The organism is Bacillus pretiosus, from assembly GCF_051294775.1.
Classification (GTDB): domain Bacteria; phylum Bacillota; class Bacilli; order Bacillales; family Bacillaceae_G; genus Bacillus_A; species Bacillus_A wiedmannii.
Genome location: NZ_JBPPHF010000003.1, coordinates 229,369 through 286,881, shown reverse-complemented (window position 1 = coordinate 286,881; position 57,513 = coordinate 229,369). Strand labels below are relative to the sequence as shown.

The following is a 57,513-nucleotide window of genomic DNA, read 5'->3' as shown; positions in this document are numbered from 1 at the left end:
AAGATGAAGTAAGCGAGCCTGTGAAATCACAATTCGGTTACCACATCATTAAAGTAACAGACATTAAAGAACCAGAAAAATCTTTCGAACAATCTAAAGATGACATCAAAAAAGAAATCGTTCAGAAGAAAGCACAAGACGGCGAATTCATGAACGATCTTATGATGAAAGAAATCAAAAAAGCTGACGTAAAAGTTGAAGATAAAGATTTAAAAGATCTTTTCAAAGAGCAAAAAGCTGACGCTAAGAAAGACGAAAAGAAATAATAAAAAGCTCGGGATTAGCCCGAGCTTTTTTGTTTGCCCTCTTCTCGTGATATATTGCGTCTAGATTCGGTACATGAAATTATGTAGTTGATTTTTGTGAATCTAAATTATATCAGCGATTTTTCAATTATATCGACCGCAACTCTAATTATATCGGCGATTTTCGAAATATATCGACTTACCGACAAAAACTGACAATGATCGCGATCCCCTCTTCAAGAAAAACAAAAAAACCTCGATTCCACCGCACGGAACCAAGGTTTATCTTATTATCATTGATTAAATTAAGAAACTATGTTAAATTAGTACAGAAACACGTTTTCGAAAATATATAGAACGTATTTATCCGTATCTTAATTATACACCAAAACACATCTTCAGTCAACCTCTATTTTTCACTTTTAAAGGAGTGCTTACCGTATGAACAAAAAACTTGATTTAGAGCAAAAACGATTGGATACCGTAATTGAAACGATTACGGAGCAAATTGATAAACTGGAAAACGAAACTGGCAGACGCCGGGCGGAAGTAATCCATATTCGTAAACACTTTTGGGATGACGTGAAAGTTAATACTGATACTTTTGATGATTATCTTGAAACAGTTATCAACTTAAGACAACAAGCTCAGTCACTAGCTGTCACACAAATTACCCATAAGCACACCTTTAATCGACTTGCCGCATTAAGACGTATGCATAAAGCACCTTACTTTGGGCGAATTGATTTCAAAGAAGAAGGAGAATCTGCTGCGGATCAAATTTATATCGGCGTAGCTACACTTACTGATGCAAGCGGAGAAAACTTTCTTATATACGACTGGCGTGCACCCATTTCGAGTGTGTACTACGATTATCCACCAGGGCCAGCTGAATACAGTACACCAGGCGGCGTAATCCACGGTAATGTGGAGAAAAAATTACAATACATTATTCAAAATGGCGAGATTGATTCTATGTTCGATACGAGCCTTACAATTGGTGATGAGATCTTGCAACAAGCTCTCGGAAAAGGTACGAACAAACATATGCAAAGCATCGTTGCTACAATTCAGCGCGAGCAAAATGAAATTATCCGTCACGATGAAGGCCGACTCCTTATCGTGCAAGGAGCTGCTGGTAGTGGTAAAACGTCAGCTGCCCTGCAACGAATCGCCTACTTACTATATAAATATCGCGAATGGTTAAAAGCTGATCAAATTATTCTCTTCTCCCCTAACTCTATGTTCAACAGCTACGTATCTAACGTACTACCTGAACTTGGTGAAGAAAACATGCAGCAAGTGACATTCCAAGAATATTTAAACCATAGACTAAGCAAGTCATTTGATGTTGAAGACCCTTATGAACAATTAGAATATATGTTAACTGAAACGAATAGTCCTACCTATAAAACGAGAAATGCGAGCATTCGATTTAAAGCATCTACTCAATTTTTCGAGATGATTAGAGCGTACAGACAATCTCTTGAATCTTCCGGAATGAAATTTAGAGGAATGAAATTTAGAGGAAAGTTAATTGCTTCTGCTAAAGAAATTACAGAGCAGTTTTACAATACTGACTCCTCCCTCCGCTTCCATAATCGAATTGAAAAGTTAACGGATTGGCTAAATAAACAAATAGATGCAATTGAAAAAACAGAACTGAAAAAGCCTTGGGTAGAAGAGGAAATTGAATTACTTAGTAAAGATGAATACCAAAAGGCTTATAAATATTTACAGAAAAAAGGCGAGTTTGACGACAACTCCTTTAATGATTTTGAGAAAGAAACGAAAGTACTTGGACGTATGATTGTCCGTAAAAAATTGAAGCCACTTCGTAAAGGCGTTCAAACATTACGTTTCATCAATTTCACAGGCATATATAAACAGCTCTTTACAGATGCATCATGGGTTACTGGAGAAAAGCCGAAAGAATGGGATGATATTTGCTCCTTAACAGTAAACATGCTTGATGAAGGAAAGCTCTATTACGAGGATGCGACGCCATTTTTACTTTTAAAAGAATTAATTGAAGGCTTCCAAACGAATAGATCGATTAAACACGTACTCGTAGACGAAGCGCAAGATTACTCGCCGTTTCAGTTTGAGTTTTTAAAACGTCTCTTCCCTGCTGCAAGAATGACTGTACTCGGGGACTTTAACCAAGCGATATTTGCCCATGCGAGTGAAGCAGTGAATTTCAACACACTTACTAGCTTATACGGACCAGATGAAACGAACGGCATCAACTTAACTCGTAGCTATCGCTCAACAAAACCAATTATTGAATTTACACGCACTCTCGTACCGGAGGGCAAGAACATTCACGCCTTTGAACGTGACGGTGAGAAACCTACAGTGACGAAAGTATCAAATGACAGCGAACTGCACGAGCATATTACTGCCAAAGTTGCTGAACTACAAAAAGAGCAGCATAATACGATCGCAATTATATGTAAATCTGCAGCTGAAAGCGCCGCTGCCTACGAAGCACTTCGTCATATCGACAATATTAAACTTGTGAAAAGTAACTCAGCCGAGTATGAGCAAGGCATTGTCGTGATCCCTGCTTACTTAGCGAAAGGTATCGAATTTGATGCTGTTATTATTTACAATGCTTCTAAAGATGTATACAGCGACGAGAGCGTTCGTAGATTGTTCTATACTGCTTGCACGCGTGCAATGCATGAATTGCAACTTTATAGCGTTGGCGAGGTTAGTCCTTTTATACTTGGGGCTAATTCGGAGAGTTTTGAGCTTATAACGAAAACACCTTGATGATTCAAGGTGTTTCTTTTTTTATGCAGGATTTACACCTTAAAAATAGAATATATCAGTTTAGAAAAAGCTAAGGAGTGACAAGATGAACCATTATTTTATTGCTATTTATGACGGCGTGTTTCCTACCGAAAAATTACATAACATTTTACAATCTAATCCTACTTTTACTGACCTAAACATCCGCCCTCTCTCAATCTCATCACCAAGACCTATCACATTATTAGTTGGCGCAGAACACGATGCACTCACAACTGGTCTTACAGATACATACCATTTATTAACGAAAGAGTTACAAAAACTAGAAGAACAAGAAAAGTACTATTACGTATACGATTATAAAATCAGAAAAACTATCAATAACCCGACCGATAAATGTTTTCCATTAGCCACAATCCATATAAATGTTACAAAATTCCATAAGTTGATTCAAAAAGTAAAAGGCTTAAAACGCCCAGTATTTGCAGGTTATCACATTACTTCTCATGACGCAGACATACTTACAATTGATGTACTTCTATCTTCACTTTTATTAGATCCTAACACTTCCGAAAAAGATGCGGAAGAATACTCCTATTTACAACAACTAATTGAATCAATCTCTCGTTCTGAATTATGTCTTTCTATTAAAGAGAGTGCACTTATTTAAACACGAAAAGAGGGGTATTTATCATACCCCTCTCTTACTATCTATTTACGTTTGTACTTGATCATAATAATGAATTCTTTTATATGCAACTTATATAAGTATTAAGGTATTTTGCTCATTCTCACTGAAATATCTTTACGCCGATATACACTTAACACGATCCCCATTATAAGCGCATGAAATACAGTCGGCGTTAATCCGTAGCTAATAAAAGGTAAGGATATAGCAGCATGCGGCACTAATCCTAGTATCATTCCAACATTATAAATGAACTGGAATACAAAAAGAGTCACTCCACCAACAAGCAGCAATTTACCGTACCGATCATTTATTTTATAAGATATGACTATTAATCTTGCTGCAAAAAGAGAAAGAACGAAGACAAGAATGAGCGCAAGCCAATACCCATAATAGTAAGTCAAACTTGCAAATACAAAATCAGTATCTGGATTAGGGATGAACCTTGTATCTCCAGCTGTACCAAACCAACCTGCTGACGACATCGCCTCTTTTAAACGTATATACATAAACCCTGCGCCACGTGCATCACGCTCAGGATTTAAATACCCTAAAAGTCTATCTAAGTGGTATCCTGAAGACCATGATACGGATACCTTGATAATAAATAAACAAATAGGTACAACCGTAATAATCAACGACGTGTTCTTTCCTAGCTTACTCCACCAAAGCATAACGAATACCATCGTAATATAGATAAAAATTGACGAAAGGGTGGATACAATCAAAAATAAATATAAAGAAAATAAATATAAAACCACAAGATGTATAATCTTTAACCTACTATTATTAAAAAAAGAAGCCCAAGCTAGAAAAAAGAAAGGCACTGCCATTAGACAGTCAATTGCAATTGGGCCGATTTGTATTAACGGTTCTCCAATCATTGAAGCGTTTGGAAAACAGTATAGCATTAACAGGACAACTACTCCGATTATATAAAACAACCATCCCATTCTCTCTAATTTCCGATAATCAAGTAACATCATCCCGATCGCTGTTATAACACCGAGAATAACAAATATCACCTTATTTATTATTACATCATTCGTATATCCAAAAACTAAAACCGGTAAAAACCCTAATCCCATAGCAGCCACTAACAAAATAAGTAAGAACCAATCCACCTTTGGCTTATGAAGTTTATTAAGTTCTTGCCCTAGTTTAATCGGACTTCCCATTTGTTCCACAGCTTTATTTTCAGCAATGTCCTCACTTAATCCTTTTTCTATCCATGTTTTCTTTGCCTGTTTTAAGTGAAAATCTAGTTCAGTTGCCACAAAGCTCTTTGCTTCTTTTGATTTAATATGATTGGTAACTTCGCTTACAAAACGCTCCCCTTTTTTATTCAATTTCGCCTCACTCCTGTACTAATCCTTTTAATATAAATCGTGCCTTTGTAGCATTCTTCTCTGCCTTTCGTAGCATCTTTCTGCCTTTATCATTTAATTGATAATATTTCGCTCCTTCATGATCCCAACTTGATTGAATAAAACGGTTCTGTTCTAGGCGATGTAATATGGTATATAAAAAACCTTCATTTCCTTCGAATTTTCGAATCCCTCTCCCTCGTAGCAGCTGTGACAATTCGTATCCTGTTTTTTCATTACTGAGGAGTTGTAAAATGGCTAAAGAGATGTCCTCTTCCTTTTCGTGTGATGCATTGATTTTTTCGCGCACCTGCTTTCGGTGTTGATCAGAAAAACTCAAATGTTTAAACGTTGTATTCTCCATTGATTTTCGCAGGCCTTTTAATCGATCTTCCATTTGATTATTCCTCCAATCCTTTCTTCAAAAGCTCCTTCGCTTTTTTCAGTCTCGTTTTTATCGTGTTTTCTTTCACGTCTATTACAATAGCAATCTCTTTAATTGATAATTCTTCATAATAAAATAGATAAATGACTTCTCGGTATTTTATCGGTAAATTCATTACTGCAGAAGCAAGCTCACGATCCTCCGCATTTTGAATAACAGTTTGTTCGACACTATCATTTGGAACTTCAATATAAGCAGATTCATCCTCTGTCACGATCACCTTTTTGTTATACCAACTTTTTATATAATCCTTACATTGATTAATCGCAATTCTCCATAGCCACGTTTTCACATTCGACTTCCCTTTGTATGTATGAAGAGATTTATAACACTTCACAAATATATCTTGCGTTACATCCTCAGCAACCTCTTTATTATTCACATATGAATACACAAGCTGTAAGACTTCTTGTCCATACTTATTCATGATTTCATCGATAAGGAGTTCCTTATCTTCTATTTCAAACGCTTCTACCGTTAATTCATCCACGTCATTTCCTCCTTCCCATATATTAGACGACGCACTGTATGGAAAAGTTTTATAAATTCATAAAAAAATACGGATGGCAATAACGTTTTTATAAAACACTTTCCAGCTATTTACATATAATAAACCGAATAGTCGTTACAATACATTCACTTAAAGAATCTAATATTTCATGGCCATACAAAGATGGCTTGATAATATCAAAACCAATAAATTCTTCATACTTCTTATCTGCAAAATAAAATAAAACATTTTGAAATAACACTTTTTGCAAATAATTATCCTGAGAAACTCTAAAGGAGTATATGTATTTATTATCATTTGAAGTTTTCTTCTTATATATTTTACTCCTATTTGTTAATTCTTTTAATTTATCAGCATTTTCTCCAAAAAACTCAATCCCCACTATACGATCAAATTGATCTATATCTACATTCAGTTTTGGATTTTCTTCCAACTCTTCAGTCGATTCAATCTCAATTTCTGAAGTGAATGGAATTACATACAGATATGCCATCTGGATTTCAGGGTCATAAGTAATTAATTTTTTCATGCTGCACCTCATATCCGTATTCATTTGTCTTGTTCCCTATTTTAAAACATAATACAATTGAAATGTAACTTAATAAGCTATAACTAGTAGGTGTGATAATCATCTCTGCCATTTTGAAAAAAGGGGGGAGGTGATAAAATGATCGCGATGTTTGTAATTAAATTAGTGTATGGTATCCTAACCGGAGCTGGCGTTGTCATCGGTAGAAGATACGTCGGTCCGTGGCTAATTTCTGTATACAAAAAAGCGAGAACCACCCTGCTTCGTGGAAAAGGTAAGGGCGGTTCTCGGCTAAAACGTTAATGTAATTGTCTTATAACCGCATCTACTACCACCACAATAGTAAGTTAGGTTACACAAGGCAGAAGTTTCTCAGGCTTCTGTCTTCTTTATTGTATGCAAAATTCATACTATATACTCTATCATCATTGTAACACATTTTATTTATTTTTAGTCAAGGTCAACAAATGATGATTATTATCCAATTTCGTTATCTTAAGATATATTCCCTCCTTATCTAAGGGCAGATTGTATCGTAAGACAAAAAAACAAAAGAGTTCAGACTACCTTCTGACGGCAATTCATCTCCACCTGAATTGTTGGGTTTCACCCGTAACACAAATCAGATGGAGCCTTCTTGCCGAAAAGGATAAAAAACACCTGAAGAGGTTCTCTTCAGGTGTTTCTCTATTTTACGCTAATGCAGCTGCTTGTTCTTGTTGATCTACAGGAATGACAGCGTCTGTTAATGCTTTTTCTAATTCAGCTGTGTATTTCATTTGCTCTTCTTTGCTCCAGCCTAGTTTCGCAGCCATGTAGTTGATTACTGCTTCTTTCCACTCGTATACCCAGTGGATGTTGAAGAACACAGCGCCTCTGCGGCGTACGAAGAAGTCGACTGGTTTTGCTGTCATTTCATAATCCATTGCGTATACAAGTGGGATTAGAACGTCTAGCGGCATGTTGTATTCTTTCGCTTCGTCTTTATGTTTTTTCGCTAAGTCGAACAGTACGTCAACGTTAGAGCCATAGAATTTCGCAAATTCTTCTGCTTGTGCTTTCGTTAAACCAGATTTCGTACCTTCGTCTGCTTTTTTCGCAACGAATGCTGGGAATCCGTGTGAACCACTTACATGTCCACCAGAGATTGGCATATGTTTCGTATCGCTCTTCGGATATGCACTATGACCTTCTTTTTGTAATAGGTTTGTTACGTAGTCTACTACCATTTCAGCCATTTTACGGTATCCTGTTAATTTACCACCTGCGATTGTAATTAAACCAGATTCAGAAGTCCAAATTTCATCTTTACGAGAAATTTCAGATGCATTCTTACCTTCTTCATAAATTAACGGACGTACACCAGCCCAGCTTGACTCCACATCTTTTTCTGTAATTTTTACACTTGGGAACATGTAGTTAATCGCGTTAATGATATATGTGCGATCTTCTGTTGTCATGTGCGGTACAGCTGCGTCTTTATCATAGAACGTATCTGTTGTACCTACGTATGTTTTTCCGCCGCGAGGAATCGCGAACACCATACGTTTATCTGGTGTATCGAAGTAAATAGCTTGCCCTAGTGGGAAACGTTTTTGGTCAATTACTAAATGCACACCTTTTGATAACTGAAGTACTTTCCCTTTTTTTGAGTTATCTTTTTCACGAAGTGTATCTACCCAAGGACCAGCTGCGTTTACAATTTTCTTACCATACACTTCATACACTTCGCCATCTAGTAAATCGATTACACGTACACCGCATACTTTTCCATCTTTATATAAGAAACCGTCTACTTTTGCGTAGTTAACAGCCTTCGCACCGTGTTCAATTGCTTCTTTCATTACTTCAATTGTAAGACGCGCATCGTCTGTACGATATTCTACGTAGTAACCGCCGCCTTTTAATCCTTCTTTTTTTACAAGTGGCTCTTTGTTTAATGTTTCTTCACGGTTAAACATTTTTCTGCGCTCGCTTCGTTTTACGCCTGCTAAGAAGTCATATACACGAAGACCAATTGATGTACTGAATGCTCCGAACGTACCGCCTGTATGGAACGGAAGTAACATCCACTCTGGTGTTGTTACATGGGGACCGTTCTCATATACGATCGCACGCTCTTTCCCCACCTCTGCTACCATTTTCACTTCAAGTTGTTTTAAATAACGTAGACCACCGTGTACAAGCTTCGTTGAACGACTTGATGTACCTGCTGCAAAGTCCTGCATTTCAAACACAATTGTTGATAACCCGCGTGTTGCTCCATCTAATGCAATACCAGAACCAGTAATACCTCCACCAATTACGATCACATCTAACTCTTGTTTATTTACTCCGTTTAATACGTCTTTACGTTGTTTACTTGAAAATTTCATGGTAATTCCTCCCTTTGATAACGAAAAAAGAGACCACGAACTCCGCTATAGATTTCGCCTCTATAGCGTGTTGTGGTCTCTCCAAATCTCCTACCGAATTATTAACTTGTCACCATTATAACACTGTTTATGATTATTTGAAAGCTTTTGTTGCTTCAATTGCTTTTTTCCATCCAGCATATAGCTCTTCGCTTGTTTCCGCTTCCATCGTTGGTTCAAAGCGTTTGTCCATATGCCACTGTTCTTTAATTTCATCTTGGTTTTTCCAATATCCAACCGCAAGACCAGCTAAGTACGCTGCACCTAGAGCTGTCGTTTCGTTGATTACTGGACGCTCTACAGGAACGTCTAAAATATCACTTTGGAACTTCATTAAGAAGTTATTTTTAACTGCTCCACCATCAACGCGTAATGTTTTCAGTTCAATACCTGAATCTGCTTCCATTGCACATAATACATCTTTCGTTTGGTATGCTAAAGATTCTAGTGTTGCACGAATGAAATGCTCTTTCGTCGTACCGCGCGTTACACCAAACATAGCGCCGCGTACTTCACTGTCCCAATAAGGTGTTCCTAGTCCAACGAATGCTGGTACCACGTATACACCATCAGTTGATGCAACGCGTGATGCGTACACTTCACTCTCACTTGCATCTTTAAACATGCGCATTCCGTCACGTAACCATTGAATTGCAGAACCTGCTACGAAAATACTTCCTTCTAATGCGTAGTTTACTTTACCATCTATACCCCATGCAATTGTTGTTAATAGGCCGTGCTCAGAAGCTACTGCTTTTTCTCCTGTGTTCATTAACATGAAGCAACCAGTTCCGTACGTGTTCTTCGCCATACCTTCACCGAAACAAGCTTGTCCAAATAATGCTGCTTGTTGGTCACCAGCTACACCTGCAATCGGTATATTTTGACCGAAGAAGTGATAATCAATTGTTTCTCCATATATTTCAGATGATGGACGTACTTCTGGAAGCATGCTCTTTGGCACTGTTAACATATCTAGAAGCTCATCATCCCACTGTAAGTCGTGAATGTTAAACATTAATGTACGTGATGCATTTGAGTAATCCGTTACGTGCGCTTTACCGCCAGACAATTTCCATACAAGCCACGTATCAATTGTTCCGAATAATAGATCGCCGTTTTCTGCTTTTTCTCTTGCACCTTCAACATTATCTAAAATCCATTTTACTTTCGTACCAGAGAAGTATGCGTCAATTAAAAGACCTGTTTTTTCGCGAACCATTTCGCTATAACCTTTTTCTTTTAGCTCATCACAAATTTCAACTGTTTGACGAGATTGCCATACGATTGCGTTGTAAATTGGTTTTCCAGTCGTTTTATCCCATACAACCGCTGTTTCACGTTGGTTCGTAATACCGATACCAGCGATTTGTTCTGGTTTTACATCTGCTTCACTTAAGCAAGTTGCGATAACTGCTAAAATAGATCCCCAAATTTCTTGTGCGTTATGCTCTACCCAGCCTGGCTTTGGAAAATGTTGTGTAAACTCTTTTTGAGCTGAATGAACAATTTCACCTTTTTTATTGAAAAGAATTGCGCGTGAGCTAGTTGTTCCTTGGTCTAAAGAAAGAATATATTTTTTCATAATGGTTTCCCCCTATGCTACTTTTCTACTATTTGTAGTGCTTTCACTTTTTTTACTTGTCATATAAGAGATTGCTAGTACAATCACAGTTGCAATAATCACATAAATAAGTGCTGCATTTTGTTTTCCTTCAAATACAACTTGATGGAATAATCCTGCAAGTGATCCACCTAGAATTGGACCAACTACTGGAATCCATGCATACTTCCAGTTCGAACCGCCTTTTCCTGCAATCGGAAGGAAGAAGTGTGCGATACGCGGACCTAAATCACGAGCCGGGTTAATCGCGTATCCTGTCGTTCCACCTAATGATAAACCAATACTTACAATTAAGAAACCTACGATAAATGGATTTAAACCATCTGCAAATTTATTTGCTCCAATTGCTAATATACCAAATACTAAAACGAATGTTCCAATCATTTCACTTAAAAGGTTAGCAAATGTGTTCGGAATTGCTGGACCTGTTGCAAATACGCCTAACTTTGTTCCTGGATCTTCTGTTTCTTTCCAGTGTGGTAAGTAATGTAAATATACGATAACTGCCCCGATAATTGCCCCAATCATTTGTGCTGCGATATAACCTGGTACGTCACTCCATGGGAACGCTCCCTTAAATGCTAGTCCTATCGTTAAAGCCGGATTCAAATGCGCCCCACTAATTGATCCAACCGCGTACGCTGCTACCGCTACCGCTAAGCCCCAGCCCATTGTAATGACAATCCATCCAGAATCTTTCGCAAACGATTTCTTTAAACTTACACCAGCACAAACGCCGCCACCAAGTACGATTAACAACGCTGTCCCTATTAATTCCCCTAAAAATGCTGACATAAAATCCCTCCACAATCAATTTAAATGCGTTCAAATGTGATAGAGGTAAAATGAATGGCCATTCGTTTTTTCAAAAGAAAAAGATCCACAGCTTACATGCTTCTATATAAAAATATATAGAAACAATAAAATGTGGATCTCTTCTTTTCTCCGTCACGTTTATTAACTTGTCTATAATGTTAACCTTTCATGAAAGCGGTGTCAACAGAATTTTTTCACATTTTCGTCACTTTTTTTGGTAATGTTTCCATAGTTCTTTTTTTGATGTCGTAATTGCTGTCGCACCAGCACTTAAAGCTCTTTCAACATCTTGCACAGTACGAATGAAACCACCCGCTAAAATCGGGACACCAGTACGCTCTTTCACTTCAGCAATCACATCCGTTAGCGCACCAGGGAGCACCTCTATATAATCCGGCTTCGTCTTTTCTAGCAAATTACAGCTCTTTTCCATCGCGCTAGAATCAATTAAAAAGATGCGTTGAATTGACACGACACCCTTTTGCTTCGCCTTCATAATCACGCTCGCCTTTGTCGACAGTAACCCGTACGGTTTATATTCTTGGCATAAAAACTCCGTCGCATGCCCATCACTTTGTAATCCATGGATCAAATCAACATGTAAAAACACCTTTTTACTATGCTGCTTCGCAAGTGACACAACACTCTTCAATTGACCAACATGAATATCTAAAATAACAATATACTCATATGAACTATGTAATAGCTTTTCCAAATCTTTAATTTGTCTCACTGCCGGCAAAATCTTCTGTTCATGAAATTCCATTCTAAATGTCCCCTTCTTTATGTCATCCTATCCTTTATAGTACACAATTTAAGTAGAAAGAACAGCTAGTGTGGGGAAATTATTTCCTCTATCTATATATTTTCTTCAACTTATCAGAACCCGTGCCACCTATAACCATTAATATGAAGGGTAAAAAATTCATTACATACGGTGCATCTGCTACAAGTGTAATGCTCGCTCCGGCAAACTTATTTAACATCCATACAACGATTTTTGTAAGAAATAAAAATACACCCATCATAAATAAACTATCGAAAAACACCTTCAATTTTGGATATGCTAATTGTTTGCTATCGTTAATTACTTTTTGCGTCAACTCTTCATCACTCCTTAGCAACTCATCAATCGTAATACCGAACAGATCACTTAGATGAATAATAATTTCAATGCTCGGATAGTTCTTTCCCGTCTCCCATTTCGAAACAGATTGTCTACTTACATGAATTTTTTCAGCCAAATCATGTTGCGACCAATTTCGTTTTTCTCGTTCTCGTTTCAAGCGTTCACTAAAAATCATACTGTGTTTATCACCTCTCTACGTCTAGTATGGGCAAATAACTAATGAAGAGTAAAGCGAGTTGTCGTTGCGTAGGTGGTGCAACTTTTGCGTTACATAGTAAAATGGCGCTATTTCATACTTTATATCACGCTGGTTTTATATACTTTTCTTCTATAATAATTTCCCGAACAATAATACAACTAATGAACACTAGTAAATACAGGAGGAGACATAAAAAATACGCTATTCCTTCTTATCATTCTCCAAAAAGAAAATCGTTTTGTTGATTTCTCAACTTATACTAATATGGATAGCGCCAGGGAAATTAATGAAGAAATACAATTAGAACGAACAAAAAAACCCTGTAAAATTTATTACAGAGTTTTTTGCCAACTATTTATTGTTTTGCATAACGAATACGAACGTTATCATCCATATGATAAATTTGTAATGTGTTTCCATCATAGTTTTGTAATTTATACATCATACTATCATTTGTTAACTTTACTTCTTGACCGTCTTTAACTGCTTTTGTTACTTTTAAGGACAACTGGAATGACGGAACATCTACCGCATATGTTCCTGTTAAGTAGTTATCTTTATTCGGATAAGAACCATTCGCATAGGACTCAAATGTTTTATCACCTTTTAGTACTAACGTAGTTTTTATGCCACTACCGTAATCAATACCCCAGTTACCAATAATCTCAGTCCCATCTTTGATGTTCTTCTCCATGTTTCCATAATTAATTCCTAACTCTTCACTTGTACCAACTGTACCTACAAATACCCCCGTTTTAGCTTGGCTTTTATCTGTTTGAGTCTGAATACCAGTAGTTGGGTTTGTCGGTGTAGAAGTACTTGTTGTACTAGTAGATTTTTCTGTGGCTGTATCACCTTTTATTTCGGATCTTAACTTATCGAATGTAGGTTTCCAAATACGTTTTGCTTCCTCTAATTTTGTATTTGCTTTATTTAAGATTTCCGTATCGGTCTCTAAGCTGAAGCCTTTATCGTTGAATAACTTCTCTATTTCACCGAATGTCTCTCTTAGTTTACCTGTCGCTCTTTCAATCTCTTTTTGGTCTTCTTTATGTTTTTGCGGTGCGTAAATCTTCTCTATCTTATCAAATACTTTATAGATGTCTTTAATACTATCTAATACCTCAGCTTTTGATTTACTTCCATTTCTCAAATCTCTTACAGAAGCGTCATAGTAATCAAATCGTCTTAACATATCCTGTTCAATATCTAATAAATATTGTGCATAATCTTCATCTAAAACTCCAACCTTTTGAACATCTTTACTTTCTTCTTTCGAATTAGTTGATTTTTCTTTCGTTTCAGCAGCCTTAGATTTACTCGTTTCTTCTGTCTTTTCTTCTTTATTTGCCGAATCTTTTACTGTAACACAACCACTTAATAATATGGCAACTGGAACTGCAGCAGCTATTAGTTTTTTCACTTTCATACCTCATATCCCTTTAAGTAATTTATTCTTAGTTAGTTTTGCTACCGATACTCTTCGCTGCTTCTTCAAACAGTTTTGAGCCTTCTTGTGCTTTACTTAATGATTGATGCATTTTACTCTCGTCTTCTTGGTCTAATGCATCAAAGAGAAGTTGAAAACAATCCGCATACAGTTCCATCGATTGCTTTATCTTCGCTTGTTCTCCCTGTAATTCAGGAGGCGCTTGTAGATTCTTCAGTTTCGTTGCAGTTGCCTTTGCTCCACCTAAACTCAGTTGTACTTCACTTTTCTTTTGCTTGTATGATTTTACGTCTGAATCTGCTATTCCTTCAATTAATTTCATTGTATCTTCAATTTGAGTGGCACTGTTTATAATATCTGCCTTGTATCTTTCAACATCTGAACCAGTTACCTTACCAGTTGAAGAATTAGAAGAAGTAGAATTATTTGAAGAAGAACTTTGTTGACTACTTGATGAACTACTGTTTGTATCTTCACCTTTCGCTACAGATAAGCTATCCTCTTTCTTTCTATCAGTTGACTTACTCTCTTTCTCTACCTTTTGCGTTTCTTCTTTCTTTGGTTCAGCTTTCTTACCATCAGTTTCAATTGTAATACAACCACTCAATAACATAACTGGTAACGCTAAACTTACTAATTTCTTTGCTTTCATGATTACTCATACCCCTTTATTTGTAAAATTCAGTGCAAACAAGTTAATATACTTAACTAATAAATTCCCCCCGAACAATTTATTAGAATCTACTATCAATAGATTTCCTGTATATTCATAATCTTTCCATATATATCATTTTACAGAGAATTACATATTTGGTCAAAGGGATTTATGAAGTCTTCACAGGGAAATTTACTAAACGAAAAGAAATTTTATTCACAAAGAAAAGAAGCTAACAATAAATTGTTAACTTCTCAGCTGAAAGTAAAATAGTATCTTTCTTTATCTTCTAATATCTAGGTTGTGATTGAATATTTGTAAGGTGAACATCATACATATCAATGATTTCAAGAAATCTATCAGCTTCACGGAAAACATGGTCTGCTAATAATGGATGAATGATACTCTTTATTTTACATTGCTCAATTAAATCACGTGCTGTTTTCTTAAAATCCCGAAGAGATGCAACCGACACACGATTTTGATCTAAAAATTGATCTAAAAGTGGGACTGTTTGAGATTGTGGTTTCATAGATTCTAAGTCAATTGCTTGATACATCAATTCATCAAAATCATTGCTAAAATTCCGCGCTGTGTCTACAAGCTTTCTTTCCGATGGATCAAGAAGATGACCAATAAATTTAGCATGGTCTGCCATAATCCTTAAAAAGAAAACATTTTCTTTAATAATAGCATCAGGAAGAGCATCTAATTTACCTTCATTTAATTGTATTAAACGTTTTCTAAAATAATCAGCTTCCCTACTCGTATGGTCAACTAACAATGGAAAGTTATTTTGTCCTGGCAATTTACATGTGAGAATTAATCCTAAAATTTTTCGTTTAAATCCCCAAATATTAGTTGCGGCTTGTTGTACTTCTGAATTAAATCTTTTTATTTGCTCAGGATCTGTTTCATTTGTATAGGAATGCGCTATTTGTTCGATATGTTCAAACAATCGATAAAATTGATTAGCCTCTTCGATTAGTTGAGTATCCTCACATCTAAACCCTAAGCGAAGAAAAAAAGAATGCTCCTTCATGATTCTAGACCAAAAACGAATTTCATTTAATGAACGCTCAACAAACATTACAGATGTAACACCTGTATCAGGATGTAATGATGTTTCATCCCTATGCATTGTTAATCCCCCCCAGTAAATACTGCACTAGTTCCATTCTTATGAGTAAAAAAATATATAAATACCATTTATAAAAGTTCATGATGAATCTCGTATACATGTAAAGTTAAACTTATATAACCTGCTCCCCCAGAAGAAAAAGGCTATCACCTAGATATAAAATTTTACTAGGTGATAGCCTTTCAAAATTTCTATTAAAGCAATACCGAATCCTTATCAGTATCCTGATTCCGTTTCTCTCGCTCTTCTTCTAAACGCTTCATATACACTTCGCCTTCTTTTTCGATAAACTCATTATCCATATCTTGCTCTTTTTTTGAAGTATATAAAACCATGTAGCCACTTAATACGATCCCGACGATTACAAGATACACCCACCATGGTAAAGTTTCCACTGTACTTCATTCCTTTCCTTAGACAAGCCTTATTAGTTTCACTGTATGAGGAAAGAAGTGGATTTATGCTTAAAATTTATTGCGGGTTCTTCTCGAAGAACGCTTGTACATATTCCATAAATTCTATTGGTTCCTGGCGAAATGGTGCATGGTATCCTTTTTCAATGATATGGAACGTACTATTCGCAAATAGCTCATGATACAGTTCACCATTTTTCCAAGAAACGCTCTTATCGTGTCGTCCCCATATAATTAAAGTCGGAACCTTAATTTTATCGGCTTCCATCGCGATGCGGCGCTCTCTCATTTTCGTCAGCTGATCATAATGCTCTTTATCGTCGCGACTATTTTTCACTGCATTTTTATTATAATCTGTAATCTCTGTTACAGTTTGTAAATCCATTGATAGCGGCGGCACTTCATAGCTTTCTTTTTGCTGGAAAGACTCGATCCCTGTAGAATCCGCTAAAACGAGATGCGTTACTGCATCCGGATATAAATACGCTAAATTTAGAGACATCTCTCCGCCCATCGAATGACCAAGTACTGCGAATTGATCGTATCCGAGTTTCTTCATTAACTTATAATATAAATTCACTTGCGCAGGAAACGAATACTGAAAATCAACCGGCTTAGAAGAACGCCCAAACCCTAAAATATCAACCGCGATAATCGTGTGATCTCGTGCAAGTTCCGGATAAATATCACTAAACCCATCTGAAGAACCACCAAACCCGTGAAGCATAAGTAAAGGCGGCTTGCCCTCACCAATTTGCTTAAAGTAAATCGTCTGTCCATCAATTTGCGCCATACTCTCTTTCGTATTCAGCTTCATCATAACAGTATTTTTCACTTCTCCAACCTTTGCAATCGGCTTATCAACGAAGTTACATACGATTAACAAAACGAGCACAATACCGCTAATAAAATAAAATTTAAACCGTTTCAAAATTCCCGTCTCCTTTCTCTTGTTGCTATTTAAAGTTTTTACATTATTTGGTTGTTTTATGATTAATTTTAATTGTAACTACGTTAGTTACAATTATACTAAAAAAATATTACTTACTTCTATTAATGATGGTCGTTTTGTAACTATTATAGTTACACATTTAAAGTAAGTCAATTCTTTTCTCTACATACCCTAATGATAAAGAAAGGGACTTCATGTTGAAGTCCCTTTCTTTATCATTATAGTTGGCTTACTCCGCCGCCATCGCCTTTATTGAAGTTAGCTGGTGCTCCTCCCGTGTCTCCTATATTAAAACTAGCATAGTCTGGGTTTGCTGGCGCTCCACCAGTATCCCCCTTATTAAAGCTAACATAGTCTGGTCTTGCTGGTGCTCCTCCTGTGTCTCCCTTATTAAGAGCAACAGCATTAAAATTGTGGGAACCTAAAACTGAAAAAGTAAATGCAAATCCAATTACTGTTAACACAATTTTTCTCATTATTTTAACGCCCCTTTTGCCACCTGTTTTTTCCTTGATTCGTTACTCATACGATAGTATTTACTAGCCTTTTCATGATTGTTTACATTATAAAATTTATCTGCTAAGCGTTCTGTATATTCCTGAATACAGTCAAACAACTCTTCTCTTTCAAAGTAAGAAGCTCCCGCTATAACAGCCTCCTCTAATGCATCAACATTTGTATTCATTTCACTTAAAACCATAAATCGGTATTGATATTCTTGATTCTTCAACTGATTACAAATATGTAATCCTTTACTTATTATGACACTCGCTTTTTCAAATTCATTTATTTTTAAATATTCATCAGCTTCCAAGTAAAGTGCTCTAAAATGATTAGGAGCTTTCTTTGTTACTTCGGATAAATGCCGAATTGCTAATTCTGATAAATTCTGATTTGCATATAGCAATCCTAAGTTATTTCTAACCATTAAAATATATTTTTCATGATCAATTTGCTGAAAAATATTTAGGGAGTGATTAAATATCTCCTCTGCTAACTCAAATTGATTTAAATCAACATAGCATAACCCTAAAATATTCTTACATAAAGCAAAATTAATCTCATATCCTTGTTGCTTCGTAAAATCTTCTTTTGCTTTTTTCAAATAATCAATCGCATTGATTTGTTGATAGGAATGATAATAGAAATTACCCATCCGATAATGAAACTCCGCATGTTCTATCGGATCTGCAATATATTTCAATAACTTCTCCGCTTGTTCATACTGTTCTTTCGCTTCGTTATAATTTGAAATTAATGTGCAATGAAATCCTTTGAAAAAGTGATAATAATAAGCTAAAAATCCTTCTGTTGGAATTTCGAAAGATTCCACTTTATCAAAGCTATCTTCTCTAACTGAAATCCAATCAACTAATGCATCATATCTAAAATTTAATAATTTATGATAAAGCAATACATCTTGATCCACGTCCAAACCACTAATCTTACTATCAATCTCTTCCTTCATCTCCGTAGCTTTCTCTATATTTTGCTGCAACATTACACGATACCAATCATCTAAAGAATGTTTCATTTGCTCCCTTGTTACTACATCTGCTCCCATACACTCGCATCCCCTTTTCTCCAAAATTGCAAAATTAGGATTTTTATACAATTATCAAAATTGTATATTACCACTCCTTTTCTATGCATTGAAAAATAATTATCAGAAAATTTAATATTTTAATTAATTATACCAAAGTTTTCCTTTTTAATAACTTGAGAAACAATTGTCAGAAAACTTACTAGGATAAATAAAAAAGCAAGCAGTTCCAGCACTCCGCTAAAACTACTTGCTCTCCTACTTACTATCTCTATTTTTACTCTTTAATAAATTCCTTCGTACTTCTCACTGTATCAATTGGACGAACTAATTTTTCAATTTCTTCACGTTTTGGCTCTAGAAATGGAGGTAAAGATAATTTCTCGCCAAGTGTTTCGTATGGCTCATCTCCCATAAATCCTGGGCCGTCTGTTGCGAATTCAAATAAAATTTGTGGTGCGACTCTTGCGTATAATGACTCGAAGAAGTGACGATTTACATAGCCAGATGAAGGAAGCCCTACGCTACTGATTCTCTCAATCCACTCTTCTAATACAGCGCGATCTTCTACGCGGAATGCAGCATGGTGCACTGTACCAAAACCTTGTTGTGCTTCAGGAAGAACCGTATTATGTTCTACAATGACAGAAGCACCGTTTCCACCTTCGTTTACTTCAAATAAATAGGATTCTCCTTCTTGAGCAATCTCTTTAAATAATAGAACTTTTTCTAACACTTCTTTAAAGAAACTAAAGTTTGAAATGCGGATAAATACAGGGCCTAAGCCAGTAATTGCATATTCTAATGGAACTGGACCGTTTTGCCATGGTGTACCTGATTCTATCCCGTTATCTAATTCATCTGAGATTAATTGATAGTGTTGATCATCAAAGTCAACGAAAGAAAGAGTTTTCTTACCAAATTGCTCTTTAATGCCTGTATGTTCCACTTCAAGACGGTCAAAGCGTTTCACCCAATACGCTAACGCTGCGTCAGTTGGAACACGGAATGAAGTTTTTGAAATTTCATTTGTACCGTGTACTCCTTTTGGAACACCTGGGAAGTCAAAGAATGTCATATCTGTTCCTGCACTACCTTTATCATCTGCAAAGAATAAATGGTACGTTTGAATATCATCTTGGTTTACTGTTTTTTTAACTAAACGCATTCCTAAAACGTGAGTGAAAAACTCATAGTTCTTTTCTGCACTACTTGTAATTGCTGTAACGTGGTGAATTCCTTTTAATTGGTTCATTTTATATTCCTCCAATGGGTTTTAAATTTTATTTTCTCTTCTATTATTTCTCTTCAATAGGTGCTAATTTCGCTTCAATTTCTGCTCGCTGATTTTCTAAGAACGGCGGTAAATCAAGTTTTTCTCCTAAATGCTCTACATCGCCATCAACTGTAAATCCTGGTCCATCTGTCGCAATTTCAAATAAGATTCCGTTTGATTCACGGAAGTATAAGCTTTTAAAGTAGAAACGGTCGATAATACCTGAAGAATGGAAACCTTTTTGTATTACCTGTTCTTCCCAATAAGCTAGCTCTGCATCGTTTTTTACACGAATTGCTAAATGATGAATGCTACCGCGGCCTGGCTTTTCAGTAGGACCATCCAAATATTTCACAACGATTTCTCCAAAGGCTTCTCCTTTAATAGATTGGAAAATCGCTTCTTCGTCATTTCGGCTAACTTCTGTATAACCAAATATGTCTGTAAGTGTACTCGCCAGTTTATCAAGTCTACGCACTGTCATTTCCACAGAACCCATTCCTTGAATTTGATGTTCAGCAGGAACTTCTGATTTCTCCCACGTTTCCCAGTGCTCCACTTTTTCTCCATTTGAAACGAGTAGCACGAGACGAAGACCTTCCGCATCCTCAAATTGCAAAGCAGGACGATTTGCATATGTTGTGATTTCACTATGTTTCACACCAAATTTCTCAAATCGTTCTTTCCAGTAATGTAAACTTTCCTCTGAAGGAACGAGTAATCCGATTCGAGTAATTGCATTCGTACCACGGTACGTTTTTCCTACTAAAGGCATTTCAAAAAATGATAGTTCCGTACCTGGACTCCCTGCTTTATCTCCGTAAAATAAGTGATACATCGATGGATCATCTTGGTTTACCGTCATTTTCACACGGCGTAAACCAAGCACGTTTTTATAAAAATGGTTATTCTCACTTCCGTTTTTTGTAACCATTGAAATGTGATGATGCCCTTTAATTTCATACATTGATAATTCCTCCGCTTCATTTTACTAGTCAAGTGATACCTAAAAAATAATATGCTTCTTAACTTTTCAATTTATTCTCATTATGTTTTTGTAAATTCATCTTAGTTTTTACTGAATAAGTTACTTCGTTTTTCAATCGAAAGCAATTGAGTATATGTTTTTCATATGACTCAATCCCTTTCGTTACTATCACTTTACATCTCAAGTGATTAAAAAGCAAGTGATTTATCTCAAATTCGAGATATTTTTTTATTGGATAACATTTTGAACTGGAGAATGATAAAGTGAAGGCTAATAATCAGTGGGGGTTTTACTGTCCATTAACGCGGGATAAAGTATTCATACGAAGAGTAGACAACTTCTCCCCTTTAAAAAGGTTTATTACATGGTGAAAAGGAATATTATCCATAAAAGAAAGGGGTTAATTTATGAATAAAAATATATCATTACTGACCTTATCATTATTCCTATATCTATCCGATTGTTCGACTGAGACAAACACTGGTAGTACATCTACTACTGAACAACCAAAAGTAAAAACTGCCTCAATACAACAAGAGGAAAATCATAAACCTATTTTCTTTCAAGGAAAGGAAATAAAGAAAATTGAGCTTATATCCGCTAAGGTAAAAAATAAAAAAGCAGTTATAAATCTAGAGTTTGATCAAATTATTAAATCCATGGAACATACAGGAATAGATAAGGATCGAGAAAGAGTTATTCCTCTTTTGCTAGATGATGAGGCCAAAGCAAATATTGATTATCAAATGAATGTAAATTACCAAGATGGTTCCAATGAAACATATTTAATTTGGCTAGAGGATAAAAAAGTTGTAATTGCTCGTCAAGATCATGAAGAACAAAAAAATCTAGAACATTACATAATAAGGGATACAGATGCTCAACAAATATTACGTTTATTTAAGAACAATGTAGAATAACAATAAGCTGCCCATATGGACAGCTTATTGTATTTTTTGCTTAACATATTTTTTCTGAAATGCTGGCGGTACTCAATTTAAAAGTTGATATGCCCCCATTCTAGTGGCAAGATATGTTTTATTAGTTCTTCGTTACACCCATGCGTACTTCTTAACTATTTTATTTCATTTTTAATAAAGTGAAACTTTAATCAGTGGGGGTTTTCTTCACCCCCCACTGATTATCAGCCCTCACCAATCGGACTTTTATGGGCAGCCCGACCCCCACCTAACTTCTTTGCTTTCGCTGAATTTTGAGTTGGGGGTCTTACTGCCCATTAAAGCGGGATAAATTGAAATTTAATGACTTAACATTATGCTTATCTTGGGAGCAAGGTATTTTATTGGTGAGTGTATACAAACCATGTAATGCTTGCTGTTAATAATGCTGACGAAATCAAAGCTGTAAGAACACTATATGTTCGCCACATAAGTATTGTTGACCAATCGAAAGCACAGCACAGTATACCCAGGGCAATCGTAGCGGTCAGGAAAATAACTGTTACGGTTATTCTCTTTTTTGTCATTGGCTGCCGCTCATTCGTTCTCCTTCTGCGTAATCCTAAGAGAAATAGCAAAACGGCCAATAGGCAAAGAATAATTGTGATAGACGACAAAATGATATCCAAAAGCTGTGTGCCGCTTATTTCATATGACTGAGTTAGATTGCCTTCTAATATATCTTTAACTTTTAGTACCATGTTCGTATTGGTATTTGCGCCGTTGCTCAGCAAGGAGACGGCTGTTCGTTCATTTGGCAGTATGACTACTTCGGTTCTGAAATTTGGATTGCCCCCAGTGTGTTCTATAATCGTTTGTTCGGCGTTTACGGACCAGCCTGCCGCATAATACATACCGTTGACAGCCGAAACAGACATATCACCCCTATGTGATTTTTCGATAACCATGTGAAATATTTCGGGTATGTCCTGCACGATCCCCATCTGTATGCCCATCCAACGCGCCATATCTTTTGTATTAGAAATGATGTAGCCTGCGGGTTTATTCCCAGCATAATCCGGAGCTTTAAATGGAGTTGTCATAAAAAAGGAAGAACGGTAGCCCTGTGCCAACTGTCCAGTGGCTTGAGCAGCTTCTTTATAAACATACGTCTGGTGAAGACCTAACGGCTGAAATACCTGTTCCTTCATAAAGTCTTCATAGCTCTGTCGCGACACAATCTCAATAACCAAACCCAATACGTCATAATTAACGGTTCCATAGTTATACTGTTCACCGGGAGGGAACGCCAATTCAGCATCCACGAGCATTTCCACAGTCTTTTGCAACATATCCGGTGTATTGCCTTGTGGAATATTTTGAAGATGCCTAATATTTGTTAGACCACTGGTATGGTGAAGAAAGTTATTTAGTGTAAGACTTTGCATATCAACAGGTTTCCCTTGATATTTTAATGTAAACCAAGGTAAATATTTTTGGACAGGGTCAGTCATTGAAAGCAGCCCTTGCTCTTCCAATAGCATAATACCCATACCGGTAAAAGCTTTACTGACCGAGGCTAACTCATAGAGTGTATTTTCACTTGCAGACAACCCCTTTTCACGGTCTGCATACCCTGAAGAAAAGTAGAACACTTCATCATCAGCAAGTATTGAGATTGACATTCCCGGCACACCTGATATACGACAGGCATCATCTAGCAACGCTTGTATTGCCGCAGATTGCGAATCTGACAACGCATAACTTTGTGTTGCAAATCCTGAGAATAATATAAATATTGTTAATACAAAAACAATAATCTTTTTCATAAACTCTCCTTTTTGGAAAATTATAAGAGAATAATATAAAGTGAACCTATAATCAGCCCTCACCAATCGGACGTTTACGGGCAGCCCGACCCCCACCTAACTTCTTTGCTCCAGCCAAATTTTGAGGTGGGAGTTTTACTGCCCGTTAATGTTGGATAAATAACCTCCTTTTACAACTACAAAACTAAATTTTAATGTATCTTTCTATTCACCTGTATAATATCAAATAATTGTGAATAGTTACACTTGAACGAACAGATGGATGTAATTTGAAACAACTTTAAAGAGCCTTGCTACGTAGAATGTAGTAAGGCTCTTAGCTTTTTAATAATCAAAATTCAATAACTTTATTATCATTATACAACAGCCCCACTAAGCTTTTAACACTTAATGAGGCCATTCAATTCACACTATTAATTATGGAACGACGGCTTATAGAACGAACGATTATCAAGTGCAAAGACACGCTCTGTGTATTCGCCTGGTTTTGTGCGTCCTAATGCACGGTCCATCATGTTCATTTTTGCATCTAAGTTATCGATGTAGTGCAGAATTTCTGCTTCTTTTACTAATGGTGGTTTTGGGCTACCCCATTCTGCTTTTCCGTGGTGAGAAAGGACGATGTGTTGAAGAATTAATACTTCTTCTGCATCGATTTGTAGCTCGTCTGCCGCTTTACCAATTTCGTTCACCATAATAGAAATGTGGCCTAATAAATTTCCTTCTAACGTGTATGTTGTGGAAATTGGGCCAGATAATTCGATTACTTTACCAAGGTCATGTAAAATAACGCCTGCATATAGTAAGTCTTTATCTAACGATGGGTATAAAGCCGCAATAGCTTTCGCTAAATCAAGCATCGATACGACGTGATAAGCTAGTCCAGATACGAACTCGTGATGGTTCTTTGTCGCTGCTGGATATTCTAAAAATTCGTTTTGGTGCTTATTTAACAAATGTCTTGTTAGACGTTGAATGTTTGGATTTCTCATTTCAAATATGTATTGCGTAATTTTTTCAACCATATCTTCTTTTTTCACTGGTGCTTTTTCTACGAAATCCGAGATATCTGTTACTTCATTTTCATTCGCAACACGGATTTGTTTCACACGTAATTGAATACGTCCTTTGTAGTTTAAAATATCACCAGCTACTTTAACGATTGTTTCTGCTACATATTGTTTCTCAACTTCTGGCGATACGTCCCATAGCTTCGCTTCAATATCTCCACTTGGATCTTGTAAGATTACTGTTAAAAATGGTTTTCCATTGCTTGCTAAACCTTTTGTCGCTGTTTTAATTAACAAGAAAACATCGACTTGTTCACCAACTTCATATTCTGCAATTTTCTTTTTCATTCGAATTCCTCCACCATATCAATTACTTTTAGTATAGCACACTACAACTCATTTTCTTTACGCTTACGCACTAATTTTATAATCTGTTTTTCTGTAAAATACGTTAGTAAATGCGCATGACATGTAAAGAAGATGACTTGTCTATCTTTCGCAATTTCCTTTATTAGTTCAATCGTACGATTCGTCCTTACCGCATCAAAATGTACAAAACTATCATCAATAATAAATGGATAATCATGCTCAAACGTTTTCGCTAACGCAAATCGTAACGATAAATATAACTGCTCTGCTGTCGCTTGGCTTAGTTCATGACTGTAAAAACGCATACCGTCATTACGCTCAACGATGAACGGTTCTGCCTCTGACGGTGAAAAGATTTTACTATATCGTCCGCCTGTTAAATAGACGAAATACTCTTCTGATTTTTGTAAAATACGAGGAAGATGTACTTCATGATAATATTGCTTCGTTTTCGTTAATACTGTCTTTGCGGCCGCATAAGCAGCCCACTTCTTCACTTGTTCACGCACTTGCGCTTTTTTCATTTCCCATTCGTGTAGTAAATCACCGTACGTACTACCTTCTTCTAAATTCGCGATTTCCATACGATGTTTCGCAATACGCTCTGTCAGTTCTTTCTCTTTCATAAGACAATTTTGCGCAGCTGTCATTTCTTGCTTTAATTTTTCATCATAACCGTCAGCCTCATAATGTTCAGCTAATGATAAACTCGTTAAACGCTGTTCTAACAGATCAATTTGCGGTAATAAACGCCCGATTTGCTGCTCAGCATCTTCACGTTTTTCTGCCAGTTTACCTGCTTTTAAAAACATCTCTTCATCTGTAGAATGTGCGATATGCCATAAACTATCTCGTTCTACTAACAGTTGTTTCAATTGCTCTTGCATGAACTCATATTCTTCTTGCCATTCAGCTAATTTCTCTTTTCGCTGCTTACAAGTTTGTCGCTTTTCTTTCTCATTTTGCATACGGCTTTGCGCCTCGTGCAGCTTACTATATTCCGCACTACCGATAACAGTTTCTAGTTTATGTTCAAATTGCGAAATCATTTCATATAATGAAGATTTCCGCTCACTTTGTTTCTCTAACTCGCGATATAATTGCTGCATTTTTTCCATACGCTCAAAAGCCGGCAATATGTGTGCATACGTATAAAATTCAGGGAACATATAGCGCACTTTATACACATTTACTTGTTCGCTAATGCGGAACGTTTCTCTCTCCCATTCCTCATACGATGAAACGACTTTATCATAAGCTCGCTCCATTTGCTGTAACTTATACGACTCACGCTCAAATAATTTACGTATCTCTTCATCTTTTTCTAATTGATAACGAACTGACATTGCTTCTTCACTTTGTCTCCCACCAGCACTTTGCTGAAGAGTAAGAAGCTCTTCTTGTAATCCACTTGACGGATCTTTATATAAAACAAGGGCAAGAACAATCCCTACAAAAACAATGACACTAATAAATAAGAGCGGGCGGTTGTCTATAAATAAGCTTGTGAATAAAACGCCTGTGTTAATAAGAAGTAACAGAAGACAAACTCTTTGCCACTGTTTTTTCTTTTGCACTGCCGCTCCTGCCTTCTCTTCATACTTGCGCTTCATTCTCTCTGCGCCCATACCGATAAACGCCGCATCTTGGAATGACTTTTCTTTCTCAACTAGCGTATTTCGTTCTTCATCCGCTAACATTTGGTGCTTAACCTGTCTTATGTTTTCTTCTTGTTCTTCTAATTGCTCCTGCGCTACTTTGAAACGATCGTCAAGCTGTACTTTTTGCGTTTCTAGTTCGCGCGCCTTTTGCACCGTTTGCGTAATTAACTCTTTCGTTGCCAAACTCATATCAAACGAAAGAACTGTTTCTTTTTCAAAAGTAGCACCAATTTGTTGCTCTAATTCTGTCAGTTCTTCTTTTATATTCGTAATCGTTCCTGTTATATCACGCATTTCTTGGCGTGCATTTTCGTAAGACATATGCTGCATACGAAGTTCTTCTACATAACTTTCTTTTTGTAAAAATTCTTCATCTATTTGAATCGATTCAATTTCCGTTTGCACAGTCTCTATTTTCTTATGGAGTGAATCCACTTGTAATTGAAGCGGCTCCATCTTCGCCTTAATCGCTTCATAGCGCGCCATCCCGTTTACAGGAAATTGTCCGCCCTCGTTTTCTAACACTTTCTCATGCGCACGCTTTTCAATAACGAGAGGCTCTAGCACTGCTAATATTTCATAATCTTGCTTTCGCTTTTCTGCACTCTCTTTTTCCACGCGAACAAAAGCTAGCTGCTCTTCACTTTCTTTTAACTGCTCCACTTGCTTTTCATACGTGCCAATTTTCCCTTGCCACTCTTTCATCTTCTCTTCAAGCTTCTTCATTTCTTGCAGTGATACGTTAATTTCAGGTTTACGCCCACTCGGCTTAAAACGCTGATCCATTTCTTTTTCTAGCTTTTTATCTAGCTGTAATAACGCATCGCTTCCGACTGCGCTTGCTGAAAATAAATAATTTCCGATATCCGCTTCGCCGAGCTGATGAATATTTTGAAGGCCGTGCATATCAAATGAAAAGACAGATTCAAATAAACTTTCATTCATCCCGCTTAATATATCGTGTAAAATTTCCTCGTTGCCCGTTTTCCCGTCTTCAAAATAAACGGTCACCTCGCCAGCTGCCGTCTTTGGCAACCGTTCAATTTTCAAACGGCCGTACTTCTCTGTTTGCACAGTCATCGCACCGCCATACTTGCCGCCTTCTTTCGGCTCATAACGGCGCTGTCCTCTCGTCGGAAAACCGAATAAAATACTTTTCATAAATGAGCGAATTGTCGATTTTCCCGCTTCATTTTCACCGTATAACACTGTCAGCATTGACAGACCCATTTCCACATTTTCTAATTTTCCGTACCCATAAATATGGAGTTTTTCAATTCTCATTTCTTATCCCTCTCTTGCTGGAATAATTGCTCTAAAATAATATTTTCTGCTTCCTTTTGAATCTCTTTCTTCTCTTCTTCTGTAAAAGATTCAATACTATTACGCGCTACAGGAGATGTCCAAATACTGCGCAATACGCCGTCCATATTGGTGAAAGCTTCTAACTCTTTCAGCACACTACCGACGAAATGGTTTTCCTCTTTCAAACGCTCGATTTCCGCAAAAGAAACCGTCTCATTTTTCCACTTCATCGCATATACGAAGTCTTTTCGCTCTTCGCCAGCTGCTAAAATATGAAAGATCTCTTCCACACGCTTTTCATCACGTAAATAAGGAGAAAGTGGGCCTTGTCCTGTAAATACGACAGTAAGTAGCGTCCCTTCCTCTTCTCTTCGGCACTCATTCATCGCACTCGATGCGCTCGTCATAAGTTCATCAACAGTTTCAAGTCCATCAATATTCACTTCTATCTCGTCCCACACAACATCCGCCGTATGGAAAAATGAACAGTGCGTTCCTTGTTTCGTAAGTTCAATCAGGTATGCACCCTTCTCTCCTGTTTCCTTACGATGACGTCCTTGTATATTACCTGGATAAATAATGCACGGCTCTTCTGATAAAATTTCACGTTTATGTATATGACCAAGAGCCCAATAATCAAACTGCTTTTCTTTCAGCTCACGAATTTGAAACGGTGCATAGCGATTATGCTCTGCATCTCCTTCCACACTTCCGTGAAGCATACCAATATGAAAAGGCGCATCACTCATTTTCGTAAACTGCGCTGTCATATTATCCGTTACCGCTTGCTGCAAATAACTAAACCCGTAAATAGAAGCTAACAACTCACCATTTTTATAAAATGATTTCTCTTCTACATAAGGCTCCGTAAACACATGAACATTTTCCGGAAACTCAATTGCTGCCCAGCTTCCCCCTAAATGATCGTGGTTACCGTGAATAATAAAAACAGGGATATCATACTGCGACAGTCTCTTCATTTGCTCGCGCACAAACACTTGCGCTCTCAAACTTCTCGTCTCCGCATCATACAAATCCCCGGTTAGTAATACGAAATCAACGCGCTCTTGAATCGCTTTATCAACAATACGCTCGAACGATTCAAACGTACTCTGCTTCATTCTCTCCCAAACAGGCTGTGGTACATTCATCCCCATCCCTTTAAACGGACTATCCAAATGCAAATCAGCCGCATGTATAAACTTCACTTGTTTCACAAATAACGATCCTTTCTATATTTCAAAAGTTTCATTTTATCAATATTAAAATTGCTGAAAACTAATAATCATCGGGAATGAATAACTCCCCGATGATTAAAGTTTCACTTTACCCCGTATTAACGGGCAGTAGGCAAAGAAGCCAATCTGAAAGTAAACTGCCCATAAATACCCGATTGGTTCAACTAATAACTAGTGGGGATGAAAAGACTCCCCACTAGTTAAAGTTTCACTTTATTGTAACACGCAATGGCATATATTTCTTTGCATATTCTAGCGATTTATGCCAAAATAGTTATAAGATTCTGTTTTTAATTATTGGAGGGAATTTTCATGGGAGTATACGTTCTAACAGTCTTTGAAAAAGATGGTTCTAAAGCATTAGACGAATCATTCGAGGCGGCAACTGAAAAAGAAGCGAAAGCAAAAGGTGAATCTATTTTACAAGAAAAAGGATTGTATGAAAAAACACATCGCTGCACATCTTCTGCAGGTAAGCTCGTTTTATTCCAGCGCTAAAAAAAGAAGCGTCATCCGCTTCTTTTTCACTCTACTATATCTTCGTCACACCACGTAAACGTCACATCTAGAATGCGATTACCGATACGTACGCGCTTATTCCATTTTCCTGCTTGGATCTGATGTTGCAATTCTGCTTTCATCTTTTCCGTCCAGTCGTGAATCGTTTCACTACCGTTGTACGGATATACGCTCGGAAACTCTTCCTGCAGTAGATGCAAGCTCTCTGCATCAAAATGAAAATGGAAGAAGTAGTTTGCTGTAAGCGATGGTTCTTGCAATCGTAAAAAATGATCATCAACTTGCTTTCTATTCCTATAGAAAGTAAAGATATTCACTTTACCGCTCGTAATTTGGTCAATTTGAATTTCGTGCTTCTCTATAATCACGTCTTGCCCACCTCGTTATATACTATCCTTAGTATATATGTCTTTTGCAACAAAGTTAACCATTTTCGCGCGAAATTCATTTCCTTCATTATATTACCTGTACCTCCATATGCAATCAGAACAAATAAAACAAAGTTGAAGGGGAGCGATCACATGTATTTCGGAAGCAAAGGTTGGTATGTAAAAGAACTTAAAAAATTAGGTATTCGTACTTATGAAGGTAAAAAACTAGAATCATATCGTACGCATGTGTTATCTAGTTTACTTGAGAGAATGAAGAAGGCTTCGGCTTAATAGATGTAGGAAGCAGCTGCGGTTGCTTCCTTTTTATTTTGCACATATCCCCTCCTACATGTAAATGAAACAAGCAATTGAACTACAGGTGTTATAATAAATCCAACTACACTAAGGGGGAACATTACTTTGCACGGAAAACACATTCAATTTCACAAGTTCGGCAACCCAAAAGATGTATTGCAAGTTGAATATAAAAATATAGAACCATTAAAAAATGATGAAGTGCTAGTTCGTATGCTAGTTAGACCGATTAATCCATCTGACTTAATTCCAATAACCGGAGCGTACGCACATAGAATCCCTTTACCTAACATACCTGGTTATGAAGGTGTTGGCATTGTAGAAGATGTTGGCTCTTTCGTTTCTAGAGACCTTATCGGTAAACGTGTTTTACCGTTACGTGGGGAAGGTACTTGGCAAGAGTATGTGAAGACGTCAGCTGATTTTGTAGTCCCTATCCCTGATTCTATCGATGATTTTACAGCGGCACAAATGTATATTAATCCCCTTACAGCTTGGGTTACATGTACAAAAACACTAAATTTAAAACAGGATGACGTTTTATTAGTGAACGCTTGTGGATCCGCTATTGGTCATCTTTTTGCTCAGTTATCACAAATTTTAAACTTCCGATTAATTGCTGTTACAAGAAATAATAAGCATACAGAAGAATTACTACGCCTTGGTGCTGAGTATGTAATTGATACCTCCACTGCCCCGCTTTATGAAACAGTTATGGAATTAACAAACGGGCTCGGTGCAGATGCTGCGATTGATTCTATCGGAGGACCGGATGGAAATGCATTAGCTTTCTCCTTACGTCCAAACGGGCACTTTTTAACGATCGGTCTTCTATCAGGAATACAAGTAAACTGGGCAGAGATTGTCACGAAAGCAAAAGTGCACGCGAACATATTTCATTTACGACATTGGAATAAAGAAGTATCACCATATAAATGGCAAGAAACGTTTCGTCACTTAATTCGCTTAGTGGAAAACAAACAATTACATTTTATGAAAGTCCATTCTACGTATGACTTAGCAGATGTGAAAGCGGCAGTTGATGTTGTGCAGTCTGCTGAGAAAACGAAAGGGAAAGTGTTTTTGACGAGCTATTAACTACAATTGAAGTGGGCTTTTTGATTGACCTTTTAAATAGACTAGATAATACATTTAGGAACGAAAATTTGTAAGTATCTGGTATAATTCTATTAAAAGGTGAAAGGAGATTTTCACATGTGGTTCATTTCGGCAATCGCGCCTGTTGTAATAGTTGGTGGAATTGTAGTATTTGTAATTAAAAGATTGGAACATAAATATAAGAACGGAAAATTAGGTAAGAAAAAATCAAATGAGGCTCAAATTTTATTAGACAGTTTAATACCTATAGGAATGCTCGTTGGCTGTATAATCGGTTTGATTTTCGGCATGTTTTTCCCGGACTTCTCACTGCTTTCCATTAGTTTAGGGTCTGGAATAGGCTATTTATTTGGTTATTTCGCCTATGAAATTTATAGCAAGACAGGAAATAATTTTTCATAATCCAAAAGAAATAAGTGAGGACAGTACATAGTAGTCATATACAATATGTACTGTCCTTTATTTTTGCATCAACGTTATCACCTTACCTTCCACATCCTATACACCTTTTTTATTGATTTTCCTCTCCTCCCTCTTTTGTATATCCGCTTTTTTATTTTCATTGGATCTATACCCATAGTAAAGTAGAGCACATGTAATAACTGAACCTACAATATATCCTAAAAAACATCCTAACCAAAACATAATATAACCCCCTCTATTCATTATAAATTTTATGTAATACAACTCTTTACATACTCAATCGTTTATTTCTATAAACTATACACCCTCTAAAGTTATTCATACCATTATTTCTCCCCTTACCTCAAATAACAATTTTATTATTTATCATAAAGTTAACACTCTCGTTAAACATATATAAAGATTGTTGTATTTCTTACTTTTCTCCTTGAAAACAATATATACTACATTTGAAATAAGCAGGTACGTCTGCTTATTATCTAAATTCCCGTGCAATACCCCCTCACGAAATGCTAGGAGCAATCCTAGCATTTTTTACAATAACGTTTTGCTTATTTTTTGTACTTACAATACGCCATCAACTCTTCTTCATTTTAACTTTAATCATGAAACAAAAAAATCCCCTCAAAGCATGAGCTTCAAGGGGGAGCCTGTTTTTTATTTACTTATATACGTACAGCTGTACCACTTACAGCAACCATTAACATTCCATCACGAACAACTTCGTAATCTACGTCAATACCAACGATAGCGTTCGCACCTTTTTGTTTTGCAAGTTCTTTCATTTCATCCATTGCGATATCACGAGCTTCTTTTAGCTTGCTTTCGTAAGAACCAGCACGACCACCGACAACATCACGAACGGAAGCGAATAAGTCGCGGACAATATTTGCACCCATAATAGCTTCACCATTTACAATATCGATATACTCAATAATTTCTTTACCTTGAATTCCAGACGTTGTTGTTACAATCATGACTGACACTCTCCTAATATGTTGTAGTTTTTTAATGCGCTTTCTTATGTCTTTATTATGACACAGAAAAAGTATCTAATCTATTGAATTACCTTACAGGAGTGTGACAATTTTGTAAGAATGAAACGGCTATTATTTAATAAAGCGCTTTTACGTTAGGATACATAAACGATTTTCTATTTTCTTTCCAATCCTTTTCCACTTCTTTAAAGGTTGGTCGCCCTAATTCTTCATTGTTTTCCTGTTTACTAAACCATTTCTTCACATACTGCTCTCCATTTTTATTTTGAACCGTACAAAGGAAACTATTACTACTATCCTTTAATATTTTTACAATCACGAAAAGACACCCCTTCTCTCTTAAACTTGATCTTTTACTATAAGCCCTTCCTCTCTTATAGTCATACGACTCCTCGGCCGTGCCAAAGTTGTAAGATCAAAAACGATATTCATTATGTTTAAATATGTGACGTACATATTATTTAAAGAAATCAGAGTTATACGCATTATGCTTATCAAATATTTTATAGATTTCTAACTTATGATCTAATTTTGCATCTACTAAAATTAATATGTTTCCATCGTAAATGTATTCTTCATATTTTTTAGCATGTTCTTCGGGAATTCCTAATCCGATAAATGCTCCTATTAAACTTCCAGCTCCTCCGCCAATACCGGCTCCTCCAATAGCTGCTGCGATAGGTCCCGCTGCTACGATTGGACCCATTCCAGAAACGGCAAGTATACCAAGACCTGTTAATAAACCACCGAGTCCGCCTGCTACTCCTCCAGCTACAAGCCCTGTTGCTGAAAAGATATCCGCTTTATGTGCAGTTTCATGATTCACTTTTTCACCCGATTTTTCTTCCAGATGTTCAATTTCCTTTTGATCCTTTGCAATAGCTGAAATATTATCCGCCGAGTATCCTTTATCATTTAATTCATTAATAACACATGCCGCATCATCAATTGTTCTAAAAACACCTACTATTTTTCTATTTACATCCATAACTATTAACCTCCTAAAGTTTTATATAATGTATCTTTATCTTTCTTCATTTCTGTATACACTAATCTTCTTATTAACATAACCATTTACGAAAAAAGCGAATAGTAAAAGGATTACAAGCGAACTACTTAACAAGTAAATTAAATCAAATGTAATATCAATCATCATTTCATTCATGTATACCAGACTCCTTTTTATTTAAAGTAAAAGTATATTTTTATAGACTAGAACTCTTATAATTCATCTTCAGTCAATCTCTTTCTAGTATATGTATACCCTTCGTAACCCTTTCTAAACGTAAAAATACTATAATTATATTTTTTCTTATTTATATGTTTAACATTTTTTAAAACGGGTATGTTTATATTGTTATGCTTACTATATGGAAAGGAATATTTCGATGAATGCAATCCAATCTACTACTATTCTTTATAATGAAACACCTACAATAACGCAGATTCATCATTTTTATGCTTTAATGACAACATTTCAAACGAATTTATTTATAAGTAAACACGGAACACTTACTTCTATTAAAAACTTAAGCACATTAGTATCCTTTTTCCTTACTGTAAAAAAGAGAGAGCTTGTATTATTTATCTTTGAAGGAATAGATGCAAAAAAAGCTTTAAGAACACTCTTTCCTTCTTAAAAGTTATATGATCCCCCTATTCCCTCGATTGTTACTTTTCATATATAGTTTTATATTTCAAAATGATTTCCTCTATTAAAAAAGAACCCCCTAATACAATAGGGGGATTTCTAGTTTGGCCTTATGAAAACTGATATAATATATATTACGTTTTTCATTCTTTACAATTGAAAACTTTGAATAACCTTGAAGGTAGGAATTTTTAATGAAATCGAAAGCAAAATTTAGTATTCGCTTCAAAATTATGGCTGGTTATTTAGTTATCATTTTGTTCTTGCTTATTTCTTTCATTATGTTAAACAATGGAATTTCCAGTTTACAAAAATCTCGTAATTTTATTATTGATCACGATTTTAAAGTTCTTAATTTAACGAATCAAGTGGAGAAAGATTTACTCACAATTGAAAATAAAGCGAAAGGATTTATCACTTCTAATGATGCAAATTACGTTCAATCCCTTAACGCTGCGGAAAAGGATTACGAAAAACATTATCAAGATCTTTTAGCTCTATTAGAGGATAACCCTTCTCAGCAAGAAAAATTAAAACAGATTAATGAAAACATTACTAGTTGGATTCATAAAGAGATTCACCCATTCATTACGAATCACAATAATAATAACGTACAAGCGATCGACACGACTCAAATTCAATCATTACAATCGCAGCTAACTAACTTCCGTAGTGTAGAGGAACAACTAACGAAAAAAAGAGCTGCACAATTAGATACCGAAAATAATAAATTAGAGATTTGGTTATATAGTTTATTGTTCTTACTTTCTTGTATTTCCATTATCATTTCACTCTATATTTCGAATTCCATTACAAAAACGATTAAAAATGTAATTCAAGTTATTAAATCCATTTCTTCTAAAGAAAAAATTACGGAAAGAATTCATGTAAACACACGGGATGAAATAAAAGATCTTGCTCATACAACGAACCACCTACTAGACGAAATATCTAAAAGAGAGTGGTTGCAAACCGAGCTTGCAGAATTAATTTTAATGTATCAAGGTGTATCTTCTATTGAGATGTTAGGTAGCAAAATTCTTAGTGGAGTTATACAAAAAACGCAAACTTCTTGCGGTGCATTTTATATACGTGAAGAAATTGAAGACACTGTCTACTATGTGAAGAAAGCTTCTTTCGCAGATCAAGGTGCTGATATTGGGAAACAATCCATTAAAATGGGTGAAGGTTTCATTGGGCAATGTGCTTTAGAAAAACAAAGCTTTATTCTTCGAGAAATACCAGAAGAATTTCGTTATGTCACTAGCGGCCTATTAGAAATACGCCCTCAAAACCTACTAGTCGTCCCTATCTTATTTGAAGATGAAGTAATAGCAGTAATGGAGTTAGTAAGTGTAACTGAGATTTCAGACTTACATCAAGATTTAATTCAACAAACCGTTGATAACCTAGGTTTAACGATCCATAGTATTATGGGACGTATGCGAATTCAAACTCTTTTACATGAATCACAAGCAATGACAGAAGAGCTGCAAGTTCAATCCGAAGAATTGCAAACGCAAGCTGAAGAACTACAAATGCAAGCTGAAGAATTAAGAACAACGAATGAACAACTAGAGTCTAGAACGGAAGAGGCCGAGCAAAAGACAGCTGACTTACAAATTACTAAATCAGAATTAGAAGAAAAAGCAAGTGAGTTATTACGTAGCTCAAAATACAAATCTGAATTTCTAGCAAATATGTCACATGAATTACGCACACCGTTAAATAGTATTTTACTATTATCTGAAATGTTAAAAGAAAATCATGATAATCATTTATCCGATGATGAAATTGAATTAGCAACTGTCATTCATTCATCAGGGAAAGATTTACTTACTTTAATTAATGACATACTAGATTTATCGAAAGTGGAAGCTGGGAAACTAGATGTGATTTTTGAAGCAACGAACATAAGTGACATGGCAGCAAGTATGCAGCAAAACTTTTTACATATAGCTGCACAAAAAAATGTCGAATTTACGATTGAAGATAGTGATACAATTCCTGATCTATTTTATACAGATGCAAAACGGATTGAGCAAATTATTAAAAACTTATTATCCAATGCATTTAAATTCACGGAAAAAGGATCCGTTTCTTTACATTTCGATTCGATAGAAGCAACTAATTTGAGCAATGAAATGCAGTCTATCAGTAATGATTGGATGACAATTTCGGTAAAAGATACCGGCATTGGTATTGCTAAAGAACAGCATCAACTTATTTTCGAAGCCTTTCAACAGGCAGATGGCGCAACGATTCGGAAATATGGTGGTACAGGCTTAGGATTATCTATTTGTAAAGAGTTTGCTAGACTGTTAGGTGGTTGGATTACGTTAGAGAGTCATGTAGGAGAAGGCAGTACTTTCACTGTATATATTCCTAACCTTCCAAATGGATTAACTGATATACAAGTATCCAATTTAGAAGTTGCAGCAACGATAGAAGATGTTATTCCTGCTGAAGTTGTGGAAGAGACTATCGTGACACCAGAAACAAATAACGTCTTCCAAGAGAAAACCATTTTAATTGTCGATGATGATCACCGAAATATATTTGCATTACAAAATGCATTAAAAAAACAGCATGCCAACATTATTACTGCACAAAACGGCATAGAGTGTTTAGACATACTAAAAAACAATACAAATATTGACCTTATTTTAATGGATATTATGATGCCGAATATGGATGGTTATGAAACGATGGAACATATCCGAATGAACTTAAGGTTACATGAAATACCTATTATCGCATTAACTGCGAAAGCAATGCCAAATGATAAGGAAAAATGTTTATCTGCTGGCGCTTCAGATTATATAAGTAAACCATTAAATTTACATCAACTCTATTCAGTAATGAGTGTATGGTTAATAAAATAAGTGAGGTTTAATTTAAGTGGAAAATAAGTATTATAATTTTGATCCATCCGTCGATATGGATAAGCGCACGAACTTAGAAATTGAATTACTATTGGAAGCGGTATTTAAACTATCTGGCTTCGATTTCCGCCAATATGCTCGTACATCTATTTATAGAAGAATTTGTAATAGAATGCAGATCTCTAATATCCCAACCATTTCAAAGTTAATTGAAAAAGTAATTCATGAGGAAGGGTTTTTAGAACAGGTATTAAATGATTTCTCCATTAATGTAACTGAAATGTTCCGTAACCCTAACTTTTTTAAAGCGCTAAGAGAGCATGTCATTCCTGAATTAAAAAAGTATCCTGAAATTAGAATTTGGCATGCTGGATGCGCAACTGGTGAAGAAGTATTATCAATGTCCATCTTACTTCACGAAGAAGGATTAAGTGAAAAAGCTGTTATTTACGCAACAGATATGAATACAAATGTGTTAGAAAAAGCAAAACAAGGCATCCTTCCGTTAAATAAAATGCAAACTTATACGAAAAACTATTTACAAGCTGGCGGTACACAAGCATTTTCTAACTACTATTCAACAGATAATCGTTTTGCTTATTTTAATCCATCTCTTTTACAAAACATTATCTTTGCGCAACATAATTTAGTAACTGATCAATCTTTTAACGAATTTCATATTATACTTTGCCGTAACGTTTTAATTTATTTTACAGGTAAACTTCAAAACCAAGTACAGCAACTATTTTATGAAAGTTTAGGCCACAATGGATTCCTATGTTTAGGAAATAAAGAAACTCTTCGTTTTTCAAATATAATGCCGCATTATATCCAATTTAATCCGAACGAACAAATCTATCAAAAAATACAATAAAAAGCGTATGAAATCCTCTGTTTGGATTTCATACGCTTTTTATTTCGCATTCGTTTGTATCATAATGAGGCACATATCATCTGATTGTTCTTTCTTCTGTTCTTCCTTATAAAACCCTTCTATCTCTTCTTCTAAATCTCCCCATTTTCTTTCTGTAAAAGCACGTAATTTCTCTTCAGACTCAAATTCATCATTTGCAATTGCTTCAAGCACACCATCTGTAAATAATAATATTTGAGCGTTCTTCTCAAAAGGTATAACTGTCTTTTCAACTTTTATTTCATCAAAAAATCCTACCGCACAACTCCCGCGATTCAGTTCAACCATATTTGTTTCATCAACTAAAACGTATCCAGAAGGATGTCCTGCATTTACATATTCAATCGTTCTCTTTTCTGTATCCACTACTAAATATATCGCTGTAAAATAATATGGAATATCGTCATTCTCATTATGTAAAAGAGTCATATATTTATTTAAGTCTTTAATGACAAGTTCTGGATCGATTAAAGATTTAATCGTTTCACGTAATACAGACGAAATAAACATACAAACTAATGAAGCAGATATACCATGTCCCATCACATCTAATAATATAATACCGTAGCGGTTTTCATCGATTTTATACCAATAATACATATCTCCAGCTAGTTTGAATGAAGGTAAATAGCTTGCTTCAATTTTTATATAATCTTCTCTTAATGGGCTACTTAATAAGTTTCTTTGTACTTGTGTAGCTAAATCCAATTCATTACGAAGGTTTTCTTCTTGTTCTTTATGCCAATTTAATTCCGATTTCAAGCGCAATGCTACACGCATACGCGCTAACAATTCAACTTTATTTATCGGTTTCGTAATATAATCCATTGCACCTATATCAAGCGCTTCAGCTAATTTATTCGCATCTTCTAAAGCTGTTACAAAAATAATAGGAATATCTTTACACTTCTCCTCATTTTGTAATCGCCTACAAACTTCAAGTCCATCAATTTCAGGCATCATAATATCTAATAGTATTAAATCAATTTCATTATGCCTGGAAGAATCTTTTCCAAATTGAATGTATTCGAAAAGCTCTTGTGCAGAATTAAGCGATACAAGATCCTGATATCCGGCTTGTTTTAAAATTTTTTCAATTACAAAGATGTTAACCGGATTATCATCGACAATTAAAATGGACACAAGTTATTTCCCCTTTTCTTATATAAAATGTAAATCTATGATCATTTTCTATTTTTCTAGTATTACATACTCAGTTACAAAATGAAAATTTCCTACTCAAACATATTTTTTATACAGCAAAAGAACAAACCCCCCTAGAAATGAGAGTTTGTTCTTTCACTCTATAAATTAATTTAACACCATTGCTTTATCACTTAAAAGACGATCTAACTCTTCCATATGATTTGTTTCATCTGCAATCATATCTTCTAACTTGACAACTAACTCTGTCATATTTAATTTCGCGGCCTGTTCTTTTCTCGTTTCATAACGCTTAATTGTTTCATATTCTGACTTCCTAGCTTCTTCTAACATTTCTCTAACATCTTCTACTTGTTTCACTGGTAAAGGGATCGTAGTAGGTGTACCACCTAACGTCTTAATTTTCTCCGCTAAATATAGGGCATGTCCTTGTTCATCACTAATTTCAGATTCAAAGAAAGGTTTTAACACTTGTCTATATATACCAGAAACTGTAGCTGCATTATGGTTATACATAATAATTGCCGAGTATTCTCCTGCTAAATCTTCATTCAATCCTTCGATTAGTTCTTTCACATCGTGTGACATTTTTCTATCTCCTCCTATACTTAATAACTACCCCTTTTCTCATGTTTTAAACATAATTCTGTAAAATTTTTATGTATCTAAAAACGCTGCTTGCTTCAATTTACTTATCGCTTGCCTTTTAATACGAGAAACGTGCATTTGTGAAATACCTAACCGTTCCCCTGTATCCTTTTGATTTAAATTCTCTTCAAATATATAATGAATAACACTCTTTTCCGTATCATTTAATACGTTAAAAATATCCTTTAAAACGAGACGCCTTTCTGTCTCTTCATATCCTTGCTCTACTTCACCTACAGATTCAATTCTCGCTACCGAACTGCCATCAGATGAATTTTCAACTACATCGTCTAAGGAAGATACTCGATAATTATTTTTCGCATCCATAATTTCTAGCACTTCCTCTTCGGATAGTTCTAAATGATCCGCAATCTCTATAATCTTCGGTGAACGTTGCAGTTGATCTGTTAGCTCCTCTATCGCAAGTTTAATCTTCCCGCCTAAATCTTTAATTCGCCTTGGAACATGAATACCCCAAGTTTTATCACGTAAATACTTCTTTATTTCGCCTACTATCGTAGGTATTGCAAACGGCTCAAAAGCATTCCCTATCGAGTAATCATACCTTCTTATTGCGCCTAAGAGCCCTAACATTCCTACTTGTATAATATCCTCATGCATCGGCCCACCTTTTGAATAGCGATATGCAATGGAATGTACGAGATTTTTATAGTGATGAACTAATCTTTCCTGTGCTTCATCACATTGGTTTTGTTGGAAGTCTGCAATTAGTTTAATAACGTCTTCTTTAGCAAGATTTGTAGGTTGAGATTGGATTTCCATCATTCTCCACCTGCTCTCTTTGTATATATTTTGTCATTAAAACTGTCATGCCCTCATCATGCATAATTTGTATATCATCCATTAACGTATTGATTAAATATAAACCTAAACCATTTTCCGGCAAATGTTCTACTGGTTTACTAATATCATACGGACCAACTTTCTCTTTTAAGGTGCTAAAATCAAAGCTAATCCCATTATCAGCAACCATAATTTCTAATCGATCTTCATATAGCCCAAAGACAATTGCAATTTCTCCAACGTCTTCTTTGTATGCATGTTGTACAATATTTGTACATGCTTCACTAATAGCAATTTTCATATCTTCTATATCGTCATAAGCAAAGCCCATTCGATTCGCAACACCAGCCATTGTTAAACGAATAATAGCCACATATTCTGCCTTTGCAGGAATTTTCATTTCTATCTTTTCAAATCTCTCCATCATCCCTAGTCACCTTCTTTCTACTTTTTCAAAATCGGAATTCAAATTTAATATTTCTGTTAGTCCTGTAATATCGAATAATCTTTTTAGTCTTTTAGATACACCAATAAACTCTAGCTTTCCATCATTTTTCTTAATTGCTTTTAATAGAGCTATAAACACGCCTAAACCTGTACTATCCATATACTCTACCTCAGTAAAATCTACTACAATATGAACCTCTTTTTCGCTTGCAATAGGCATCATCTTATTTTTTAAATCTGATGCCGTATATGCATCAATTTCACCATTAAGTTGTACTGTATAACCTACATCATTTTGCAAAATATTTACTGCCAAATTCATCATTTCCGCCCCCTTATCTCAAACTCTTACTATTTAATTACCCATAAAAATTAATTTTAAACATATTTTTTTATTTTCATTATAAATAAATTTTCTACACCTTTCTCGGCTTAACACTTAAATCGTACTAATAAATGTTTAAAACTTATAATTTTGTGTATGTATAATGTATAAACATTATTTTTAGGGGGATCTATCTATGGAAGAGCACAACTTTAAAAAGGGAGATTTCGTTCAATTTTCTTATCGACACGATCATGCTACAAAATTAATTGGTTCCATTATTAACATACTAACGAATACAATTGTAGTGGATATCGGTAATAGCGAAGACTTATCTCATATAGAACCAAGGCAGGTCGTAAGAATAAATAATTGTAAAAAAGTAACGATGGTTTAATACATAATAGAAAGTGTAATTTTAATGAGTGGGGGTTCTTCATCCTCCACTCTTTCCTATGCAGATTACATAAAAAAAGCATCCAAATTAGTTTAATTGGATGCTTTTTTTATGTATTTTTACGAGTTTATTAACCTTATAGTCGTATATAACAAACTTAAGATTACTATTCATTATCATACTTACGCTTTCCGCAGCATTCTAGAAAAGAATGTAACGATTAAAATAAAGACGATTGCACCTAATAAAGCTGGAAGAATAAAGATGCCTCCCCATTCAGGACCCCAATGACCAAATAACGCACTACCTACCCAAGATCCGATTAATCCGGCAATCACGTTACCAACTATACCTAACGGAAAGTCTTTTCCTGTAATCATTCCAGCTAACGCACCAATAAGTCCACCTACAATACACGTAATAATAAGTCCCACAATTAAACCTCCTATATTCGTTTTATATTGGATTCATCAAGCTTTGGTATGTAACCAAAGCTTGATGAACATATATTATTCTTTATTATCCAATTCATCACTTATCTTTTGTTTCACTTTTCCGACTTTTTCTTTTATCGTTCCCTTCGTTTTTTCCCACTTCCCTTCATTTTTCAACTCTCTATCTTCTGTAACTTCACCAATTCCTTCTTTTACTTGTCCTTTTTTCTTTTCAACTTTACCTTTAACTTGTTCTTTTAGTCCGTTCTCACTCATATTTACAATCTCCTTTTCGTAATAGATTTATAGATTTACAGGATACAAATTTAAATAGAATACATGCATCTTCTTTCTTGTAACCATTCACCGACTCTTTCTAAATCCTTAACGAATAGCAAGATTTTTCCTTCATCCAGCTTTTCTTCGTAGAAGTTCGCCTCTTCCTCATTAAGCCCTAACTCTTGCATCTTATTTCTTAACTGATCTCCCGTGTTTTGAAAGACGTTAATAATGCTTGTCCCAAGTCCCTCCTCTTTTATCCCAATTGTATTCACGTCTGCATTGTCTGCGATTCTATCTGTCCTCTCTTTCTCATGTGTTAATACGTAAATATCTTTTTGGTCTATCCCTTTCTTCACTAGATCATTCGCCGCATTCATGACCTCTTTCTCCGTAATAAATTCATATACAAAAGGTTTACTATACTTCGTTTCCATCTTTAACTTCCTCCTTTAAAATGAATTATTTGTTATATTATATGTAGTACACCCATTTTCGAAATGTTAAACATAAAATATGAAAAAAAATGAAAAGGAGAGGACATATGCACTTTCGTCTAGAGCTATTTGTTGAAGATTTACAAAGGTCTATTCGTTTTTATGAGGAAATCCTTACCCTTGTATTCTCAAAAAAGAATGCAACTGGTGCAATGATTAAACTAGGGGATTTTTCTTTATTATTGACCCCTGATTATATTCTTAATGAAAATCATTATTTAAAAACAGGTGGACTTAATCCAAAAGGAAAAGGTGTTGAGGTTATCATAGTTTTTGATAATATCGAACAAATATACCAACATGTATTAGAAAAAAATTACCCAGTGGAATCTAACCTTAAAATTCAATCTTGGGGAATGAAGGATTTTCGTATTGTAGACCCCGATGGTTATTATTTAAGGTTAACCTCCTCTTGAATTTACCCTATCCCAAAACTAGTAGAATAAATCTACTTACAATAACTACCTAAATTAACAGAAAATTGTTACAATTAAATGTGAGGAGGGATACTATGAAAAAAATCATATCTATATGCGCTCTAACCGCTCTATCTTTCACTTTAATAGGCTGTGCCAGTACCTCAACTACAGACAAATCTCCACAAGCTAAACAAGAACAGAAACAAAATGCCTTTCAATTAAACTCCGCAAATATTACAGATATCGAAATACTTAGCACAAAAAATAACAACGTTTCAAAATCTCAAACAGACAACGAAGAAATGATACAATCTATCGTTTCAGCAGTTCAAAAAGGCAAACCTAAACAAATCAAACTAGATCAAAAAAAGAGAGAATCTGCGCATTCTACTATCACCGTTACATATAAAGATGACGCAAAAGAAGAGTTTCTTGTGTGGGTTGATAATAAGGAGCAAATTACGATTGCTAAAGATGAGAAGAAAGATAAGGTTGAAGGTGTGACAGTGAATATTAAAGATGTGAAAATGATGAAGGATTTCTTCTAAAATTTTAATATAATTGATGTTAAAAAAGAGTAGGATGTAATCCTACTCTTTTTTAATCTTGTCCAATAAATAAACTTTTATAAAATCTATTTAAGTTCTAATTTTGCTAAATCATGTTGTAAAACATTATTTCCTTCTTGTGGGTTAAATACAATTGCACTAAGACCAAAAACATTCGTAACAACATCTCTATCTTTCGAACGAATGATTCTTACTTCATAAGCAAAAACTCCTGGAGGAAGAGCTGCTGAACGAAAAGTAACATATCGATTAGGTGCCAATGTTTGTGTTGAAGGGTCTACTAATGGTAACAATACCGGAGAACCCAATGACCAATCAAACATTTCAACAGTTACTGTATGAGTATCATCTGGATCAACATTCATAGCTTCCACAGTAAGAAACAACGTAGCGGAATGTCTACGTAATACACCCGTTGACAAAGTTTCATTGTGATGTTTATGACATTTTCCAGGAGGATGACCATAGCCATAACTCATATCAATTCCCCCCTTTCATTTACAATTAAGGACAAGTATTCCTTATAATATATAATGCTAGTATTATTTTAATGAAAGGTATAAAAGCGGATTTCTATCTATATTTTTAGATATTTTGTTTTTCATTTATTCTCTCTTAAAGAATAATATAGATTCTCTTATTTTGAAAAAGACCTGCTCCATTCATACATACATAAAGTAAATGGAATCCGTTAAAACACATGAGTGATCCTTTATTTTCCCCCTCCTATTTAAAGGAGGAACTTTTATGAGGTTTGGTGGTAGTTGTGGTTTCGCCGGAGGATTTGCTTTATTAGTTGTATTGTTTATTTTATTAATCATCGTTGGAGCTGCTTGCTTCTGCTAAAAAACTATCGCCAAGACAATCATGTGAGTGTCTTGCCTTCATATGTAAAAAAAGCCCACCTATTTCCGTAGGCAGGCCTTATCTTTATTACACAATAAGAAAGTATACTCTCTTTTCCTCTGAATTTTTATGTAATTATACATATTCACGACAATGCATGTAGTAATTTATAAATTGTAGGCATACTCTATGCCCATCAAGCTAAAATTTTAAAATATCCCAAAACAAAAAATGAGCCAAATCCTTCCACATAGCTATATAAAGTTAAAGTGAAAGCTAATAAATAACAGGATAAAAGTAGAGAAAGTACAAATAAAAAAGGAGTGAAATCTCACTCCTTTTTTATTTATAGACTTTAATAAACATTTGATCGCTATTATAAAATTGTGAAGTTAAGCTTATATCTATTTTAAGATTATTTTTTTCTATCATAAGCTTGTGTGTATCTCCTACATCATATTCATCTTTTTCTACATTAGAAGCTAATCGTGTATCAATTTCTTTACTTAAATCTAAGTTCGGATTTATCATGCTAATCCATTTTTTAGCTAACTCTATTAATGATTTGTCATCTTTAGCGTTATCGATTACAAACATGACAAAAAAGTCATTCTCATTATTACCACGTACATAAAAATTGCTACCGAAATCAGCAAATCCTCTTAAGTTAGGAGTTTTTAAAAATACTTCTGAATACGGACCTCCTATATCACTGTACTTTAAATTCACATTATATTTTGCATTAATTTCAGTAACAAGATTTTGTGCTTCCTTAGAGATAGATTTTTTTAATACAGATGATCCGTTCACCCAATAATCTTTATCATAGTAAACATCATCAGTCTCTAACTCTTGCGGGATAACAGTAGGCTTTGACTCAGGCTCTTTTTCTGGTTTTTCGGATTTAATAATTGCATTGTATAAGAATTGTGCATACTGCTCACGAGTTACGATACTTTGAGGGTCAAACATATTATCGCCCGTACCAGCAGTAATTTTATTTTCTTGTAATGCGCTAATAGCGTTTGTTGCCCAGTAATTTTTATTTACATCTTTGAAAGTTGTAGTAGATGTCGCTTTTAAGTTAAAAGCCCTTGTTAATACAGCAGCCAATTGTTCGCGTGTTAAAATATTATCCGGACCAAATGTGCCGTCACCGAATCCACTCATAATACCTGTTTTACTAAGACTTAAAATTTCTTTTTCAAACATATGACCTTTAATATCAGTAAAAGTGTTTGGTGCATTAGGTTCATCTGCTGGATTCAAATAAAGATATATCATTCTAGCTACTTGTCCACGTGTAATACTATCACCAAAACCAAACATTCCGTTTCCATAACCAGCTACAATATTTTTCTCTTTTAAATCCATAATCGCTTTATAGGACCAGTGATTTGCAGGAACATCTTTAAATCCTATCGTGTTTTCTGCTTGTACATTTGTTAGAGGAGCTAGTGTTGTTGATGCAATAACTGTCCCCGCCAAAATTAGTTGTTTAAAATTCATAATTGAATCCCCTTATCCTTAACATAGCGTGTCCATAAAGAATATTACACACACCTTTTTTAATATTAACATATAAAGATCTTTAATGTAGGTTAATTTTGGATATTTCAAGAATATTATTCCATATAATACTGTTTACAAAATTAAAATTATAATAACTGTTTCCAATACGTATTCTTATCCTTTATCCATTTTAAAAAGATACCATTTACAAACTCAAAAAAATCCCCTCAAAGCATCAGCTTTAAGGGGACCCATCCTATCATCTTCTCTCTTCATATAATCGATTTGCTTTATACGAACAAACTAAATACATAACAATTGCAGCAGGGATAAACAACCATGCAAAGCCTCTCATCAATGCAAATGGTGTTTCAAATAAGAATGACCATAGAAATGATATACCTTGCTTATCCCATAGTCCTGGCGTAAAATATAGTTCTTTCGGATTTGCAAGTGCTCCTAAATGAATCGTGTCATTAAACATAAATAGAATTAATATTGGAATAGAGCATATAGCTAATTCTAAAAATGTTTTAGATAGACGTTTATACTTCCCTGCTCGTGACATTTGATCTGAAAAAATGTCATCTTCACTTTCCTCATTTACCTTTTTAAAATAGTGCGTACCTGACCACCAATTACCAGCTATATGCTCCCAGCCACTATCTTCAAATAATGTACAGTAATTAATAAATTCACTTTTTCTACTAAATACTCTATGGTCTATTCTAATCGTCGCATCTTCCGGCTCTGTATATCTAAATGTATAACCAAATGTATTGCTTTCTAGTTGATAGCCTTTCCAAGCCATCTCTTCTAACCATTTTTCCTCTTTCTCAAAGTCTAAAAAGAATTTCAATCTCCACATCATCGTTTCCCCCTGACTATACGTGTAATAAACTTTTTGTAACCTCAATAATGTGCTGCATTCTCATAAAGTCTAAGTGCAATACTTCTTTCCCACGTTCCGTAATGACATACACTTTTCTTCGTTTATCTTCACTTTTTACCGATTCTATTAACCCTTGTTTTAATAAATTTTCAACCGCACCATACAATGTACCCGCTGCGATTTTTACTTGATGATTACTCAGTTCCTCTACCTTTTGCATAATTAAATATCCATGAGCTGGCTCTAATAAAGCTAAAAGAACGTAATATGTTGTTTCCGTTAATGGTAAATTTTTATCTCTATTCATAAAGACCTCCAATGTAACGATAAATATATAGCTAAACTATATAGTCCAACTGTATAGTTTAATTTTATACAGTTGAACTGTATATGTCAAATTAAGTTATAAAAAAACAACCTAGATCCAACATGGGATCTAGGTTGTTTTTTTACATAAACGTAATCGTCACTAAAGAATATCCTTCTTTTGCATTATACGGCTCAGCTTTATAAGAAACACGGTTCGCCCCTTGCGGATAACCGATTTCTCCAATAACTTTTTTCACATCTTGCAACGCACCATCCATTGATTGTTTATAAAGGATTTCAATCTTTGGTGACTTTTCGTTATAACGTTGCTGCATTTTATTTTTGAATTCATTATAGTTATTTGCAATGTATTCATTTCCTAAATAATTTAACTTTGTATCTTTTAATATTTGCTGATATGCAGGGATTTTCGTACCACCTACCGCAATTTTATTTGTTAATGTACTATAATAATTTGTTGTAGCTTGCGGATAGTCCCCGCGGTTCCACTCATGATTTCTTGCGATTTGCTCATCTGATAAGTTGAAATAAGAATATGTTACGCGGCCTTGTTCATCTGGTATTGGATCATCGAATGTTGTATCAAGGTGATACCATTTGTTTTCGATTTTCACTAAATTCCAAGCATGAGGCTGTCCGTCTCCAGTTCCTACTACAAAATGATTCTCAATTCCAGCTTCTTTTAATAATTGATAAGTTAATAGTGCATAACCTTGGCAAACCGCAGAACGATTTACAAGCGCTTCATATGCGGTGTAAGCTTTATAAGACGTATCGTAAGAAATATGCTTTACGACATAATCATGAATCGCCTTCACTTTTTCGTGATCATCCATTCCAACTTGCGTAATAGAAGAAACAATTTCCTTTGCTTGCTTCATTACATATTCCGTTTGTTCTTTCGTTTCACGATATGTAATTTTTAACGTAAACATATAATTTCCAGGTGATCCAGAAATTCCATATGAAACATTCGATCTATTATAATTTGTATACTCATTTTTACTTGCGACTTCTTTATAGGCGTTGAAAAGTGTCTTCATTACTTCTTCCTGATTACCATTTTTCGTTTTATATGGAAGTGTAATATTCGTTTCGTACGCATTAATACGCTTTTGTACTTCATCTTTAAATGCCGCTAATAATGCTGTATCTCCGGTATCTTGCACCGCAACTTCAGGCTTTTTATATTTCAAAGTATTATATAAAAACTGTGCATACTGTTCACGTGTTACCGTTTTAGATGGCTCAAATTTCCCTTCGCCTGTACCAGAAGCAATCCCGTTTGATTGCACCGCACTAATGGCATTTTCACCCCAAAAACCGCTTGGAATATCGTTAAACGTATACTTTTGTTTCGCAGAAAGATGGAAAGCGTTTGTAAGAATTTGTGCCATTTCTGCGCGGCTAACAGAATCTTTCGGTCTAAATCCACCGTTTGCATCACCTTTAAAAACCCCTAATTTCGTTAACGTTAAAACCTCTTCTGGAAACAATGTTGAACCTGAGCGAATATCTCGATACGGATTATTTAAAGTAGATCCATCTTTTAATACGTATCGAGCACCTTCATTACTGAACGTACCACCTTGCTTATTCGGTACTAACACACGATAAATTAAAGCTGCAACCTGTTCTCTCGTCGCAACATCACCGAAACCAAACTTTCCATTTCCATAACCAGAAATAATATTTTTACCCGCTAAATCTTTAATCGCTGGATACGACCAATGCGATGTAGGCACATCAGAAAAAATACCCGCCTCAGCAGCCTTCACATCACTGCCGTTTGTATACAATAAAGCACCACCAATAAGTGATAATGATGTAATTGATTTTAATAGTTTTGTGTACATAATTCCTTCTCCCAATACGTTCTCTATTTTATATTTTGTCGAAAAATCTAAAAATATGACAAAATACATTATACAATTAAAAGGTTTTGAGGGATATATTGAATTTTAAAATATGCAAAAATTCATATTAATATATTTTTCCGTGTTAATATTATGTTGTTTTATTTATGAATATGTATAGGTAGTAACTCGTTATAACTCCCCTCATGGTAATCTCTAATTTTATATTGAAATTCTTTAAAATAATTCTTCTTTATTTCTCAATATAAGGAGTCTTGGATTTCCATTAACACTCCTGTAATATTATTAACAAAGAGTAAGGTAAGAGTTACTCTTTGCCATTTTAGAAGAGGTTCTGTTGGAGACAACAGAACCTTTTTTCATATAGAGGTAGTTTTATTAAATTTTTCACCACTAACTATAAAAAAACATCTTATAATCATAATGTAACAAATTGATGCATTTAGGGTAGATCAACTGCCAGTTACACTAGAACTTATTCTTTTCATTCTTATAGTAATCAGTGCTGTTGGCTATTTAATAAAAGAATACCGACTATCATAATCTAATTTATAAAACATGAATTCCTTCGAATAAAACTCAATATTATGTCCATAATGTTGATAGGCTGTATGCCAACATTCATTTAGTTTTCTCTGTATCTCCTTGTATTGAGCAGTTAGCCATTGCTAGCTGCTCTTTTATATGTAACCTTATTAGACAAGTTTTCATATAATGTAGTCATTCCTTTCTTATAAAGTGAAACTTTAATCAGCCCTCACCAATCGGGCTGCCCGCAAATAGTGGGATAAATTAAACTCGTCACTTGAATTATAAAAAAGTGCTTTACTTTACTGAAAGGTGGTTGCGGAAACAACCGACTTTTTATTTATGGCAAAATGAGATTTCTATTAAGATTCATTACAAAGTATGTTATTACTGGTACAATCTAGTATAATAAATACAGATCAAACATTGAAAGGAAATATGACAATGAAAAGATATTTTAACTTCATTTCACTTTTCTTAACTGTACTCGTAATAATTAATCTTACAAATATACATACAAAGTATCAATTCTTTATAGGTGCATCTATAGCATTATGTTTAACTATTATTTCTACAAATGAAATTATAAAATTCCTTGCTACTAGTAGCTTATTAGTTTACGCATTTGCCGCTTTTACTCTTTTAAGTATTGCTTGCTAACTTTCAATGTCGCTTTTATTAAAATAGCGTTTTTATGTAATTCTAATATTGAGGCACATACGACTTTTTTATTCCAATCACGATTTGTTCATTTTTTTGATACATTTATGGAACATTCATACGTTACGTGGGATAAACCCTTTTGACAGAATGAATAATGAGCTATATCTTTTTCTCAATGAATTTATGTATTTAACATGATAAAATAATAGTTGGATGGGAGTCCAATACATATTATTAAAATTAAGATGGTTCAAGTCGCAGGAAGGCACCTTTGGGTGTCTTTTTTTGTGAAGAATCAGTTTAAAAACTAAAAGAACCTCAATAAATGAGGTTCAAAGAATCTACTATTTTAAATTACCTTCGTAAAAAGCAACTCCATTTTGAACATGTTTTAAATACCACGTAATCGTCCCACCACAAACATTTTCATTAAAACTATTAGCATATACTCCATTTGAGTAATAAAGAGTTCTTTTGAATTTACCATTAGAATACTCATAAGGAATTGAGCATGTTGCTTGCTTCGGAGAGCTCACAGCTTTTTGCGTATCAGCTGAAGCTGCCCCAATTCCTCCTGTTAATGCAATACCAGTTGCCAATAGCCCTACTACTAATTTCTTGAACATAATAAATCCCCCTTTAATAGTTTTTATAGCTTACAATTTAAATGTATCACTTTTGTATTTTATGTAAATATCTTGAATATGTAGAAATATTTATTTAATTTTTGGTAATATTAGGATTTTATTTTATCAAATGAAAAATAGAGGAGTTAGAAAATTATGTAACAATGCATAATAAATCAATCAGATATTATGATATACTCACAAAGAACTGATACAAAATTTCTTTAGATTGGAAAACTAAAGTCTTATCTACCTAACAGGAAGGCGCCTAATGGCGTCTTTTCTTTATTTTCAAAAGGACCTGCTCCATTCATTCTTTAAAACATAAAGTAAAGTGAACCCATTAAAATCCATGGAATGAACCCTAGTTTTACCCTCCTATCTAAAGGAGGCACTATTGTTATGGGATATGGTGGTAGTTGCGGCGAAGGCTGCGGTTTCGCTGGAGGATTTGCTTTATTAGTTGTATTATTTATTCTATTAATCATTATCGGATGCAGTTGTTTCTGCTAAAAAACTATTAGAAAAGGTACCTATATATAGGTACCTTTTTTTTATGTGCTTATTCATTATCTGGTTCCAAACTTTTATCACGATTGGATTTGTTTTTTTCATTTTTCGCATTCGTCATACCTCAAATATGAATCGATTTAAGACATGAGCTTTTAACTAAAAGAATTTGGGACCACTTTTTCCCACAAAGGAAATATCTTTTTTGAAAAACTCTATTATTTTTAATAAAAAATAAGTTCATATAGATGCTATTTATAAAATCCAAGAATAGATAATAGTATAAAAAACACCATTCCTCATAACCTATAAATGGAGTACTACCAGCATTTCAGAAGAAAACCACGCTAAGAGTATGCAAAATTTTATAAAATTTTTCTAGTATTTCAATAATAAACGAGAAACCTAAAAGCTCGCCATAATAGGAATGTATAAAAAAAGCATAGTTCCATAGAACAGAAAAGAAGATTCCCTTGTGAAAGTAGGTTTCTTCTTTTCCCTCTCTACCGATAATGAGACGTTATGTTTACTAATTTTGAATATCGTATACAGACTAAAAACAGAAAAAACTTCCTGTAGTGTAGGTTGTTTTTTCTGTTTTTTTGATGATAGTTGTTAACTGATTTCTCACATTTCAAAAAAACAAATTTTTTGTTTGCTTGTCCACACCATTTCACCTCTTTATGAATTATATAGTATTAAAGGAGGTGAAAAGAATGAATGAAGATATTATTTCAATTGGGGCAAATTGTATAGTGAGAATTAGAAACAGATTCTTTCTTCTAGTAGAAATTGAAGTGGAAGTTGGAAATGTAGCCATAGAGGAATTTGTTTTTATTCGAATATCTGAGCAAGAAGCTAGAACATTGTTAGCAGGGGGTATTCAACGTTGTACTATTTCTAATTGTATTCCTAGGTCTCATGATGATTTAGAGGTAGAATTCATTTGTGTTTTAATCGTGGGTGGGGAAGCATTTGCGGTTTTTGATGTAGAAGACGATGTTGATGAAGCTGTACTTGTTCCAATTTCATTAAGAGAAGCCGAGCGTTTAATCTGTAGAGGAGCAAGACGCTGTACAGTTATTAATAGATAAGAGTAAGCCTTTTGGGAGCTAAAGAGGTTTCATTTTGTGTGGCTTCTTTTAAGAATGATTATGTAAATATGAATATCCTCCAGAGTACTTAACTGGAGGATATTTTTGTAGACTTCTAGATGTATTAACTACCAATAACGAATTTTATGTAAATAAAGCATATGCAGAAACTTTACGTACAATGGCTTTCACAAATTCTTTTAGAAGCTCAAACAAAAACTCCATAGGTATATCACCCTTACAATATACAGTTAATTCTATTCTTTCATATTAGTACAATCTCACCAATAAAAAATGGCTCCATTGCTGGAGCACTCAAAAATAAAATAAGTAAATGAATTAAAACAAATAACAGACAATTTAACTATATAGATTAAATATAAATAAATCCATATATATAATATTACATATTGAAACCTGTTTGTTGATGCTATAATAGGCTTACTCGATGATTGTTATATTTTTTCATGGTTTTTAAGCAATATAATACCTTCTTAACACCAAGTGTACAAGTAAGAGAAGACATCGATTAAGATGTCTTCTCTTACTTGTACAATAACAACACAATAAAATTAAGATGATTCAAGCTGCAGGATGGCACCTTGATATGATAGTAAAGAATACATCATCACGTTGTCAGCAAGCAAAAGTGTATTCTGCATTTCTGAAAACAGTAGATGGCAGATTGTGACCTGCTGAATCTGCTAAGAAAGAATATACAAGCACATCCTTAACATCATCTTTATTTCCACTAATGATGACATCAAGAAAATCTTCTATTTGGAATTCTGGCGTAAACAACACAATCTTAGTTGTTCTATTTGGTTCTAAAGAAACAAAAGTACGAGAGATTTCAACTAACTCATTTTGAGTCGGGAAAGAAATGTTTCGACTTCTCTTAACAGTTACCGTTACATCACTAGTATGGCAGCGTGAATCATTGTTTAACATAATGTTGAGAGCAGTTGGAATAATCCCATTTTCAGAAACTGGAACTCGAAACACTCCCGTAGATTTATGAGCCATATAATCACATCCTTTCAAAATAAAATATACTTACAATACATTAGATGCAAAAAACGTTCATTTTGATAGGGACAAATTACGTGATTAATATATTTATAATAACCCTCGGTATTACTAAGCCAATGACGAAAAAGATGAACAAGTACCGTAAAAAATACGGACTCATATTTCTTCTTTTAAAATTCTTATCTCAGTATTTATAAAATACATATCTTTGTAGAGAGAACATCTAATGAAATTATATATATCAACTAAAAAAATCCCCTCCACAGTAAACAACTTACCATGAAGGGGATTCTTTCAAACTAACATCATTCCTATTTCAAACTGCCCGCAATCTCCGTAAAGATCACCCCAAGCGCATGTGCACCTGCATCTGGATAGCCTAAGCTTCTTTCACCAACTGTACCGGCGCGGCCCATGCGAGCTACGATTTCTTTCGTATACTCTGCCCCTTTAACCGCTGCTTCTGCTCCTTTTTCGAAGGCAACTTTCATGTCTTCTTCGTTTGAAGCGCTAGCTAACCAAGAGTCTACACATGGAGCAAGTGCGTCAACAAGTGTTTTATCACCAACTACTGCTCCTCTGCCGAATGATCTTTCACCGATAGCTTGTATGCCTTGCAGCGCTGCTTGTAACATTTCAGCGAATTCTTTCACTGTTAACTCACGCTTTTCGCCAGCTGCTTTACTAGCTGCGCGGAATGCTCCGCCCCAAATTGGACCAGATGCGCCGCCGCAATGTTCCATAATAATCATCGAACAACCGTCAAGGAACGATCCGATCGTTACGTTTTCTTGATCTACGATAGAATGCCACTCACGTTTTAATTGCTTAAATCCTTTTGCCACACTCATTCCGAAGTCGCCATCACCAGCGTGCGTGTCTAACTCACAGAACGGTACTTCGTTTTTAATAATAACGTCACTCATTTTATCAACGAGATAGATCATGTTGTTTAATGTAATGACATTATCTTTTATAACAGCGTGCTCTTCCGCTGTTTCTATTTCAAAGAAAACTTCCTTCTCTTCTGTCTCTTCAAGTACATTCACATACTCAACACTTTCAACTGGCCCATCTACTTTAAACGCTGGTGTATTACATTCTTTAGATAGTAATGTTTTTAGCTCATCATCTAGTTTCATTACCGTTAAAGACATACCAGCCATATCGATACTCGTCATATAGTTACCGACGAATACTCTATTAATTTTAATGTTTCTAGCAGCTAATTCTCTCGTCACTGCGTTGTTAAATAAGTAAAGTTCTTGTAGTGGTGTTCCGCCAAAACCGTTAACTAGAAGTGCGATTTCTTCGCCGTCTTTTACTCCTAAATCTTTCATTAAATCACTTGTCATACGGTTAGCTAATTCATCAGCTGACATCGTTTTTTCACGCTTAATTCCTGGTTCACCGTGAATACCAACGCCGTATTCCATTTCATCTTCCGCAAGTGTGAAAGTAGGTGATCCGCTCGCTGGAACTGTACAAGAAGTTAACGCTAAACCGATTGTGCGCACGTTAGCCGCTGCTTTTTCTGCGACAGCTTTCACCGCTCCTAAATCCATACCTGCTTCCGCTGCTGCACCGGCAATTTTATGAACGAGAATAACGCCCGCAACGCCTCGGCGTCCTACTGTATACAAACTATCTTCTACCGCAATATCATCATCCACTTTTACGTAGTCGACTTCAATTCCATCTTCCGTCGCTAAATGTGCTCCGTTTTTGAAATTCATAATATCGCCGCTGTAATTTTTAATAATTAATAACGTTCCTTTTTTACTAGCTGTTTCTTTAATCGCTTGATATACCTGAATTTGTGAAGGTGAAGCAAACACATCTCCGCACACTGCCGCATCTAACATTCCTTTTCCGACTAGTCCTGCATGCGCTGGCTCATGACCACTACCGCCGCCACTAATTAACGTTACTTTATTTTCGTTCATTTCTTTCTTCTTAATGACTTTATATTTTTTCAAAAGCTCAAGCTCTGGGTGCGCCATCACCATTCCGTTGCACATTTCCATTACTAATGTTTCTGGTTTGTTTATAATCTTTTTCATTGTGATTCTCCCTCAATTCCTTTAATATATTGTGATATATTTAAAATCTTCTTCTTACTATCCATGTTAAAATGAAAGCGTTTTATAGTAAACGGACAAAATGGACAATCTGTCTAAAGACACCGCTCTCATTTGTAGGTAGGATTTTCATATTACTAACATTCTAGGGATGATTCAGATGACCTCTTCTATAATTTCTAAAAAGATAATCGCGAATTCATTGAAATATTTAATGGAAACAGAGTCGTTTCATAAAATATCAGTGAGCGATATTATGTTACACTGTCAAATGCGTAGGCAAACTTTTTATTATCATTTTAAAGATAAATTTGAACTATTAAGCTGGATTTATAGAGAAGAAACGAAAGAAAACATTATCGACTTTCTCGACTATGAAACGTGGGAAAACATTTTCGATTTATTATTTGATTACTTTTATGAAAATCAAAAATTTTACCGAAATGCTTTTAAAGTCATTGAGCAAAACTCGTTTAATCACTATTTATTTGAGCATACGAAAAACTTATATATGAAGATTATTGATGAACTATCTATGAGCTGTGGATTCAGCCTTTCTGATGAGACAAAAAATACGATTGCCTCCTTTTATAGTCACGGCTTCGTTGGAACGATAAAAGATTGGATTGAAAGCAAATGCGAAGTAGATCCGTCCATTATGTCTTCTCTTATGAAAAATATGATAAACAATCAATTACTACTATTACTGGAGCAATCGGCAAAGTAATTAAAGGGTGGCAAAAGCAATGAAAAAGATTATGAATGATGTACAAAATATCGTTCAAGATATGATGCATGGTTTTTATTTTGAACATAACGACAAAGTGAATTACGACGAAATAAATAACATCATTTATGTAAAAGATATCGAAAAACTGAAGCAAAACGTTGT

General features: G+C 35.0%; 64 protein-coding genes (2 of these 64 cut by a window edge). 21 read left to right on the top strand and 43 right to left on the bottom strand.

Annotated features, from left to right (window positions below; genetic code table 11):
• From prsA to ACSG5Z_RS17985, 3 genes are all read left to right on the top strand, one after another.
• Window positions 1–266, top strand: partial view of a peptidylprolyl isomerase PrsA gene (gene prsA, locus ACSG5Z_RS17995; protein ID WP_435711897.1) — the 3' portion only. Its footprint begins 601 nt before the window's first position; only the last 266 of its 867 coding nucleotides appear in the window; its start codon lies off the left edge, out of view; it ends in the stop codon at window positions 264–266.
• 420 nt (window positions 267–686) lie between these two features.
• A complete protein-coding gene (gene helD / locus ACSG5Z_RS17990) occupies window positions 687–3,023 on the top strand; it encodes an RNA polymerase recycling motor HelD (protein WP_435711896.1) in 2,337 nt (778 codons plus the stop codon).
• Window positions 3,024–3,108: 85 nt separating this feature from the next.
• Entirely contained in the window at window positions 3,109–3,672 is a 564-nt protein-coding gene (locus ACSG5Z_RS17985) for a hypothetical protein (RefSeq protein ID WP_435711895.1), read from the top strand.
• Window positions 3,673–3,773: 101 nt separating this feature from the next.
• Here the strand turns inward: ACSG5Z_RS17985 and ACSG5Z_RS17980 are convergent, their stop codons facing one another.
• The 4 genes from ACSG5Z_RS17980 to ACSG5Z_RS17965 form a co-directional block, all read right to left on the bottom strand.
• Window positions 3,774–5,039 carry an FtsW/RodA/SpoVE family cell cycle protein gene (locus tag ACSG5Z_RS17980; protein WP_435711894.1) on the bottom strand — a complete coding sequence of 422 codons (1,266 nt, stop codon included), beginning with the start codon at window positions 5,037–5,039 and terminating at the stop codon, window positions 3,774–3,776.
• Between the two features lie 7 nt (window positions 5,040–5,046).
• On the bottom strand, window positions 5,047–5,454 hold the full coding sequence (locus tag ACSG5Z_RS17975; protein ID WP_435711893.1) for a PadR family transcriptional regulator: 408 nt from the start codon (window positions 5,452–5,454) through the stop codon (window positions 5,047–5,049).
• Between the two features lie 4 nt (window positions 5,455–5,458).
• Window positions 5,459–5,992, bottom strand: coding sequence for a sigma-70 family RNA polymerase sigma factor (locus tag ACSG5Z_RS17970; RefSeq protein ID WP_435711892.1), 534 nt, complete (start codon window positions 5,990–5,992; stop codon window positions 5,459–5,461).
• Window positions 5,993–6,098: 106 nt separating this feature from the next.
• Window positions 6,099–6,542 (bottom strand): DUF2283 domain-containing protein, encoded by a 444-nt coding sequence (locus tag ACSG5Z_RS17965; protein WP_435711891.1) that lies wholly within the window; start codon window positions 6,540–6,542, stop codon window positions 6,099–6,101.
• Window positions 6,543–6,680: 138 nt separating this feature from the next.
• On the opposite strand from ACSG5Z_RS17965, the gene ACSG5Z_RS17960 reads away from it, so the two are divergent.
• Complete coding sequence (locus ACSG5Z_RS17960) at window positions 6,681–6,845, top strand: hypothetical protein (RefSeq protein ID WP_000561154.1); 165 nt, start codon at window positions 6,681–6,683, stop codon at window positions 6,843–6,845.
• A gap of 389 nt (window positions 6,846–7,234) precedes the next feature.
• Here the strand turns inward: ACSG5Z_RS17960 and glpD are convergent, their stop codons facing one another.
• From glpD to ACSG5Z_RS17890, 14 genes are all read right to left on the bottom strand, one after another.
• Entirely contained in the window at window positions 7,235–8,917 is a 1,683-nt protein-coding gene (gene glpD / locus ACSG5Z_RS17955; protein ID WP_435711890.1) for an aerobic glycerol-3-phosphate dehydrogenase, read from the bottom strand.
• A gap of 133 nt (window positions 8,918–9,050) precedes the next feature.
• Entirely contained in the window at window positions 9,051–10,541 is a 1,491-nt protein-coding gene (gene glpK / locus ACSG5Z_RS17950; RefSeq protein WP_097890536.1) for a glycerol kinase GlpK, read from the bottom strand.
• Window positions 10,542–10,553: 12 nt separating this feature from the next.
• Entirely contained in the window at window positions 10,554–11,375 is an 822-nt protein-coding gene (gene glpF, locus ACSG5Z_RS17945; RefSeq protein WP_088610017.1) for a glycerol uptake facilitator protein GlpF, read from the bottom strand.
• 226 nt (window positions 11,376–11,601) lie between these two features.
• Window positions 11,602–12,162: a glycerol uptake operon antiterminator GlpP gene (glpP, locus tag ACSG5Z_RS17940; RefSeq protein WP_000394296.1), complete on the bottom strand. Its 561-nt coding sequence runs from the start codon at window positions 12,160–12,162 to the stop codon at window positions 11,602–11,604.
• 88 nt (window positions 12,163–12,250) lie between these two features.
• Window positions 12,251–12,700 (bottom strand): helix-turn-helix domain-containing protein, encoded by a 450-nt coding sequence (locus ACSG5Z_RS17935; protein WP_435711889.1) that lies wholly within the window; start codon window positions 12,698–12,700, stop codon window positions 12,251–12,253.
• 379 nt (window positions 12,701–13,079) lie between these two features.
• Entirely contained in the window at window positions 13,080–14,153 is a 1,074-nt protein-coding gene (locus ACSG5Z_RS17930; RefSeq protein ID WP_435711888.1) for a DUF3994 domain-containing protein, read from the bottom strand.
• Window positions 14,154–14,181: 28 nt separating this feature from the next.
• A complete protein-coding gene (locus ACSG5Z_RS17925) occupies window positions 14,182–14,826 on the bottom strand; it encodes a DUF7018 domain-containing (lipo)protein (RefSeq protein WP_097906866.1) in 645 nt (214 codons plus the stop codon).
• Window positions 14,827–15,118: 292 nt separating this feature from the next.
• A complete protein-coding gene (locus ACSG5Z_RS17920) occupies window positions 15,119–15,970 on the bottom strand; it encodes a DUF2935 domain-containing protein (RefSeq protein ID WP_046953966.1) in 852 nt (283 codons plus the stop codon).
• A 194-nt stretch (window positions 15,971–16,164) separates the two neighbouring features.
• Window positions 16,165–16,365 (bottom strand): sporulation YhaL family protein, encoded by a 201-nt coding sequence (locus tag ACSG5Z_RS17915; RefSeq protein ID WP_000449224.1) that lies wholly within the window; start codon window positions 16,363–16,365, stop codon window positions 16,165–16,167.
• Window positions 16,366–16,441: 76 nt separating this feature from the next.
• A complete protein-coding gene (locus ACSG5Z_RS17910) occupies window positions 16,442–17,314 on the bottom strand; it encodes an alpha/beta fold hydrolase (RefSeq protein WP_435711886.1) in 873 nt (290 codons plus the stop codon).
• Window positions 17,315–17,553: 239 nt separating this feature from the next.
• Window positions 17,554–17,811, bottom strand: a complete 258-nt coding sequence (locus tag ACSG5Z_RS17905; protein ID WP_097906867.1) for a hypothetical protein — start codon at window positions 17,809–17,811, stop codon at window positions 17,554–17,556.
• Window positions 17,811–18,899: a response regulator aspartate phosphatase gene (locus ACSG5Z_RS17900; RefSeq protein ID WP_435711885.1), complete on the bottom strand. Its 1,089-nt coding sequence runs from the start codon at window positions 18,897–18,899 to the stop codon at window positions 17,811–17,813. Before ACSG5Z_RS17900 ends, ACSG5Z_RS17905 begins: the two co-directional genes overlap by 1 nt.
• Before the next feature lie 256 nt (window positions 18,900–19,155).
• Entirely contained in the window at window positions 19,156–20,133 is a 978-nt protein-coding gene (locus tag ACSG5Z_RS17895; protein ID WP_088610014.1) for a ring-cleaving dioxygenase, read from the bottom strand.
• Between the two features lie 43 nt (window positions 20,134–20,176).
• Window positions 20,177–21,121 (bottom strand): ring-cleaving dioxygenase, encoded by a 945-nt coding sequence (locus ACSG5Z_RS17890; protein WP_435711884.1) that lies wholly within the window; start codon window positions 21,119–21,121, stop codon window positions 20,177–20,179.
• Window positions 21,122–21,549: 428 nt separating this feature from the next.
• Between ACSG5Z_RS17890 and ACSG5Z_RS17885 the strand changes: the two genes are divergently transcribed.
• Window positions 21,550–22,062: a hypothetical protein gene (locus tag ACSG5Z_RS17885; RefSeq protein WP_435711883.1), complete on the top strand. Its 513-nt coding sequence runs from the start codon at window positions 21,550–21,552 to the stop codon at window positions 22,060–22,062.
• 380 nt (window positions 22,063–22,442) lie between these two features.
• Here ACSG5Z_RS17885 and ACSG5Z_RS17880 read toward each other — a convergent pair whose 3' ends face one another.
• The 4 genes from ACSG5Z_RS17880 to ACSG5Z_RS17865 form a co-directional block, all read right to left on the bottom strand.
• Window positions 22,443–23,870, bottom strand: coding sequence for a serine hydrolase domain-containing protein (locus ACSG5Z_RS17880; protein WP_435711882.1), 1,428 nt, complete (start codon window positions 23,868–23,870; stop codon window positions 22,443–22,445).
• A 413-nt stretch (window positions 23,871–24,283) separates the two neighbouring features.
• A complete protein-coding gene (yhaM, locus tag ACSG5Z_RS17875; protein WP_046953959.1) occupies window positions 24,284–25,228 on the bottom strand; it encodes a 3'-5' exoribonuclease YhaM in 945 nt (314 codons plus the stop codon).
• A gap of 41 nt (window positions 25,229–25,269) precedes the next feature.
• Window positions 25,270–28,194: an ATP-binding protein gene (locus ACSG5Z_RS17870; protein ID WP_435711880.1), complete on the bottom strand. Its 2,925-nt coding sequence runs from the start codon at window positions 28,192–28,194 to the stop codon at window positions 25,270–25,272.
• Window positions 28,191–29,432 carry a metallophosphoesterase family protein gene (locus ACSG5Z_RS17865; protein WP_435711878.1) on the bottom strand — a complete coding sequence of 414 codons (1,242 nt, stop codon included), beginning with the start codon at window positions 29,430–29,432 and terminating at the stop codon, window positions 28,191–28,193. The genes ACSG5Z_RS17870 and ACSG5Z_RS17865 overlap by 4 nt, the downstream gene beginning before the upstream one ends.
• A 333-nt stretch (window positions 29,433–29,765) precedes the next feature.
• Between ACSG5Z_RS17865 and ACSG5Z_RS17860 the strand changes: the two genes are divergently transcribed.
• On the top strand, window positions 29,766–29,951 hold the full coding sequence (locus ACSG5Z_RS17860; RefSeq protein ID WP_000539551.1) for a YhzD family protein: 186 nt from the start codon (window positions 29,766–29,768) through the stop codon (window positions 29,949–29,951).
• A gap of 26 nt (window positions 29,952–29,977) precedes the next feature.
• On the opposite strand, the gene ACSG5Z_RS17855 is transcribed toward ACSG5Z_RS17860, so the two are convergent.
• Window positions 29,978–30,340: a hypothetical protein gene (locus tag ACSG5Z_RS17855; protein WP_435711876.1), complete on the bottom strand. Its 363-nt coding sequence runs from the start codon at window positions 30,338–30,340 to the stop codon at window positions 29,978–29,980.
• A 153-nt stretch (window positions 30,341–30,493) separates the two neighbouring features.
• On the opposite strand from ACSG5Z_RS17855, the gene ACSG5Z_RS17850 reads away from it, so the two are divergent.
• From ACSG5Z_RS17850 to ACSG5Z_RS17840, 3 genes are all read left to right on the top strand, one after another.
• Window positions 30,494–30,634: a YflJ family protein gene (locus ACSG5Z_RS17850; protein WP_000273536.1), complete on the top strand. Its 141-nt coding sequence runs from the start codon at window positions 30,494–30,496 to the stop codon at window positions 30,632–30,634.
• 129 nt (window positions 30,635–30,763) lie between these two features.
• Window positions 30,764–31,756 carry a zinc-dependent alcohol dehydrogenase family protein gene (locus ACSG5Z_RS17845; RefSeq protein ID WP_435711875.1) on the top strand — a complete coding sequence of 331 codons (993 nt, stop codon included), beginning with the start codon at window positions 30,764–30,766 and terminating at the stop codon, window positions 31,754–31,756.
• 117 nt (window positions 31,757–31,873) lie between these two features.
• The gene (locus ACSG5Z_RS17840) at window positions 31,874–32,179 is read left to right on the top strand and encodes a hypothetical protein (RefSeq protein WP_435711874.1); all 306 of its coding nucleotides are present in this window, start codon (window positions 31,874–31,876) and stop codon (window positions 32,177–32,179) included.
• Window positions 32,180–32,865: 686 nt separating this feature from the next.
• Here ACSG5Z_RS17840 and ACSG5Z_RS17835 read toward each other — a convergent pair.
• From ACSG5Z_RS17835 to ACSG5Z_RS17820, 4 genes are all read right to left on the bottom strand, one after another.
• Window positions 32,866–33,177 carry a YbjQ family protein gene (locus ACSG5Z_RS17835; RefSeq protein WP_000637510.1) on the bottom strand — a complete coding sequence of 104 codons (312 nt, stop codon included), beginning with the start codon at window positions 33,175–33,177 and terminating at the stop codon, window positions 32,866–32,868.
• A gap of 136 nt (window positions 33,178–33,313) precedes the next feature.
• Window positions 33,314–33,517, bottom strand: coding sequence for a DUF4028 family protein (locus ACSG5Z_RS17830; RefSeq protein ID WP_088121490.1), 204 nt, complete (start codon window positions 33,515–33,517; stop codon window positions 33,314–33,316).
• 138 nt (window positions 33,518–33,655) lie between these two features.
• Window positions 33,656–34,186, bottom strand: coding sequence for a general stress protein (locus tag ACSG5Z_RS17825; RefSeq protein WP_435711873.1), 531 nt, complete (start codon window positions 34,184–34,186; stop codon window positions 33,656–33,658).
• 36 nt (window positions 34,187–34,222) lie between these two features.
• On the bottom strand, window positions 34,223–34,363 hold the full coding sequence (locus ACSG5Z_RS17820) for a hypothetical protein (protein WP_001004564.1): 141 nt from the start codon (window positions 34,361–34,363) through the stop codon (window positions 34,223–34,225).
• Between the two features lie 223 nt (window positions 34,364–34,586).
• Between ACSG5Z_RS17820 and ACSG5Z_RS17815 the strand changes: the two genes are divergently transcribed.
• From ACSG5Z_RS17815 to ACSG5Z_RS17805, 3 genes are all read left to right on the top strand, one after another.
• On the top strand, window positions 34,587–34,838 hold the full coding sequence (locus tag ACSG5Z_RS17815) for a hypothetical protein (protein WP_116443159.1): 252 nt from the start codon (window positions 34,587–34,589) through the stop codon (window positions 34,836–34,838).
• Window positions 34,839–35,043: 205 nt separating this feature from the next.
• Complete coding sequence (locus tag ACSG5Z_RS17810) at window positions 35,044–37,734, top strand: ATP-binding protein (RefSeq protein ID WP_435711872.1); 2,691 nt, start codon at window positions 35,044–35,046, stop codon at window positions 37,732–37,734.
• 16 nt (window positions 37,735–37,750) lie between these two features.
• Window positions 37,751–38,608 (top strand): CheR family methyltransferase, encoded by an 858-nt coding sequence (locus tag ACSG5Z_RS17805; RefSeq protein ID WP_137010987.1) that lies wholly within the window; start codon window positions 37,751–37,753, stop codon window positions 38,606–38,608.
• A gap of 39 nt (window positions 38,609–38,647) precedes the next feature.
• On the opposite strand, the gene ACSG5Z_RS17800 is transcribed toward ACSG5Z_RS17805, so the two are convergent.
• The 5 genes from ACSG5Z_RS17800 to ACSG5Z_RS17780 all read right to left on the bottom strand — a co-directional run bounded on the left by ACSG5Z_RS17800 (window position 38,648) and on the right by ACSG5Z_RS17780 (window position 42,035).
• The gene (locus ACSG5Z_RS17800; RefSeq protein ID WP_435711871.1) at window positions 38,648–39,790 is read right to left on the bottom strand and encodes a SpoIIE family protein phosphatase; all 1,143 of its coding nucleotides are present in this window, start codon (window positions 39,788–39,790) and stop codon (window positions 38,648–38,650) included.
• 168 nt (window positions 39,791–39,958) lie between these two features.
• Entirely contained in the window at window positions 39,959–40,399 is a 441-nt protein-coding gene (locus ACSG5Z_RS17795) for a ferritin-like domain-containing protein (protein WP_046953946.1), read from the bottom strand.
• 69 nt (window positions 40,400–40,468) lie between these two features.
• On the bottom strand, window positions 40,469–41,245 hold the full coding sequence (sigB, locus tag ACSG5Z_RS17790; RefSeq protein WP_087985676.1) for an RNA polymerase sigma factor SigB: 777 nt from the start codon (window positions 41,243–41,245) through the stop codon (window positions 40,469–40,471).
• Complete coding sequence (gene rsbW, locus ACSG5Z_RS17785) at window positions 41,208–41,690, bottom strand: anti-sigma B factor RsbW (protein ID WP_087957589.1); 483 nt, start codon at window positions 41,688–41,690, stop codon at window positions 41,208–41,210. Before rsbW ends, sigB begins: the two co-directional genes overlap by 38 nt.
• 6 nt (window positions 41,691–41,696) lie before the next feature.
• On the bottom strand, window positions 41,697–42,035 hold the full coding sequence (locus ACSG5Z_RS17780) for an STAS domain-containing protein (protein ID WP_060489144.1): 339 nt from the start codon (window positions 42,033–42,035) through the stop codon (window positions 41,697–41,699).
• A gap of 196 nt (window positions 42,036–42,231) precedes the next feature.
• On the opposite strand from ACSG5Z_RS17780, the gene ACSG5Z_RS17775 reads away from it, so the two are divergent.
• Entirely contained in the window at window positions 42,232–42,432 is a 201-nt protein-coding gene (locus ACSG5Z_RS17775; RefSeq protein WP_000390991.1) for a methyltransferase, read from the top strand.
• 182 nt (window positions 42,433–42,614) lie between these two features.
• Here the strand turns inward: ACSG5Z_RS17775 and ACSG5Z_RS17770 are convergent, their stop codons facing one another.
• The 3 genes from ACSG5Z_RS17770 to ACSG5Z_RS17760 all read right to left on the bottom strand — a co-directional run bounded on the left by ACSG5Z_RS17770 (window position 42,615) and on the right by ACSG5Z_RS17760 (window position 43,582).
• Window positions 42,615–42,866, bottom strand: a complete 252-nt coding sequence (locus ACSG5Z_RS17770) for a GlsB/YeaQ/YmgE family stress response membrane protein (RefSeq protein WP_000522902.1) — start codon at window positions 42,864–42,866, stop codon at window positions 42,615–42,617.
• A gap of 75 nt (window positions 42,867–42,941) precedes the next feature.
• Window positions 42,942–43,142 carry a CsbD family protein gene (locus ACSG5Z_RS17765; RefSeq protein WP_001293468.1) on the bottom strand — a complete coding sequence of 67 codons (201 nt, stop codon included), beginning with the start codon at window positions 43,140–43,142 and terminating at the stop codon, window positions 42,942–42,944.
• Between the two features lie 50 nt (window positions 43,143–43,192).
• Complete coding sequence (locus tag ACSG5Z_RS17760) at window positions 43,193–43,582, bottom strand: YflT domain-containing protein (protein WP_000448812.1); 390 nt, start codon at window positions 43,580–43,582, stop codon at window positions 43,193–43,195.
• A gap of 107 nt (window positions 43,583–43,689) precedes the next feature.
• Between ACSG5Z_RS17760 and ACSG5Z_RS17755 the strand changes: the two genes are divergently transcribed.
• On the top strand, window positions 43,690–44,058 hold the full coding sequence (locus tag ACSG5Z_RS17755) for a VOC family protein (RefSeq protein ID WP_060489140.1): 369 nt from the start codon (window positions 43,690–43,692) through the stop codon (window positions 44,056–44,058).
• A gap of 95 nt (window positions 44,059–44,153) precedes the next feature.
• Window positions 44,154–44,609, top strand: a complete 456-nt coding sequence (locus ACSG5Z_RS17750) for an LptM family lipoprotein (RefSeq protein ID WP_435711869.1) — start codon at window positions 44,154–44,156, stop codon at window positions 44,607–44,609.
• Between the two features lie 86 nt (window positions 44,610–44,695).
• Here ACSG5Z_RS17750 and ACSG5Z_RS17745 read toward each other — a convergent pair whose 3' ends face one another.
• Complete coding sequence (locus ACSG5Z_RS17745) at window positions 44,696–45,109, bottom strand: hypothetical protein (RefSeq protein WP_435711868.1); 414 nt, start codon at window positions 45,107–45,109, stop codon at window positions 44,696–44,698.
• A gap of 268 nt (window positions 45,110–45,377) precedes the next feature.
• On the opposite strand from ACSG5Z_RS17745, the gene ACSG5Z_RS17740 reads away from it, so the two are divergent.
• A complete protein-coding gene (locus ACSG5Z_RS17740; RefSeq protein ID WP_087985681.1) occupies window positions 45,378–45,476 on the top strand; it encodes a YjcZ family sporulation protein in 99 nt (32 codons plus the stop codon).
• Between the two features lie 342 nt (window positions 45,477–45,818).
• Here the strand turns inward: ACSG5Z_RS17740 and ACSG5Z_RS17735 are convergent, their stop codons facing one another.
• The 4 genes from ACSG5Z_RS17735 to ACSG5Z_RS17720 all read right to left on the bottom strand — a co-directional run bounded on the left by ACSG5Z_RS17735 (window position 45,819) and on the right by ACSG5Z_RS17720 (window position 50,066).
• Window positions 45,819–46,985 (bottom strand): S-layer homology domain-containing protein, encoded by a 1,167-nt coding sequence (locus ACSG5Z_RS17735; protein WP_327957861.1) that lies wholly within the window; start codon window positions 46,983–46,985, stop codon window positions 45,819–45,821.
• 262 nt (window positions 46,986–47,247) lie between these two features.
• Window positions 47,248–47,859: a DUF2812 domain-containing protein gene (locus ACSG5Z_RS17730; RefSeq protein WP_435711867.1), complete on the bottom strand. Its 612-nt coding sequence runs from the start codon at window positions 47,857–47,859 to the stop codon at window positions 47,248–47,250.
• Between the two features lie 13 nt (window positions 47,860–47,872).
• Window positions 47,873–48,187, bottom strand: coding sequence for a PadR family transcriptional regulator (locus ACSG5Z_RS17725; RefSeq protein ID WP_001078066.1), 315 nt, complete (start codon window positions 48,185–48,187; stop codon window positions 47,873–47,875).
• Window positions 48,188–48,329: 142 nt separating this feature from the next.
• A complete protein-coding gene (locus ACSG5Z_RS17720) occupies window positions 48,330–50,066 on the bottom strand; it encodes an S-layer homology domain-containing protein (RefSeq protein ID WP_435711866.1) in 1,737 nt (578 codons plus the stop codon).
• A gap of 993 nt (window positions 50,067–51,059) precedes the next feature.
• Between ACSG5Z_RS17720 and ACSG5Z_RS17715 the strand changes: the two genes are divergently transcribed.
• Entirely contained in the window at window positions 51,060–51,275 is a 216-nt protein-coding gene (locus ACSG5Z_RS17715; protein ID WP_137014997.1) for a hypothetical protein, read from the top strand.
• A 347-nt stretch (window positions 51,276–51,622) separates the two neighbouring features.
• On the opposite strand, the gene ACSG5Z_RS17710 is transcribed toward ACSG5Z_RS17715, so the two are convergent.
• Entirely contained in the window at window positions 51,623–51,904 is a 282-nt protein-coding gene (locus ACSG5Z_RS17710; RefSeq protein ID WP_000473837.1) for an LCI fold-containing protein, read from the bottom strand.
• A gap of 402 nt (window positions 51,905–52,306) precedes the next feature.
• Between ACSG5Z_RS17710 and ACSG5Z_RS17705 the strand changes: the two genes are divergently transcribed.
• On the top strand, window positions 52,307–52,417 hold the full coding sequence (locus tag ACSG5Z_RS17705) for a YjcZ family sporulation protein (RefSeq protein WP_000540371.1): 111 nt from the start codon (window positions 52,307–52,309) through the stop codon (window positions 52,415–52,417).
• A 713-nt stretch (window positions 52,418–53,130) separates the two neighbouring features.
• Window positions 53,131–53,508 carry a hypothetical protein gene (locus ACSG5Z_RS17700; RefSeq protein WP_001001284.1) on the top strand — a complete coding sequence of 126 codons (378 nt, stop codon included), beginning with the start codon at window positions 53,131–53,133 and terminating at the stop codon, window positions 53,506–53,508.
• A gap of 636 nt (window positions 53,509–54,144) precedes the next feature.
• Here the strand turns inward: ACSG5Z_RS17700 and ACSG5Z_RS17695 are convergent.
• Together ACSG5Z_RS17695 and dhaK are read right to left on the bottom strand one after the other, a co-directional pair.
• Window positions 54,145–54,534, bottom strand: a complete 390-nt coding sequence (locus ACSG5Z_RS17695) for a hypothetical protein (protein WP_087979654.1) — start codon at window positions 54,532–54,534, stop codon at window positions 54,145–54,147.
• A 317-nt stretch (window positions 54,535–54,851) separates the two neighbouring features.
• On the bottom strand, window positions 54,852–56,603 hold the full coding sequence (dhaK, locus tag ACSG5Z_RS17690) for a dihydroxyacetone kinase subunit DhaK (protein WP_435711864.1): 1,752 nt from the start codon (window positions 56,601–56,603) through the stop codon (window positions 54,852–54,854).
• A 178-nt stretch (window positions 56,604–56,781) separates the two neighbouring features.
• Here dhaK and dhaS point away from each other — a divergent pair, with 178 nt between their 5' ends.
• Together dhaS and dhaQ are read left to right on the top strand one after the other, a co-directional pair.
• Entirely contained in the window at window positions 56,782–57,348 is a 567-nt protein-coding gene (gene dhaS / locus ACSG5Z_RS17685) for a dihydroxyacetone kinase transcriptional activator DhaS (protein WP_000204216.1), read from the top strand.
• 19 nt (window positions 57,349–57,367) lie between these two features.
• On the top strand, window positions 57,368–57,513 hold the 5' end (the start) of the coding sequence (gene dhaQ / locus ACSG5Z_RS17680; RefSeq protein WP_435711863.1) for a DhaKLM operon coactivator DhaQ. It continues 853 nt past the right edge of the window; the window shows 146 of its 999 coding nt (coding positions 1–146); the start codon lies at window positions 57,368–57,370; its stop codon lies off the right edge, out of view.

Coding starts and splice junctions, on each gene's coding strand:
- ACSG5Z_RS17975 (WP_435711893.1), bottom strand. CDS start 5,454: ATGGAAGATCGATTAAAAGGCCTGCGAAAATCAATGGAGAATACAACG.
- ACSG5Z_RS17920 (WP_046953966.1), bottom strand. CDS start 15,970: ATGCATAGGGATGAAACATCATTACATCCTGATACAGGTGTTACATCT.
- ACSG5Z_RS17840 (WP_435711874.1), top strand. CDS start 31,874: ATGTGGTTCATTTCGGCAATCGCGCCTGTTGTAATAGTTGGTGGAATT.
- ACSG5Z_RS17815 (WP_116443159.1), top strand. CDS start 34,587: ATGAATGCAATCCAATCTACTACTATTCTTTATAATGAAACACCTACA.
- rsbW (WP_087957589.1), bottom strand. CDS start 41,690: ATGATGGAGAGATTTGAAAAGATAGAAATGAAAATTCCTGCAAAGGCA.
- ACSG5Z_RS17795 (WP_046953946.1), bottom strand. CDS start 40,399: ATGTCACACGATGTGAAAGAACTAATCGAAGGATTGAATGAAGATTTA.
- dhaS (WP_000204216.1), top strand. CDS start 56,782: ATGACCTCTTCTATAATTTCTAAAAAGATAATCGCGAATTCATTGAAA.
- ACSG5Z_RS17870 (WP_435711880.1), bottom strand. CDS start 28,194: ATGAGAATTGAAAAACTCCATATTTATGGGTACGGAAAATTAGAAAAT.
- sigB (WP_087985676.1), bottom strand. CDS start 41,245: ATGATGGAAATCCAATCTCAACCTACAAATCTTGCTAAAGAAGACGTT.
- ACSG5Z_RS17860 (WP_000539551.1), top strand. CDS start 29,766: ATGGGAGTATACGTTCTAACAGTCTTTGAAAAAGATGGTTCTAAAGCA.
- glpF (WP_088610017.1), bottom strand. CDS start 11,375: ATGTCAGCATTTTTAGGGGAATTAATAGGGACAGCGTTGTTAATCGTA.
- ACSG5Z_RS17695 (WP_087979654.1), bottom strand. CDS start 54,534: ATGGCTCATAAATCTACGGGAGTGTTTCGAGTTCCAGTTTCTGAAAAT.
- ACSG5Z_RS17735 (WP_327957861.1), bottom strand. CDS start 46,985: ATGAATTTTAAACAACTAATTTTGGCGGGGACAGTTATTGCATCAACA.
- ACSG5Z_RS17895 (WP_088610014.1), bottom strand. CDS start 20,133: ATGAACCAATTAAAAGGAATTCACCACGTTACAGCAATTACAAGTAGT.
- ACSG5Z_RS17775 (WP_000390991.1), top strand. CDS start 42,232: ATGGAAGAGCACAACTTTAAAAAGGGAGATTTCGTTCAATTTTCTTAT.
- ACSG5Z_RS17745 (WP_435711868.1), bottom strand. CDS start 45,109: ATGAGTTATGGCTATGGTCATCCTCCTGGAAAATGTCATAAACATCAC.
- ACSG5Z_RS17760 (WP_000448812.1), bottom strand. CDS start 43,582: ATGGAAACGAAGTATAGTAAACCTTTTGTATATGAATTTATTACGGAG.
- ACSG5Z_RS17725 (WP_001078066.1), bottom strand. CDS start 48,187: ATGAATAGAGATAAAAATTTACCATTAACGGAAACAACATATTACGTT.
- ACSG5Z_RS17750 (WP_435711869.1), top strand. CDS start 44,154: ATGAAAAAAATCATATCTATATGCGCTCTAACCGCTCTATCTTTCACT.
- ACSG5Z_RS17755 (WP_060489140.1), top strand. CDS start 43,690: ATGCACTTTCGTCTAGAGCTATTTGTTGAAGATTTACAAAGGTCTATT.
- ACSG5Z_RS17810 (WP_435711872.1), top strand. CDS start 35,044: ATGAAATCGAAAGCAAAATTTAGTATTCGCTTCAAAATTATGGCTGGT.
- ACSG5Z_RS17850 (WP_000273536.1), top strand. CDS start 30,494: ATGTATTTCGGAAGCAAAGGTTGGTATGTAAAAGAACTTAAAAAATTA.
- ACSG5Z_RS17720 (WP_435711866.1), bottom strand. CDS start 50,066: ATGTACACAAAACTATTAAAATCAATTACATCATTATCACTTATTGGT.
- dhaK (WP_435711864.1), bottom strand. CDS start 56,603: ATGAAAAAGATTATAAACAAACCAGAAACATTAGTAATGGAAATGTGC.
- ACSG5Z_RS17900 (WP_435711885.1), bottom strand. CDS start 18,899: ATGGGAGCAGATGTAGTAACAAGGGAGCAAATGAAACATTCTTTAGAT.
- ACSG5Z_RS17710 (WP_000473837.1), bottom strand. CDS start 51,904: ATGTTCAAGAAATTAGTAGTAGGGCTATTGGCAACTGGTATTGCATTA.
- ACSG5Z_RS17765 (WP_001293468.1), bottom strand. CDS start 43,142: ATGAGTGAGAACGGACTAAAAGAACAAGTTAAAGGTAAAGTTGAAAAG.
- ACSG5Z_RS17820 (WP_001004564.1), bottom strand. CDS start 34,363: ATGAATGAAATGATGATTGATATTACATTTGATTTAATTTACTTGTTA.
- ACSG5Z_RS17700 (WP_001001284.1), top strand. CDS start 53,131: ATGAATGAAGATATTATTTCAATTGGGGCAAATTGTATAGTGAGAATT.
- ACSG5Z_RS17930 (WP_435711888.1), bottom strand. CDS start 14,153: ATGAAAGTGAAAAAACTAATAGCTGCTGCAGTTCCAGTTGCCATATTA.
- ACSG5Z_RS17880 (WP_435711882.1), bottom strand. CDS start 23,870: ATGAAAAAGATTATTGTTTTTGTATTAACAATATTTATATTATTCTCA.
- ACSG5Z_RS17890 (WP_435711884.1), bottom strand. CDS start 21,121: ATGTATGAAATTAAAGGGCATCATCACATTTCAATGGTTACAAAAAAC.
- ACSG5Z_RS17925 (WP_097906866.1), bottom strand. CDS start 14,826: ATGAAAGCAAAGAAATTAGTAAGTTTAGCGTTACCAGTTATGTTATTG.
- ACSG5Z_RS17835 (WP_000637510.1), bottom strand. CDS start 33,177: ATGATTGTAACAACAACGTCTGGAATTCAAGGTAAAGAAATTATTGAG.
- ACSG5Z_RS17985 (WP_435711895.1), top strand. CDS start 3,109: ATGAACCATTATTTTATTGCTATTTATGACGGCGTGTTTCCTACCGAA.
- yhaM (WP_046953959.1), bottom strand. CDS start 25,228: ATGAAAAAGAAAATTGCAGAATATGAAGTTGGTGAACAAGTCGATGTT.
- helD (WP_435711896.1), top strand. CDS start 687: ATGAACAAAAAACTTGATTTAGAGCAAAAACGATTGGATACCGTAATT.
- ACSG5Z_RS17740 (WP_087985681.1), top strand. CDS start 45,378: ATGAGGTTTGGTGGTAGTTGTGGTTTCGCCGGAGGATTTGCTTTATTA.
- ACSG5Z_RS17715 (WP_137014997.1), top strand. CDS start 51,060: ATGAAAAGATATTTTAACTTCATTTCACTTTTCTTAACTGTACTCGTA.
- ACSG5Z_RS17960 (WP_000561154.1), top strand. CDS start 6,681: ATGATCGCGATGTTTGTAATTAAATTAGTGTATGGTATCCTAACCGGA.
- ACSG5Z_RS17705 (WP_000540371.1), top strand. CDS start 52,307: ATGGGATATGGTGGTAGTTGCGGCGAAGGCTGCGGTTTCGCTGGAGGA.
- glpP (WP_000394296.1), bottom strand. CDS start 12,162: ATGGAATTTCATGAACAGAAGATTTTGCCGGCAGTGAGACAAATTAAA.
- glpD (WP_435711890.1), bottom strand. CDS start 8,917: ATGAAATTTTCAAGTAAACAACGTAAAGACGTATTAAACGGAGTAAAT.
- ACSG5Z_RS17965 (WP_435711891.1), bottom strand. CDS start 6,542: ATGAAAAAATTAATTACTTATGACCCTGAAATCCAGATGGCATATCTG.
- ACSG5Z_RS17780 (WP_060489144.1), bottom strand. CDS start 42,035: ATGATGAATTTGGCAGTAAATATTTTGCAAAATGATGTAGGTTATACA.
- ACSG5Z_RS17885 (WP_435711883.1), top strand. CDS start 21,550: ATGAATAAAAATATATCATTACTGACCTTATCATTATTCCTATATCTA.
- ACSG5Z_RS17935 (WP_435711889.1), bottom strand. CDS start 12,700: ATGATTTTTAGTGAACGCTTGAAACGAGAACGAGAAAAACGAAATTGG.
- glpK (WP_097890536.1), bottom strand. CDS start 10,541: ATGAAAAAATATATTCTTTCTTTAGACCAAGGAACAACTAGCTCACGC.
- ACSG5Z_RS17825 (WP_435711873.1), bottom strand. CDS start 34,186: ATGGATGTAAATAGAAAAATAGTAGGTGTTTTTAGAACAATTGATGAT.
- ACSG5Z_RS17905 (WP_097906867.1), bottom strand. CDS start 17,811: ATGAGAAAAATTGTGTTAACAGTAATTGGATTTGCATTTACTTTTTCA.
- ACSG5Z_RS17730 (WP_435711867.1), bottom strand. CDS start 47,859: ATGATGTGGAGATTGAAATTCTTTTTAGACTTTGAGAAAGAGGAAAAA.